Annotated in this window: 55 protein-coding genes, 1 tRNA gene and 2 pseudogenes (2 of these 58 running past the window's edge); 26 read left to right on the forward strand and 32 right to left on the reverse strand. The window is 51.3% G+C overall.

From position 1 onward, the window contains the following. Together torA and torC are read right to left on the reverse strand one after the other, a co-directional pair. On the reverse strand, positions 1-596 hold the start of the coding sequence (gene torA, locus A7Z06_RS14740) for a trimethylamine-N-oxide reductase TorA (RefSeq protein ID WP_001063157.1). Its footprint begins 1,951 nt before the window's first position; the window shows 596 of its 2,547 coding nt (coding positions 1-596); the start codon lies at positions 594-596; the stop codon falls past the left edge of the window. Beyond that, complete coding sequence (torC, locus tag A7Z06_RS14745; protein WP_001230242.1) at positions 596-1,768, reverse strand: pentaheme c-type cytochrome TorC; 1,173 nt, start codon at positions 1,766-1,768, stop codon at positions 596-598. The genes torA and torC overlap by 1 nt, the downstream gene beginning before the upstream one ends. Before the next feature lie 129 nt (positions 1,769-1,897). Between torC and torR the strand changes: the two genes are divergently transcribed. Next, positions 1,898-2,590: a two-component system response regulator TorR gene (gene torR, locus A7Z06_RS14750; RefSeq protein WP_001120112.1), complete on the forward strand. Its 693-nt coding sequence runs from the start codon at positions 1,898-1,900 to the stop codon at positions 2,588-2,590. Here torR and torT read toward each other — a convergent pair. Continuing rightward, on the reverse strand, positions 2,563-3,591 hold the full coding sequence (gene torT, locus A7Z06_RS14755) for a TMAO reductase system periplasmic protein TorT (protein ID WP_001264950.1): 1,029 nt from the start codon (positions 3,589-3,591) through the stop codon (positions 2,563-2,565). The genes torR and torT overlap by 28 nt on opposite strands. An 82-nt stretch (positions 3,592-3,673) precedes the next feature. Here torT and torS point away from each other — a divergent pair, with 82 nt between their 5' ends. Both torS and A7Z06_RS14765 read left to right on the forward strand, forming a co-directional pair. Further along, positions 3,674-6,418 (forward strand): TMAO reductase system sensor histidine kinase/response regulator TorS, encoded by a 2,745-nt coding sequence (gene torS / locus A7Z06_RS14760; RefSeq protein ID WP_105279478.1) that lies wholly within the window; start codon positions 3,674-3,676, stop codon positions 6,416-6,418. A gap of 71 nt (positions 6,419-6,489) precedes the next feature. After that, positions 6,490-7,563, forward strand: coding sequence for a 4Fe-4S binding protein (locus tag A7Z06_RS14765; protein ID WP_000136746.1), 1,074 nt, complete (start codon positions 6,490-6,492; stop codon positions 7,561-7,563). A 48-nt stretch (positions 7,564-7,611) separates the two neighbouring features. Here the strand turns inward: A7Z06_RS14765 and A7Z06_RS14770 are convergent, their stop codons facing one another. The 5 genes and pseudogenes from A7Z06_RS14770 to cspG form a co-directional block, all read right to left on the reverse strand. Beyond that, on the reverse strand, positions 7,612-7,785 hold the full coding sequence (locus tag A7Z06_RS14770; protein WP_001019200.1) for a GnsA/GnsB family addiction module toxin: 174 nt from the start codon (positions 7,783-7,785) through the stop codon (positions 7,612-7,614). Next, positions 7,775-7,825 carry a hypothetical protein gene (locus tag A7Z06_RS22460; RefSeq protein ID WP_135486412.1) on the reverse strand — a complete coding sequence of 17 codons (51 nt, stop codon included), beginning with the start codon at positions 7,823-7,825 and terminating at the stop codon, positions 7,775-7,777. The genes A7Z06_RS14770 and A7Z06_RS22460 overlap by 11 nt, the downstream gene beginning before the upstream one ends. Beyond that, positions 7,804-8,002, reverse strand: a pseudogene (locus A7Z06_RS21880) (protein YmcE). Before A7Z06_RS21880 ends, A7Z06_RS22460 begins: the two are co-directional and overlap by 22 nt. Then, on the reverse strand, positions 7,977-8,165 hold the full coding sequence (ymcF, locus tag A7Z06_RS14775) for a cold shock small protein YmcF (protein WP_071524879.1): 189 nt from the start codon (positions 8,163-8,165) through the stop codon (positions 7,977-7,979). Before ymcF ends, A7Z06_RS21880 begins: the two are co-directional and overlap by 26 nt. 10 nt (positions 8,166-8,175) lie before the next feature. After that, on the reverse strand, positions 8,176-8,388 hold the full coding sequence (cspG, locus tag A7Z06_RS14780) for a cold shock protein CspG (protein ID WP_000066493.1): 213 nt from the start codon (positions 8,386-8,388) through the stop codon (positions 8,176-8,178). Positions 8,389-8,673: 285 nt separating this feature from the next. Between cspG and cspH the strand changes: the two genes are divergently transcribed. Continuing rightward, complete coding sequence (gene cspH / locus A7Z06_RS14785; protein ID WP_000087767.1) at positions 8,674-8,886, forward strand: cold shock-like protein CspH; 213 nt, start codon at positions 8,674-8,676, stop codon at positions 8,884-8,886. Here the strand turns inward: cspH and A7Z06_RS14790 are convergent. The 10 genes from A7Z06_RS14790 to hyaA form a co-directional block, all read right to left on the reverse strand. Continuing rightward, positions 8,874-10,184, reverse strand: coding sequence for an AppA family phytase/histidine-type acid phosphatase (locus A7Z06_RS14790; RefSeq protein ID WP_094185018.1), 1,311 nt, complete (start codon positions 10,182-10,184; stop codon positions 8,874-8,876). The two genes, cspH and A7Z06_RS14790, sit on opposite strands and share 13 nt — an antisense overlap. Before the next feature lie 87 nt (positions 10,185-10,271). Continuing rightward, positions 10,272-10,364 carry a cytochrome bd-II oxidase subunit CbdX gene (gene cbdX, locus A7Z06_RS14795; protein WP_000270307.1) on the reverse strand — a complete coding sequence of 31 codons (93 nt, stop codon included), beginning with the start codon at positions 10,362-10,364 and terminating at the stop codon, positions 10,272-10,274. A gap of 13 nt (positions 10,365-10,377) precedes the next feature. After that, positions 10,378-11,514 carry a cytochrome d ubiquinol oxidase subunit II gene (gene appB / locus A7Z06_RS14800; protein ID WP_032225462.1) on the reverse strand — a complete coding sequence of 379 codons (1,137 nt, stop codon included), beginning with the start codon at positions 11,512-11,514 and terminating at the stop codon, positions 10,378-10,380. Positions 11,515-11,525: 11 nt separating this feature from the next. Then, a complete protein-coding gene (gene appC / locus A7Z06_RS14805; protein WP_000263590.1) occupies positions 11,526-13,070 on the reverse strand; it encodes a cytochrome bd-II oxidase subunit 1 in 1,545 nt (514 codons plus the stop codon). A gap of 134 nt (positions 13,071-13,204) precedes the next feature. Continuing rightward, positions 13,205-14,062, reverse strand: a complete 858-nt coding sequence (locus A7Z06_RS14810) for a hydrogenase expression/formation protein (RefSeq protein ID WP_105279479.1) — start codon at positions 14,060-14,062, stop codon at positions 13,205-13,207. Continuing rightward, positions 14,059-14,457 (reverse strand): hydrogenase-1 operon protein HyaE, encoded by a 399-nt coding sequence (hyaE, locus tag A7Z06_RS14815; RefSeq protein WP_000606443.1) that lies wholly within the window; start codon positions 14,455-14,457, stop codon positions 14,059-14,061. Before hyaE ends, A7Z06_RS14810 begins: the two co-directional genes overlap by 4 nt. Beyond that, entirely contained in the window at positions 14,454-15,041 is a 588-nt protein-coding gene (hyaD, locus tag A7Z06_RS14820; protein ID WP_000003650.1) for a hydrogenase 1 maturation protease, read from the reverse strand. The genes hyaE and hyaD overlap by 4 nt, the downstream gene beginning before the upstream one ends. Further along, positions 15,038-15,748 (reverse strand): Ni/Fe-hydrogenase b-type cytochrome subunit, encoded by a 711-nt coding sequence (gene hyaC / locus A7Z06_RS14825; RefSeq protein WP_001156754.1) that lies wholly within the window; start codon positions 15,746-15,748, stop codon positions 15,038-15,040. Before hyaC ends, hyaD begins: the two co-directional genes overlap by 4 nt. 18 nt (positions 15,749-15,766) lie before the next feature. Then, positions 15,767-17,560 (reverse strand): Ni/Fe-hydrogenase large subunit, encoded by a 1,794-nt coding sequence (gene hyaB, locus A7Z06_RS14830; protein ID WP_000107374.1) that lies wholly within the window; start codon positions 17,558-17,560, stop codon positions 15,767-15,769. Then, on the reverse strand, positions 17,557-18,675 hold the full coding sequence (gene hyaA, locus A7Z06_RS14835) for a hydrogenase 1 small subunit (RefSeq protein ID WP_010344442.1): 1,119 nt from the start codon (positions 18,673-18,675) through the stop codon (positions 17,557-17,559). Before hyaA ends, hyaB begins: the two co-directional genes overlap by 4 nt. Before the next feature lie 405 nt (positions 18,676-19,080). Here hyaA and A7Z06_RS14845 point away from each other — a divergent pair. The 3 genes from A7Z06_RS14845 to tusE all read left to right on the forward strand — a co-directional run bounded on the left by A7Z06_RS14845 (position 19,081) and on the right by tusE (position 20,455). After that, positions 19,081-19,168: transfer RNA gene (locus tag A7Z06_RS14845), tRNA-Ser, on the forward strand. Between the two features lie 207 nt (positions 19,169-19,375). After that, positions 19,376-20,035: an FtsH protease modulator YccA gene (gene yccA, locus A7Z06_RS14850; protein WP_097755233.1), complete on the forward strand. Its 660-nt coding sequence runs from the start codon at positions 19,376-19,378 to the stop codon at positions 20,033-20,035. 90 nt (positions 20,036-20,125) lie between these two features. Then, entirely contained in the window at positions 20,126-20,455 is a 330-nt protein-coding gene (gene tusE / locus A7Z06_RS14855; protein WP_000904442.1) for a sulfurtransferase TusE, read from the forward strand. Here tusE and yccX read toward each other — a convergent pair. Next, the gene (yccX, locus tag A7Z06_RS14860) at positions 20,452-20,730 is read right to left on the reverse strand and encodes an acylphosphatase (protein ID WP_105279480.1); all 279 of its coding nucleotides are present in this window, start codon (positions 20,728-20,730) and stop codon (positions 20,452-20,454) included. The genes tusE and yccX overlap by 4 nt on opposite strands. A 93-nt stretch (positions 20,731-20,823) precedes the next feature. Between yccX and rlmI the strand changes: the two genes are divergently transcribed. Together rlmI and hspQ are read left to right on the forward strand one after the other, a co-directional pair. Then, complete coding sequence (gene rlmI, locus A7Z06_RS14865; protein ID WP_000116321.1) at positions 20,824-22,014, forward strand: 23S rRNA (cytosine(1962)-C(5))-methyltransferase RlmI; 1,191 nt, start codon at positions 20,824-20,826, stop codon at positions 22,012-22,014. Between the two features lie 57 nt (positions 22,015-22,071). Then, a complete protein-coding gene (hspQ, locus tag A7Z06_RS14870) occupies positions 22,072-22,389 on the forward strand; it encodes a heat shock protein HspQ (protein ID WP_001295356.1) in 318 nt (105 codons plus the stop codon). Between the two features lie 44 nt (positions 22,390-22,433). Here hspQ and A7Z06_RS14875 read toward each other — a convergent pair whose 3' ends face one another. Further along, positions 22,434-22,847: a CoA-binding protein gene (locus A7Z06_RS14875; RefSeq protein WP_010344453.1), complete on the reverse strand. Its 414-nt coding sequence runs from the start codon at positions 22,845-22,847 to the stop codon at positions 22,434-22,436. A 172-nt stretch (positions 22,848-23,019) separates the two neighbouring features. Between A7Z06_RS14875 and A7Z06_RS14880 the strand changes: the two genes are divergently transcribed. Both A7Z06_RS14880 and mgsA read left to right on the forward strand, forming a co-directional pair. Further along, positions 23,020-23,682 carry a DUF2057 family protein gene (locus A7Z06_RS14880; RefSeq protein WP_000847775.1) on the forward strand — a complete coding sequence of 221 codons (663 nt, stop codon included), beginning with the start codon at positions 23,020-23,022 and terminating at the stop codon, positions 23,680-23,682. Between the two features lie 95 nt (positions 23,683-23,777). Continuing rightward, the gene (gene mgsA, locus A7Z06_RS14885; protein ID WP_000424180.1) at positions 23,778-24,236 is read left to right on the forward strand and encodes a methylglyoxal synthase; all 459 of its coding nucleotides are present in this window, start codon (positions 23,778-23,780) and stop codon (positions 24,234-24,236) included. A gap of 31 nt (positions 24,237-24,267) precedes the next feature. Here mgsA and helD read toward each other — a convergent pair whose 3' ends face one another. Next, complete coding sequence (helD, locus tag A7Z06_RS14890; RefSeq protein WP_105279481.1) at positions 24,268-26,322, reverse strand: DNA helicase IV; 2,055 nt, start codon at positions 26,320-26,322, stop codon at positions 24,268-24,270. Between the two features lie 122 nt (positions 26,323-26,444). Between helD and A7Z06_RS14895 the strand changes: the two genes are divergently transcribed. After that, positions 26,445-26,891: a YccF domain-containing protein gene (locus A7Z06_RS14895; RefSeq protein ID WP_001261238.1), complete on the forward strand. Its 447-nt coding sequence runs from the start codon at positions 26,445-26,447 to the stop codon at positions 26,889-26,891. 9 nt (positions 26,892-26,900) lie between these two features. Then, complete coding sequence (gene yccS / locus A7Z06_RS14900; RefSeq protein WP_000875070.1) at positions 26,901-29,063, forward strand: YccS family putative transporter; 2,163 nt, start codon at positions 26,901-26,903, stop codon at positions 29,061-29,063. Here yccS and sxy read toward each other — a convergent pair. Then, positions 29,026-29,655, reverse strand: a complete 630-nt coding sequence (gene sxy, locus A7Z06_RS14905; RefSeq protein ID WP_000839139.1) for a CRP-S regulon transcriptional coactivator Sxy — start codon at positions 29,653-29,655, stop codon at positions 29,026-29,028. The two genes, yccS and sxy, sit on opposite strands and share 38 nt — an antisense overlap. A gap of 217 nt (positions 29,656-29,872) precedes the next feature. Between sxy and sulA the strand changes: the two genes are divergently transcribed. Both sulA and ompA read left to right on the forward strand, forming a co-directional pair. After that, the gene (gene sulA / locus A7Z06_RS14910) at positions 29,873-30,382 is read left to right on the forward strand and encodes an SOS-induced cell division inhibitor SulA (protein WP_000288697.1); all 510 of its coding nucleotides are present in this window, start codon (positions 29,873-29,875) and stop codon (positions 30,380-30,382) included. A gap of 355 nt (positions 30,383-30,737) precedes the next feature. Next, positions 30,738-31,790: a porin OmpA gene (ompA, locus tag A7Z06_RS14920; protein WP_024165063.1), complete on the forward strand. Its 1,053-nt coding sequence runs from the start codon at positions 30,738-30,740 to the stop codon at positions 31,788-31,790. A 75-nt stretch (positions 31,791-31,865) separates the two neighbouring features. Here the strand turns inward: ompA and matP are convergent, their stop codons facing one another. Continuing rightward, positions 31,866-32,318 (reverse strand): macrodomain Ter protein MatP, encoded by a 453-nt coding sequence (matP, locus tag A7Z06_RS14925; RefSeq protein WP_000877169.1) that lies wholly within the window; start codon positions 32,316-32,318, stop codon positions 31,866-31,868. 185 nt (positions 32,319-32,503) lie between these two features. Between matP and A7Z06_RS14930 the strand changes: the two genes are divergently transcribed. Continuing rightward, positions 32,504-34,264: an AAA family ATPase gene (locus A7Z06_RS14930; RefSeq protein WP_000156474.1), complete on the forward strand. Its 1,761-nt coding sequence runs from the start codon at positions 32,504-32,506 to the stop codon at positions 34,262-34,264. Positions 34,265-34,332: 68 nt separating this feature from the next. Then, a complete protein-coding gene (fabA, locus tag A7Z06_RS14935; protein WP_000227927.1) occupies positions 34,333-34,851 on the forward strand; it encodes a bifunctional 3-hydroxydecanoyl-ACP dehydratase/trans-2-decenoyl-ACP isomerase in 519 nt (172 codons plus the stop codon). A 68-nt stretch (positions 34,852-34,919) separates the two neighbouring features. Here fabA and rmf read toward each other — a convergent pair whose 3' ends face one another. The 6 genes from rmf to rlmKL all read right to left on the reverse strand — a co-directional run bounded on the left by rmf (position 34,920) and on the right by rlmKL (position 43,017). Beyond that, positions 34,920-35,087, reverse strand: coding sequence for a ribosome modulation factor (gene rmf / locus A7Z06_RS14940; protein ID WP_000828648.1), 168 nt, complete (start codon positions 35,085-35,087; stop codon positions 34,920-34,922). Between the two features lie 255 nt (positions 35,088-35,342). Next, a complete protein-coding gene (gene pqiC, locus A7Z06_RS14945; RefSeq protein ID WP_000759126.1) occupies positions 35,343-35,906 on the reverse strand; it encodes a membrane integrity-associated transporter subunit PqiC in 564 nt (187 codons plus the stop codon). Then, entirely contained in the window at positions 35,903-37,543 is a 1,641-nt protein-coding gene (pqiB, locus tag A7Z06_RS14950) for an intermembrane transport protein PqiB (protein WP_000445527.1), read from the reverse strand. Before pqiB ends, pqiC begins: the two co-directional genes overlap by 4 nt. Before the next feature lie 4 nt (positions 37,544-37,547). Continuing rightward, the gene (pqiA, locus tag A7Z06_RS14955; protein ID WP_000333155.1) at positions 37,548-38,801 is read right to left on the reverse strand and encodes a membrane integrity-associated transporter subunit PqiA; all 1,254 of its coding nucleotides are present in this window, start codon (positions 38,799-38,801) and stop codon (positions 37,548-37,550) included. A gap of 188 nt (positions 38,802-38,989) precedes the next feature. Continuing rightward, positions 38,990-40,897: an ABC transporter ATP-binding protein gene (locus tag A7Z06_RS14960; RefSeq protein ID WP_000053066.1), complete on the reverse strand. Its 1,908-nt coding sequence runs from the start codon at positions 40,895-40,897 to the stop codon at positions 38,990-38,992. Positions 40,898-40,908: 11 nt separating this feature from the next. Then, positions 40,909-43,017, reverse strand: coding sequence for a bifunctional 23S rRNA (guanine(2069)-N(7))-methyltransferase RlmK/23S rRNA (guanine(2445)-N(2))-methyltransferase RlmL (rlmKL, locus tag A7Z06_RS14965; protein WP_001086530.1), 2,109 nt, complete (start codon positions 43,015-43,017; stop codon positions 40,909-40,911). 97 nt (positions 43,018-43,114) lie between these two features. Between rlmKL and ycbX the strand changes: the two genes are divergently transcribed. After that, positions 43,115-44,224, forward strand: coding sequence for a 6-N-hydroxylaminopurine resistance protein YcbX (ycbX, locus tag A7Z06_RS14970; RefSeq protein WP_000224255.1), 1,110 nt, complete (start codon positions 43,115-43,117; stop codon positions 44,222-44,224). Here ycbX and zapC read toward each other — a convergent pair. Both zapC and pyrD read right to left on the reverse strand, forming a co-directional pair. Continuing rightward, on the reverse strand, positions 44,221-44,763 hold the full coding sequence (zapC, locus tag A7Z06_RS14975; protein WP_001220665.1) for a cell division protein ZapC: 543 nt from the start codon (positions 44,761-44,763) through the stop codon (positions 44,221-44,223). The two genes, ycbX and zapC, sit on opposite strands and share 4 nt — an antisense overlap. 173 nt (positions 44,764-44,936) lie before the next feature. Then, on the reverse strand, positions 44,937-45,947 hold the full coding sequence (pyrD, locus tag A7Z06_RS14980; RefSeq protein ID WP_010344456.1) for a quinone-dependent dihydroorotate dehydrogenase: 1,011 nt from the start codon (positions 45,945-45,947) through the stop codon (positions 44,937-44,939). A 236-nt stretch (positions 45,948-46,183) separates the two neighbouring features. Here pyrD and ssuE point away from each other — a divergent pair, with 236 nt between their 5' ends. From ssuE to ssuB, 5 genes and pseudogenes are all read left to right on the forward strand, one after another. Next, entirely contained in the window at positions 46,184-46,759 is a 576-nt protein-coding gene (ssuE, locus tag A7Z06_RS14990) for an NADPH-dependent FMN reductase (protein ID WP_001263924.1), read from the forward strand. Continuing rightward, positions 46,752-47,711, forward strand: coding sequence for an aliphatic sulfonate ABC transporter substrate-binding protein SsuA (gene ssuA / locus A7Z06_RS14995; RefSeq protein ID WP_001244251.1), 960 nt, complete (start codon positions 46,752-46,754; stop codon positions 47,709-47,711). Before ssuE ends, ssuA begins: the two co-directional genes overlap by 8 nt. After that, positions 47,708-48,853, forward strand: a complete 1,146-nt coding sequence (gene ssuD, locus A7Z06_RS15000) for an FMNH2-dependent alkanesulfonate monooxygenase (RefSeq protein WP_000056005.1) — start codon at positions 47,708-47,710, stop codon at positions 48,851-48,853. Before ssuA ends, ssuD begins: the two co-directional genes overlap by 4 nt. A gap of 11 nt (positions 48,854-48,864) precedes the next feature. Beyond that, on the forward strand, positions 48,865-49,656 hold the full coding sequence (gene ssuC, locus A7Z06_RS15005; RefSeq protein ID WP_000235208.1) for an aliphatic sulfonate ABC transporter permease SsuC: 792 nt from the start codon (positions 48,865-48,867) through the stop codon (positions 49,654-49,656). After that, positions 49,653-50,409 (forward strand): annotated as a pseudogene (gene ssuB / locus A7Z06_RS15010) (aliphatic sulfonates ABC transporter ATP-binding protein). The gene ssuC and the pseudogene ssuB overlap by 4 nt, the downstream one beginning before the upstream one ends. 193 nt (positions 50,410-50,602) lie before the next feature. Here the strand turns inward: ssuB and pepN are convergent. Further along, a complete protein-coding gene (pepN, locus tag A7Z06_RS15015; protein WP_000193880.1) occupies positions 50,603-53,215 on the reverse strand; it encodes an aminopeptidase N in 2,613 nt (870 codons plus the stop codon). 265 nt (positions 53,216-53,480) lie between these two features. On the opposite strand from pepN, the gene pncB reads away from it, so the two are divergent. The 3 genes from pncB to ompF form a co-directional block, all read left to right on the forward strand. Next, positions 53,481-54,683: a nicotinate phosphoribosyltransferase gene (gene pncB / locus A7Z06_RS15020; RefSeq protein WP_010344462.1), complete on the forward strand. Its 1,203-nt coding sequence runs from the start codon at positions 53,481-53,483 to the stop codon at positions 54,681-54,683. Positions 54,684-54,851: 168 nt separating this feature from the next. After that, positions 54,852-56,252, forward strand: a complete 1,401-nt coding sequence (gene asnS, locus A7Z06_RS15025; RefSeq protein ID WP_000117892.1) for an asparagine--tRNA ligase — start codon at positions 54,852-54,854, stop codon at positions 56,250-56,252. A gap of 602 nt (positions 56,253-56,854) precedes the next feature. After that, positions 56,855-57,671: the 5' portion of a porin OmpF gene (ompF, locus tag A7Z06_RS15030; RefSeq protein WP_000977930.1), read on the forward strand. It continues 254 nt past the right edge of the window; only the first 817 of its 1,071 coding nucleotides appear in the window; it begins with the start codon at positions 56,855-56,857; the stop codon falls past the right edge of the window.

Below are 57,671 nucleotides of genomic sequence, written 5' to 3' on the forward strand. Positions count from 1 at the left end.
AGGATCACCTGCGCAGCACCGGTAGAGTAATCTCCGCCCGTACCAACGCTATTACCATGCAAGGCAATAGCTTTCGCCAGCATCCCCGAAGCGTTATGGAACATCCCCGTCGATTGCCAACCACTGGCGGTCAGCAAGGCACTCGGCCCGTGAGTTTTCTGCACGCGTTCCAGTTCTTCATAGAACATGTCGAGGGCTTCATCCCAGCTCACGCGCACAAAACGGTTATCACCGCGCTGGGATGTGTCGCTCAGATGGCGCTTACGCAGCCAGTCCACGCGTACCATCGGATAACGAATACGCGCCGCGTTGTGTACGTGATCCGGCAATCCGGCGATCATTTTCGACGGATATTTATCCAGTTCGAACGGTTTTGCCGCCACAAAGCGACCATCCTTCACCGTCGCGCGGATAGCCCCCCAGTGCGATCCGGTCAGAATGCCCTCTTTCGAGGTGACGGCCTCAGTAGCCGCTTGCGCCGCAGTCGCACGGCGCGGCGTTAACAATGACGGCCCCAGCATCCCGGCGACGGTTAAGCCGCCGAGCTGTGCCAGAAAACGCCGACGTGATGCCTGAAAGAGATCGTTATTGTTCATTATTTTTCTTCCTTCTTATCGCCGTGAGCCTTACCTGCGGTGTCAGACGCATTCATTTGCAGATATTTCAACAAGGTGCGTTCTTCACGTTTATCGAGACTGGTAAAGCCAATCATGCCGTTGAGCGTGCCGATCCAACCGTTAGCGTCAAAGTGGGCGATTTCCGGTGCGCCGTGGCACTGGTTACAAGTGCCGTTGTACAACGAATCCGCATAAGCCCAGATCGGTTTGATATCGTTTACCATGTCGCCTTTCTTCATCCACGCAGTGGCCTGTAACTTGCTCCACTCGGTATTGGTGTCGGCAACGGTGGTTTTCTCCAGCGTTTTCACCTGCTGCTGCACATCACCACGAATCGAGGCAACAAAGATGCGTTTGCCTGGGAACTGGGTGAGTACACGCTGACGTCCGGCGCTTTCTGTCCAGCCGGTAATCTCAATTTGCAGCCAGTCGCCGTCACGTTTAAGGACTTTCACTTCCGAAGCAGGCAGCAGTGAACCAGACGCTTCTTTATCGCCTTTCGCCGCATAAATCGGCTTAATATCAATAGAGTACAGCGTGTCACCACTGTCATTAGCACTGGCGCGCAACTCGTCGAACTGCTTACGGAAGCCGCTACTCATATCCGGTAACTGGTGGGCAATACCTTTATGACAGTCGATGCAAGATTGATTATCTTTCGCTGCCACCTTCATCTGACGTGCCGCTTCCGGATGCTGCTTCGCATGATCCATCGCATCGTAGTTATGGCAGGAGCGGCAGGTTGCCGAGTTGTTTTCTTTCATTCGCGCCCATTCACGCTCGGCAAGTTCCGCGCGTTTGGCTTCGAATTTTTCAGGTGTATCAATGGAGTGGGCAATAAAGGTCTGGTAGATATCGTTGCTCGCTTCCAGTTTGCGCTTCACCATGCCTGGAATATCCGGCGGGATATGACAGTCATGGCATTCAGCTCGCACGCCGGAGGCGTTCTGGAAATGCACCGACTGTTTATATTCTTCATACACCGGTTGCATACTGTGGCAACTGACACAAAATTCGGTTGTGCTGGTGACTTTGATCCCAACGTGTGGCAATACAATCAGCGCAATGCCAATCACAATCCCAATAGCGACCAGCGCCAGTACCGACCAACGAGCACTGGGTCGGCGTAGCGCGTTCCAGAGTTTCCGCATAATAGCCCCTGTAAAATTATGGTTTAGTGAAGCGATCTTAATGAGTAAATATGAACAGCGGCACTGGTCAGGATGAACGGCTTACGGCAGAATATGAACAGATATGAACAGAATGAGTAAAACCCTCTGATGCCACATCACATTGTTATTGTTGAAGATGAGCCAGTTACCCAGGCACGATTACAATCCTACTTCACTCAGGAGGGGTATACCGTTTCCGTTACGGCGAGCGGTGCCGGGCTGCGGGAAATTATGCAGAATCAGCCGGTGGATTTAATTCTGCTGGATATCAACTTGCCCGATGAAAATGGCCTGATGTTAACCCGCGCCCTGCGGGAACGTTCGACGGTGGGGATTATTCTGGTTACCGGACGCAGCGATCGAATTGACCGTATTGTTGGGCTGGAAATGGGCGCAGACGATTACGTCACCAAACCGCTGGAACTGCGCGAACTGGTAGTACGGGTAAAAAATCTGCTCTGGCGAATCGACCTCGCGCGACAAGCTCAACCGCACACTCAGGACAACTGCTATCGCTTTGCGGGTTATTGCCTGAATGTGTCGCGCCATACGCTGGAGCGGGATGGCGAGCCGATTAAACTGACCCGCGCAGAGTATGAAATGTTGGTGGCATTTGTGACGAATCCGGGCGAAATTCTCAGCCGTGAACGTCTGCTGCGTATGCTTTCTGCGCGTCGGGTGGAAAACCCTGACCTGCGCACCGTCGATGTGTTAATTCGTCGTTTACGCCATAAACTCAGCGCGGATTTACTGGTGACGCAACATGGCGAAGGTTATTTCTTAGCCGCTGATGTGTGCTGATAAAAATAGACCGGACGAAATCCCCCTGGCGACAGCGAGCGGCGGATATGTTCACGGTCGGCATTTTTCGGCGTCAGAACTAAAATCGGTGTGCTGACATTATCAGACACCGATTGCCCCTGTAATTGCCTGATGGCCTGCTCAACTGCCAGTTCCCCCTGCCAGACCATTTGATCGCTGGCAGCCATAATCACTCTTCCCCGCTTCAGCCCGCGATACACCTGATGTGAAAGATAAAACGACACCACGGTAAGCGGCGTTTTCAGGTTACGCCCTTCACCCATTGCCGCCTCTGCCGCAATGGCCGTTCCGGCAACGACGTCGATTTCTGGATGGCGCTCCAGCATTTCCTGCAACAGGTTACGCTGGATTTCAATATCGTTGTCGCCGAGCGCAATATCGACAATACGCACCGGGCTTCCGGCAATGGCTGCGCGAAAACCCTCTACCATCTCCTTACTGCCCCCGGCGTTATCGGGGCCGGGCATCAACAGCACGTTCAGTGGTTTACCGTGGCTCCATTGCACCAGATATCGCCCTGGTTGATAGCCCATCTGAAACCAGGGCACACCAACGCGGCTTTTTATCTGTGAGTCGTCAATGGCATTCACCAGTTCAATCACCGGCAGACTTGCTACCTGCTTTTGCAGATCGGGAAATGACGTCGTGCTACTACCGAGCAAAATGGCCTCTGCGCCCCACTCTTTACACTGGTCGATTTGTGCTTGCTGGGTAGCCAACTGGCTGTAGCCGCCTGCCTCCAGCACTTTTAAATCCACACCGTAGCGGCGGGCAGCCTCCTGCATACCATAGTTCAACGATAACCAGTATGAATCTTTCAGGCTGGGATAAAGCGCGCACAGTTTCCATACGCGTTTGGCTTTAAGCGGCGTAGAGGGTTGCACCGTGAAATGCTGCGCATCATGCCAGCGCAACAGGTTATCAGCCGAAAATGCCGACAACATGAAAAGGGAAAGAAGTAAAAATAGCAGTACGCGCATGATAGCCTCATCAATAATAAGGCTTTATGCTAGATGCATTCCGCTTTGCGACTCAACATTTTTCACCTTAAGTACACCGACCGTGAATTTAACCCTGACCCGAAGGCTCTGGATGGGCTTTGCCCTGATGGCGCTGTTAACCCTGACCAGTACCCTGGTGGGATGGTACAACCTGCGCTTTATCAGCCAGGTGGAAAAAGACAACACTCAGGCATTGATTCCTACCATGAATATGGCGCGCCAGTTGAGCGAAGCCAGTGCCTGGGAACTTTTCGCCGCGCAGAACCTGACCAGTGCCGATAACGAAAAGATGTGGCAGGCGCAGGGGCGAATGCTCACCGCACAAAGCCTGAAGATTAATGCGTTGCTGCAAGCATTACGGGAACAAGGTTTTGATACCACCGCTATTGAACAACAGGAGCAGGAGATCTCCCGTTCGTTACGTCAGCAAGGGGAGCTGGTGGGGCAGCGTTTGCAACTGCGCCAGCAACAACAGCAACTCAGTCAGCAGATAGTCGCCGCCGCCGATAAAATCGCACGCCTGGCGCAAGGTCAGGCGAATAATGCGGCGACCTCCGCCGGAGCTACCCAGGCTGGGATTTACGATTTGATCGAACAACATCAGCGTCAGGCCGCCGAAAGCGCACTCGATCGGCTGATTGATATCGATCTTGAGTATGTTAACCAGATGAATGAACTGCGCCTTAGCGCCCTGCGGGTGCAGCAAATGGTGATGAATCTGGGGTTGGAACTGATCCAGAAAAATTCGCCAACGCTGGAAAAGCAGCTCAATAATGCGGTGAAAATTCTGCAACGTCGGCAAATACGTATTGAAGATCCGGGTGTTCGTGCTCAGGTTGCGACAACGTTAACTACCGTTAGCCAATATAGCGATTTGCTGGCGCTGTATCAGCAGGACAGTGAAATCAGCAATCACCTGCAAACTCTCGCCCAAAATAACATCGCCCAGTTCGCGCAGTTTAGTAGTGAAGTCAGTCAGCTGGTCGACACCATTGAGCTGCGCAATCAGCACGGACTGGCGCATCTCGAAAAAGCCAGTGCACGCGGGCAATACAGCCTGGTATTGCTGGGAATAGTTTCACTTTGCGCACTGATTCTGATCCTCTGGCGCGTGGTTTATCGCTCAGTCACGCGTCCACTTGCCGAACAAACGCAGGCGCTGCAACGACTGCTGGACGGTGATATCGACTCCCCTTTTCCGGAAACCGCTGGCGTGCGGGAGCTGGATACCATCGGGCGGCTGATGGATGCGTTTCGCAGCAGCGTTCATGCGCTGAATCGCCAGCGCGAACAGCTGGCGGCACAAGTAAAAGCGCGCACGGCTGAATTACAGGAACTGGTGGTAGAACATCGACAGGCTCGTGCGGAAGCCGAAAAAGCCAGCCAGGCAAAATCTGCGTTTCTGGCGGCAATGAGCCATGAGATCCGCACACCGCTGTACGGTATTCTCGGCACCGCGCAACTGCTGGCAGATAACCCCGCACTTAACGCCCAGTGTGATGATTTGCGGGCAATTACCGACTCCGGCGAATCGCTGCTGACCATCCTTAACGATATCCTCGATTATTCGGCTATCGAAGCGGGGGGCAAAAATGTTTCGGTCAGCGATGAACCCTTTGAACCACGCCCGCTGCTGGAAAGTACCCTGCAATTAATGAGCGGGCGGGTGAAAGGTCGCCCGATTCGCCTGGCAACGGCAATTGCCAACGATGTACCGAGCGCGTTAATGGGCGATCCGCGACGTATTCGCCAGGTTATTACCAACTTGTTGAGCAACGCCGTGCGTTTCACTGACGAGGGGCAGATCGTCCTGCGCAGTCGCACTGATGGCGAGCAATGGTTGGTCGAAGTGGAAGACAGCGGCTGCGGTATTGATCCCGCGAAACTGGCAGAAATATTCCAGCCATTTGTTCAGGTAAGCGGCAAACGCGGCGGTACCGGGCTGGGGCTGACTATCAGTAGCAGTCTGGCTCAGGCGATGGGCGGCGAACTGAGCGCCACCAGCACGCCGGGGGCTGGAAGCTGTTTTTGTTTACGCTTGCCGTTACGTGTTGCCACTGCCCCCGTGCCAAAAACAGTCAATCAGGCGGTACGTCTGGACGGTTTACGTTTGCTGTTAATTGAAGATAACCCGCTAACCCAGCGAATTACCGTTGAGATGCTAAACACCAGTGGTGCGCAGGTCGTGGCTGTTGGCAATGCCGCGCAGGCGATAGAAACGCTGCAAAATAGTGAACCATTTGCTGCCGCACTGGTGGATTTTGATCTGCCGGATATCGACGGCATTACCCTTGCCCGACAACTGGTACAGCAATATCCGTCGCTGGTTTTGATTGGCTTTAGCGCCCATGTCATCGACGAAACGCTGCGCCAGCGAACCAGTTCGCTCTTTCGCGGGATTATCCCTAAACCAGTGCCGCGTGAAGTGCTCGGTCAGTTACTGGCGCACTATCTCCAACTGCAAACCAATAAAGATCAATCGCTGGATGTATCGCAACTCCATGAAGATGCTCAGTTAATGGGGACGGAGAGTATTCGCGAATGGCTGACATTATTTAAACAACATGCCCTGCCACTTCTCGATGAAATAGACGCAGCCCGCGCCAGGCAGGACGGCGAAAAAATTAAACGTGCCGCGCACCAGCTAAAAAGCAGCTGCGCGAGTCTGGGAATGCGTAGCGCCAGCCAGCTATGCGCGCAACTGGAGCAGCAGCCATTATCTGCGCCCCTCCCACACGAAGAAATTACACGCAGTGTTGCCGCTCTGGAAGCGTGGTTGAATAAGAAAGACCTGAACGCGATTTGAATCAATATCAGCCAGTTAAGAATATTTATAATAGTGGCATTTAGTATGCAACTTAACGGGCTGGCAAAATCATGACAGAGAAAAAAAGAACCCGCTGGCAGCGGCGGCCAGGCACGACGGGCGGCAAATTACCGTGGAATGACTGGCGTAATGCCACGACCTGGCGTAAAGCGACGCAATTATTACTGTTAGCAATCAATATTTATATTGCCGTCACCTTCTGGTACTGGGTGCGCTATTACGAAACGGCAGGTAGTACGACATTTGTCGCCAGACCAGGAGGCATCGAAGGCTGGCTACCGATTGCCGGCCTGATGAATCTGAAATATAGCTTTGAAACAGGCCAGCTACCTTCCGTCCATGCCGCCGCGATGCTGTTGCTGGTCGCTTTTATCATCATCAGTCTGTTGCTGAAAAAGGCCTTTTGTTCATGGTTATGCCCGATTGGTACGCTTTCTGAATTAATCGGCGATCTCGGGAAAAAACTGTTTGGTCGGCAATTTGCCCTTCCCCGCTGGCTGGATATTCCTCTGCGCGCAGTGAAGTATTTGCTGTTGAGTTTTTTTCTCTATATCGCGTTATTGATGCCCGCTCAGGCAATTCACTATTTTATGCTATCGCCCTACAGCGTGGTGATGGACGTTAAAATGCTCGATTTCTTTCGTCATATGGGAACCGCGACATTAATCAGCGTGACCGTTTTGCTGATTGCCAGCCTATTTATTCGCCATGCCTGGTGTCGTTATCTTTGCCCATATGGCGCGCTGATGGGCGTGGTTTCGTTATTTTCGCCGTTTAAGATTCGTCGCAATGCCGAAAGTTGTATCGATTGTGGCAAATGCGCAAAAAATTGCCCATCACGGATCCCGGTCGATAAATTAATTCAGGTACGAACAGTGGAATGTACCGGCTGTATGACTTGCGTAGAGTCATGTCCGGTCACTTCAACATTAACTTTTTCGCTGCAAAAACCTGCGGCAAATAAAAAGGCCTTTGCGTTGTCTGGCTGGTTAATGACGCTATTGGTTCTGGGGATTATGTTTGCGGTGATTGGATATGCGATGTATGCGGGTGTATGGCAAAGCCCGGTGCCAGAAGAATTGTATCGACGCTTAATTCCACAAGCGCCAATGATTGGTCACTAAATTAGCAACAAGCGGAACATCACCTCGCACGGGGTGATGTTCACAAAATCACATTATTTTGATTTTGACGTCATAACCTTCAAGCCCGGTCATTTTCTCCCGCGCAGTAAAGCGAATTTCAGAGACTTCTTTCCCTGTGTTCTTACTCAATTCGGCGATTTTTTGCGCAATAAAGTCGGAGATTTCCGTTTCGGCTTGTTTTTTTAGCTCTTCAATATTCACTGTTAACCTCTTCTGGTCTTAAAAGACAGCAACACGCCAGCAAGGTGTTGGTTCCGATCCCCTGGTCAGGTTAGAAATGTTATAAGCCATCTGCATGAAAGATTCAATAATCAGTAGGTTATCGCTCAATATGCGTACAGGGATAAGTGCAAACAGAAGATATAAAAAAGGCTCCGCGAGGGAGCCTGATATTATTTTGTGAAATCCAGCGGCGCATGATCAGTGCGTATTTGCAAGGCAACGTTATCAAAGGTGATCATCGTCGATTTACAAAAAATACACTTAGCGCCCAAAGGGTTTCGCTCCGTCACATCGAATGCCGATGTGCGGTACTGTGAACCATGACAACATGGACAGCGGAAATGGAGATGTTGAGTAATAACGGCAACCTTAGAGCGTAACAACGTTCGCTGCCGAGGGACCACGTTGCCCCTGCTCAATAGAAAATTCGACTTTCTGATTTTCATTCAGCGTGCGGAATTCATTGCTCTGGATGGCGGTGAAATGAACGAAAACGTCCTTGCTGCCATCATCAGGAGTGATAAAGCCAAAACCTTTATCTGCGTTAAACCATTTTACTAAACCAGTCATTTTATTAGACATATTTTACTTCCTTCATTTTGAGCCTTTCGGCAAACAGGGCTTTATTACAGAAACTACTTAGTGTTCAGGAGAGAGACTCAAAAGAAGGGGATAATGCCTGATAATGAGAACTGCTTTAGTAAACTACTTTGTATGCTGTCTGTCTTTCAAACCGACGCAGCTATTAACGCATGATAAATATGATTAAGCAAATTTTATTTTAGCCGTCCGGCGGTCTTAAATATCGCTGGCTTTATTTTATTAACACCGTATAGTGCGGCGCAGTATTTTTAGTAAGGAATTTGTTTGTCCCGTAAAATGACAGGAATTGTCAAAACCTTTGATCGCAAAAGCGGCAAAGGATTCATCATCCCCTCCGACGGTCGTAAAGAAGTCCAGGTTCATGTTTCCGCATTCAGTCCCCGCGACGCAGAAGTGCTCATCCCAGGATTACGCGTAGAATTTTGCCGCGTAAATGGCCTGCGAGGACCAACAGCGGCAAATGTTTATTTATCCTGATGTAAACTACATGCCGGAATACGCGCTTCATTCACTATTTGCGTAAAATCCGCCAGTGAACACATGCCCTGAGCGTTTCTCTCCTCACATTCTGCCAGTGTCAGTTTTACCTCTCCAGGCGGCGTTTTTAGCGATAGCGGCGTTTTATCACGCATCTGTTGCAAGGTCTGGAATACCAGCGAAACCTGAATCCATTGACTGTTATCACTTAGCCGCCGCCAGCGTTCAAATACCAGTTCACCACCCGGCGGGGTGTTATCCGGTTGACCCGGCAGCGTCCAGTTAAGCTTCAGTGCCCCCCCCAGATTCGCCAGGTTGGTATCATGCCCGGCAATAAACAACAGTGAAGTCGGCAGCGTAATTCCATAGTTCGATTTTTGCGGGTTGTTTGGCGTCAACGCCGTCAGAACTAAATCCAACAGCGGTGTGGCACGACGACGAGCCACATCCGGGGTACGTTGCAGCAAATAAAACTGCGCATTATGCAGGCTTAACAAGGTGTTCCACTGATGTGAATCAGTAATTCGTCCCCAGCCAGGCTCCGGCATTCCCTGTGCTTGTTGCAGGAGAAATATCTCCGTCAGCATGGATGCGAGGCTTACCGCACCCGTTAATGAGACGTTATCAGCACTCACCTTGAGTTCAGAGGGCAATGCCTGCGTGAACGAACAGCTTTCGTCTTGTTTATCTCGTTTGAGGCACAGACTTGATTGCGGAAAATTGAGTACCCGCTCCAGTTCGTGAAATGCCGTTTGCCGATGATCGGTAAAATCAACGAGAGAGCCGCCTGCCCTGCTGAGAATCGCCTCAGTCACGTTCACTTTATCCAGTTGGCAAACACCGGTTTTCAGGGGATTAAATAACGGATCGGGACGGGAAGTGTCTGACTGAGTATGTACGGTTATTGCACAGTCGGGAGCCAGCCCGGCAGCAAAGGCTTCGCCTGTTTTACGAGTGCGCTCGTCAACATCGGCAATAATCGCGACCTGCCCAGCTTTCGGGCAACCATTTTTTGCCAGCAAACCGTCAGCCACCAGGCGTTGGCGTTGGTAATGTCCGAGATAAGAGATCAGCTCACCGCCTCGTGGTGTCAGCCAACCCAGTTTCACCGGCCAGCCAGGCCAGGTGTCTGGAGTAACGTCCTGCATGATTTGCGTAGATTTGGTGGGTGCTCGCACACCATGACGGCTGACAATCACCACACTTTCCAGCTTCAGTTCCGGCGCCCCCTGAGCAAATGCAGGTAGCGGAGTTAACGGAAGCAAAAGAGAAAAAAAGGGGATCAAAATCGCTTTCATCGCCAGGTTTCCGTTTTTCATGTTTCGCATTATTGCCTGATGCGACGTTGATGCGTCTCATCAGGCCTACGTTTGTTGTGCGTCAAATCAACCTTTCAGACGCGGTTCCAGCCATACCAACACCACGGTGGAGAGTGAACACATCAACAAAATTCCGACGAACCACAATAAATACCACATTGATCATCCCTCCTTAGTACAGCTCACTATCGTGACGGCGAAGCGTTTCAGTTGTCATGCGCCCCCACATTTTGTAGTAGCTCCATACAGTGTAGAGCAACACAATAGGCAAAAATATCAGCACAATTACTAACATAATGCTCAACGTCAACTGACTGGAGGTGCTGTCCCACAGCGTCAGGCTGGAGATCGGACTGATGCTCGAAGGCATGACAAACGGAAACAGCGTGATGCCCGCCGTGAAGATAACGCCAAATTGCATCAATGAGGCCAGCAGAAATCCCCAACCGGGGCGACCCCGATAAATAGCCATCACCGTCAGTAATGGGCAGAAAAAACCCAGCAGCGGGAAGATCCACAAAATCGGCGATTCAACAAAATTATTCATCCAGGCACCGGGCAGTACTGTAACCAGTTTCATTAACGGATTGGACGGGCCGTTAACATCCTGGGCGAGCAATACAAAGCCATCAATACCCACCCACAGCCAGTACCCCGCCAGCAAAAAGCACAGCATGACCAACAGCGCAGCGCGTTTGGTCGCCAGTTGCGAACGCAGGTGAATAGCTCCGACCGTTTTTAGTTGCAACCAGACGCCACCTTGTAAAATCACCATGCCCAGACTGAGCAAACCACACAGTAATGGGAACGGTGTCAGCAATTGCCAGAAAGAACCGAGGTACTCCACGCGTAATTGCGGCGTGAAGACAAACGGCACGCCAAGTAACAAATTGCCGAACGCGATACCGAAGACCACCGGCGGCACCAGGCTACCGATGACCAGACCGGCATCCCACATTTTACGCCAGCGCGCATCAGCGATTTTTCCACGATAATCAAAAGCCAGCGGGCGAAAGAACAGCGAGCACAGCACCAGAATCATCGCCACATAAAAGCCGGAAAACGCCGCTGCATAGACTCTGGGCCAGGCGGCAAATAATGCACCGCCCGCAAGAATCAACCAGACCTGGTTGCCTTCCCAGTGTGCGCCAACGCTGTTAATCAATACCCGACGTTCATCATCATTACGCGCCACCAGCGGCAACAGACAGCCAATCCCCATGTCAAATCCATCGGAGATCATAAAGACCACCAGGATGACGCCAATCAGCAGCCACCAGATGAAGCGCAATGTTTCATAATCAAACATGATTCTCTCCTTTACCCCTGTTGCTGCGTCGGTTGTTCACTCTGCATCGCGCTCGGCCCCAGACGGGCATATTTCTGCATCAGGTAGACTTCGGCGATTAAGAACAGGGTATAAAGCCCTACGATCATGATCAGTGAGAAAGCCAGTTGTCCCGTGGTTAACGCGGAGTGCGCGGAGTATGTCGGTAAGATGTCCTGAATCGCCCACGGCTGACGACCAAACTCGGTCATAAACCACCCGGCTTCAATGGCAATCCACGGCAGCGGCAAACTCCAGAGCGCCATTTTCAGCACCCAACGATGCTGGTCAATTTTGCCACGCAGCGTCTGAACGAGCGCAATCAGCATTACCAGTAACAGCAGCGAACCGCAGCCCACCATGATGCGGAAACTCCAGAACACCGGCGCAACCTGTGGAATAGCGCCACGCATTGCTGCCTGATACTGCGCCGGTGTGACATGATTCATATCCGGCGCATAGCGGGAGAGCAACATGCCGTAACCAAGGTCGCTTTCCAACTCCCGGAATGCCTGCAACACATGCGGCTCCCGGTTACCTTGCGAGATCTCCTGCATCAGCAGCCAGGCCATACGTCCGCGTTGCAATCGTGGGTAGGTTTCAGCCATCAAATTTTTCAGCCCCGGAACGGGCTTATCTAATGAGTGAGTGGCGAGGATCCCTAACAGTGCGGGAATTTTGATGGCAAAGGCATTACGTTCTTGATCCTGTTCCGGCCAGGCAACGAGATGGAACGGCGCAGGTGCGGGTTCGGTTTGCCACTCCCCTTCCATTGCGGCCAGTTTTACCGGCTGAACGCGTGCGACTTCATAAGCAGAACTGTCTCCAAGTTGCAGCGCGCCGATTATCGCCAGTGTGCCAAAGACCGAACCGATGGCGAACGAACGTAGCGCAACATCACGCTCCCGTCCGCGCAGTAAATACCAGGCGCTGATCGCCATAATAAACATGGCCCCGGTCACATAGCCCGCCATCACCGTATGGACAAATTTCACCTGGCTGACAGGGTTAAAAACCAGATCGCTGAAACTGGTCATCTCCATACGCAGGGTGTCGATATCGAAATGCGCGCCGGTCGGGAACTGCATCCACCCGTTGGCATTCAAAATCCACAATGCGGAGATATTGGAACCGAATGCCACCAGCCAGGTCACCAGCAGATGCTGGTATTTATTCAGCCGTTGCCAGCCGAAGAAGAACAGACCGACAAAGGTGGATTCGAGGAAAAAGGCCATTAATGCTTCCATCGCCAGCGGTGCGCCAAAAATGTCGCCCACATAGTTGGAATAGAATGACCAGTTAGTACCAAACTGAAACTCCATCGTCAGGCCGGTGGCCACACCGAGAGCGAAGTTGATACCGAAGAGCTTACCCCAGAAACGCGTCATATCGCGGTAGACTGTTTTGCCGGTGACCACGTAAATGGTTTCCATGATAGCCAGCAAAAAAATCAGCCCCAGGGTAAGGGGCACGAATAAAAAGTGGTACAGCGCGGTCAGTGCAAACTGCCAGCGCGATAAATCAATAACATCCCACATGCGAACTCCTGTAGGCGAAGAGAGGGAAATAACCCTTTAATAGTAGATCTCCCTTTTTATCCTTACAGTTTGTAGGTGGTCGTATTCGCTGATTGCGATATTCATAAGACTGAAAGCGACATTTGCCGCCGTTTTCACTGTTGCTCGTTTTCCACCAGCCACTGACACACCTCGCCCAACCGCTGCGCAGAATCAGCCAAATCTTCCGGCGCTGCCAGCACAACTTCCGGTATAGGGCAGATTTCATAACTCTCAAGCAGCGGGCCTTTTAGGGTGTCCGTGCAACGTAAATGCCAGACATGGCGTAACCCGGTGGCGTTGATATAGCTCTCGCCATAGCCAATGGTGCGAATCTGAATATTCCCCGCCCCGCAAAGGCGCGAGAGAAAAAGCCGGTCAGCCTCGCTGATGGGCAATTGCGTCAGGTTAATACTGTGCGGCTGCGTGTCAGGGTTACGCACATGCGCCAGCAATTCATGAGCCAGCGGCAGTCCGTTCATCAGGCCATCGATGGGTGGCGGTAACAGCGAATCTGTCGGCAAGACGTTTTGCGTTGCCGCCTGCCACAAAGGCAGCGGCGCGCAGCCAGTCTCCAGACGGTCTTCCAGTAACTGCTCTCCGCGACGTCTGCGCACTCGCCATAATCCGCAAAAAATTGCCTCCTGAATTTCACTTTCACTGCCATCAACGTGTTGGATGCGAACTGACACTTCCCCTTCCCCGAGAAGCGTATTGATAAAGTGGCGATCGTAAGCGTTGAGATTGAACAGATCGACTGCCAGTACCTCGCCCAAAGGGGGGATACGTTGGCTTAGCTGTTGTTGCAGTTCGTTTAACAGCACAATCACCTGCGGGCTATGTGCACACTGTTCCAGTGCCGCCATGCTCGGTTCATCATTCACCTGGCAGGTGATCGGCAGCGGATTCATACTGAAACTGTCGTCATCAGGTTGCGTTCCTGGCCCCAGTAAATGGAAAAAAGTGTCACTCATGAGGCACGCTCCTGTTGCGGTTCGACAAGCCCACGCATCAGGTTTATCAACTCCGTCCATGGGTGAATACCATTCAGCACGCCGCGATAGCTACCGCCGGTAAACACCAGTGTGGCGGGAAAGCGAAAAACACCAAAGCGATCGCCGATAGCCTCGCTCTGCGCAAGATCGGCTACCGCCACCTGCCACGCATAGTCTGGAAATTCGCGCAATAATTCGCCAATTATTATCGGATTATCACCGACCTCCGGCGTGCGTTTCGGATCGCTGCTTAACAGCACTACGCCGTCTGGTGCCTGCGATAACCAGTCATCAAGGCTGGATTCTGTGACAGGTGTCCAGCCGCGCGCCAGCATACGCTGCCACAACGCATTAAAAGGAGAGTCATTGATCATCCCTGCTCCTCCAGGCTCATCCGGTACTGGCGTAAGCGAACGCCTTCATAATTTTCCATCGACAGACAGTCATAGTTGAGACAGCGTGATTCCTCTGCCAGATGCGGCACGATTCCCCACTCTGCCAGTTGCGCCAGCGCCAACTGTTCTGCTGCTGGCAGTTGTTCACGTGCCAGTTCGCTCAGGCTGCCACCGTAGTCGTCGAGCATTGCCGGTTGCAGCCCGACCAGGGCGATTTGTTCAGGCAAATGTCCACGAATATCCGCCAGCGCCAGCACTTCGGAGAAACTGTTCTGGTGCAGACTCATTTTCTTTGCGCTAAGGTATGCCGGAATGCGCTCTCCGGCATATGTTCGTAGCGTTCCTGGCTCCAGCCCATAATCAATGGCATCGAGGATCAACAAGTGACTGGCGCTTTCAACGTAGCCCAACAAATTCAGCCCCTGAGTGCCGCCATCGACAATCTCCACGTTTTCGGGCCAGTGATAATGTGCATATAGCCGTTCCGCCACCCGCACGCCGAAACCTTCATCGGCCCATAGCAGGTTGCCCAGCCCCATCACCACCACGCGCTGCTCGCTCATGAACGCTCCTTGCTGCTTTTGACTTTAAAAAACTTGTGGCTGCGGTAACCGTTCACCATCGTGGAGATCACCGTGTCATCAGACATGATGTCTTCACGCAGCGCCATATAGACATGACCGATCACAAACGCACCAATTAGCCACATCCCCAGCCGATGCCAGCTGTGAATGTCCAGCGAGTTGCCGCCCGTCCAGTAGAAAAACTCCACTACATAACGGAACGGCGCGAAAATGGCATACTGGCTGTGTTCGCTGAACAGCGCAAAACCGGTGACGATCATAAAGACCGACATCAGGAAATAGCCGAACATCGCCGCCTGGGCGATGGGGTTATGACCGATGTCGGCACTCGGGCGTTTTGCCAGAAACAGATACCAGCGGATTTCATACCACACGCCCAGCCACCAGCTTTTACGCCATACCGGCACAATGAAAAGCTCGCGTGAATAGCGATTACCCACGAACGCCCAGTAAATCCGCATCAGCAATATCACGGTAAAAATCATTCCGGCGCTGAAGTGAATTAACCTGATGTAGCCCATATAGAACAGATACGTCGCCTCGCCGCTGACCGAAGGCAGCGGCTTACCGATAAAGTAACCGGTGACCATCAACACCGCCATGCATAACACCGTCAGCCAGTGCCAGATACGGACTGGCGCTTCAAAGACATAGTGGCTGACAACGTTGTCGCTTTTCTCTTGCATGATGATTCTCCTTCGCTGTTAACGCACCTGCACGGAGATAAGCTCGCTACCGTCGTCGCCCAGCACGTGTGTTGAACAGGCGAGGCACGGGTCAAAGCTGTGCAGAGTACGCAGGATCTCCAGCGGTTGCTCGGGGATCGCCATTTTGGTGTTCATCAGCGCCGCTTCATATGCGCCAATCTGCCCTTTGGGATCGCGCGGGCTGGCGTTCCAGGTGGTCGGCACCACGCACTGGTAGAGATCAATCTTGCCATCGCGAATGGCGGCCCAGTGACCTAACGCCCCGCGCGGCGCTTCGGTAAAGCCGACGCCACGGCACTCTTTCGGCCAGGTCGCAGGCTCCCATTTTTCAGTGGAGGCAGTGGCGAGATTGCCGTTTTTCAGGTTGGTCATCAGCTTGTCGAAGAAGTACTGCAACTTACCTGCGGCCCACTGCGCTTCGTGCGCGCGGCACAGAATGCGGCCTAACGTTGACTGGATGCCAGAAAGCGGCAGGTTCAGCGCCGACATCATGCGATCGACCGACTCAACGGTCGCAGCATCGCCTTTGTGGTAGGCGATTAACGTGCGCGCCAGCGGCCCCACTTCCATCGCATGACCGCGCCAGCGTGGCGCTTTGATCCACGAGTAACGTTCCTGTTCATTCAGCTGCTGAATGTTGGTGTCGCTACCTTTAACATCGCCCGGGTTGTACCACGGGTCGGTAATACCATCAAAAGGATGACGCCCAACCTGATCGTTGGGATACCGATACCAGGCGTGATCGACAAACTCCTGCACCTGCTGCGGATCAACCAAATCCACTGGCAGCACATTGTTGAAGTCGCCATTGATTACCGCACCACCAGGCATCAGCAGACTTTTCTCGCCAAAGTCGTTGGCAATATCCGGGAATGCGCCGTAGCTAAGGACGCATTTATCAGAAAGACCAGTGCCGATTTCACTCCACGGTTTGTTGAACTGACCGATGGCTAAGGCGTCGGGGATCATCACGTTGTTAATGAAGTCCGCCGTGCGGGTAATGATCGACTGAACCAGGTTCAGGCGTTCCATATTAACCGCCCCGACCGCGCCGCTTTCGTCAATGTTAATGGCGCACGGCATCCCGCCGACAATCCAGTTCGGATGCGGGTTTTTACCACCAAAAACGGCGTGAATTTTGACGATCTCCCGCTGGAAATCGAGGGCTTCGAGATAGTGGGCAAAGCCCATCAGGTTGGCTTCCGGCGGCAGTTTGTACTGCGGGTGCCCCCAGTAGCCATTGCGGAAGATCCCCAACTGCCCGCCTTCAACAAATTTCTTCAGGCGGTTTTGTACGTCGAAGAAATAGCCAGGGGATGATTTCGGCCACGAGGAGAGGCTTTGCGCCAGTTCTGACGTTTTCCGTGGGTCGGCTTTCAGCGCATCTAACACATCTATCCAGTCCATCCCGGCGAGCTGATAGAAGTGCACCAGATGGTCGTGGCACCAGAGCGTCGCCAGCATAATATTACGGATGATATTGGCGTTGTCCGGCACTTTAATGCCGATGGCATCCTCAATTGCATAGACCGAAGCCAGAGCGTGTACACCAGTGCAGACGCCGCAGATACGCTCAACGAACGCCCACGCATCACGCGGATCGCGGCCTTGCAGGATGATCTCCAGCCCGCGAAACATAGTGCCGCAGGAAACAGCATTGGTGATCACATTCTGATCGTTAATATTCACTTCGCAGCGCATATGACCTTCGATGCGCGTAATCGGGTCGACCACCAGGCGGCGTCCGGCATTGTTGATGGTGTATCCCTGAGTTTCGTACTGAGTGCTCATGCCTGTTTATCCTCGTTGCCCGGCTGTTGTTCGGCTTCTGCAAGTTGCTGGTTATGACGTCTGCGCTGGTCAACGGCGCTGGCGACTGCATGTACGCCAACAGCCGCAGCCACGACACCAAGCGCGGTTAAGCCCACGGTATCGGCGGTAGAGTGCGTTCCCATCTGCGGAATATCGACCACGCGGCTATAGAACGAACCGCGATCCCAGAAACCATTTTCAGAACAGCCCAGGCAGCCATGACCAGACTGGATTGGGAAAGAAACGCCATCATTCCAGCGTGTGGAGGAACAGGCGTTATAGGTGGTAGGCCCTTTGCAGCCCATTTTGTACAGGCAGTAACCTTTACGCGCGGCGTCATCATCCCAACTCTGGACGAACTCTCCGGCATCAAAGTGAGCGCGGCGATAGCATTTATCGTGGATTCGCTGGCCGTAGAACATCAGCGGACGCCCCATTCTGTCGACATCCGGCAGACGATCGAATGTCACCATGTAAGTAATGATGGCGCTCATCACATCCGGGATCGGCGGGCAGCCGGGCACTTTAATGATCGGTTTGTCGGTGATGACTTTGTCGATGGGGGTGGCCTGCGTCGGATTGGGTCGGGCGGCTTGCACACAGCCCCAGGACGCACAGGTGCCCCAGGCAATAATTGCACTGGCTCCGGCAGCTGCACGTTTGAGTTTCTCAATAAACGGTCGACCGCTACTGATACAGAACATCCCCTGCTCGCCCAGCGGCGGGTTACCTTCTACTGCGAGGATATATTTGCCGTTGTATTGCGTGATGATGTCTTCAAAGACTTCCTCTGCCTGAGTGCCTGCAGCAGCCATCAGAGTATCGTCGTAGTCGAGAGAAATAAGGGAAAGAATGACATCCTTCGCCAGCGGATGAGCAGAACGGATAAAAGATTCGGTACAGCAGGTGCATTCAAGACCGTGGATCCACACCACTGGAATGCGCGGTTTATTCTCCAGCGCCCAGGCAATCTTTGGTGCCATCCCCGCGCCTAATCCCAGCGACGTGGCAGCCAGACTGCAATATTTAAGAAAACTTCGCCGGGTAACCCCCTGACGTCGCATAGCCTGGTAAAAGGTTTCCTCGTTATTCATATAGCACGTCTCTTCTCCTTGCGACACCGACTGGAGTGCCGGGCGCTTTTGGTCGGCAAGCGACGTCCCTGGAGCAAGGCAAACCATCGCTTCACGAGAGAGACAGAAAACGAAAGCTCATCCTTCTGCACTGGCGCACGTCGCCAGAAAGTATTGTTAATAAAGCGTAGTGAAACTTTTGCACAAAACAACACAGAGTGTGTGGATTTATCTTTTAGCGATAAAAATGAACCTTATTTTCCTTAAGGTTTGCCGCAGGAAGGTTATGAAGCGATTTTTATGGCGATGGAATGCGCAAATTGCTGTTATTTCACGCAATCAACACGATTTTGTCTGTTTTTCAGGCAAACAAACACATTGGGGGTTTACACGACGCATCGGGATGTTTATAGTTCGCGTCATTCCGGAAGTGTGGCCGAGCGGTTGAAGGCACCGGTCTTGAAAACCGGCGACCCGAAAGGGTTCCAGAGTTCGAATCTCTGCGCTTCCGCCAAATAAGATAAGGGGTTAGCTAAATGCTAACCCCTTTTTCTTTTACCTGTCAAAATCGCCATGCTGTTATGTCATCCCCAATGGCTTACTCTGTCTTTGCTAAACCTGTTCCAGATCAAATGCGTAAAGATGGGTAAAACCTCTGGGTAGCTTTCGGCAATATCATTATGCTGCTTTATTAATTACACCTGTCATAGAGAGTGACTCCATGGATCGTATAGTTAGTTCTTCACATGACCGTACATCGCTACTTAGCACCCATAAGGTGCTGCGTAATACCTATTTCTTGCTGAGCCTGACGCTGGCCTTTTCTGCGATTACCGCGACGGCCAGTACGGTTCTGATGCTACCATCTCCGGGTCTGATTCTGATGCTGGTAGGTATGTATGGTTTGATGTTCCTGACCTATAAAACGGCGAATAAGCCGACCGGGATTATCTCCGCGTTCGCCTTTACCGGTTTTCTGGGTTATATCCTCGGCCCGATTCTGAACACCTATCTGTCTGCCGGAATGGGCGACGTAATCGCTATGGCACTGGGCGGCACGGCGTTAGTGTTCTTCTGCTGCTCTGCCTATGTGCTGACCACCCGCAAAGATATGTCGTTCCTCGGCGGTATGCTGATGGCGGGTATTGTGGTGGTACTGATTGGAATGGTAGCGAATATCTTCCTGCAACTGCCTGCCCTGCATCTGGCAATCAGTGCGGTATTCATTCTGATCTCCTCTGGCGCAATTCTGTTTGAAACCAGCAACATCATTCATGGCGGTGAAACGAACTACATTCGTGCCACGGTTAGCCTGTATGTGTCGCTGTACAACATCTTCGTCAGCCTGCTGAGCATTCTGGGCTTCGCCAGCCGCGATTAATCTCACCCGCTAACACTTTCATAGCCTCGCTTTATGCGGGGCTTTGTTTTTTGTTACACTGCCGCCAGTCTGATTAAGGTAGTAATAATTATGCTGATCTTCGAAGGTAAAGAGATAGAGACCGATACCGAAGGCTATCTCAAAGAAAGCAGCCAGTGGAGTGAGCCGCTGGCAGTGGTGATTGCAGAGAACGAAGGGATTTCGCTGTCGCCAGAACACTGGGAAGTGGTACGTTTTGTGCGTGACTTCTACCTGGAATTTAATACTTCTCCGGCAATTCGTATGCTGGTAAAAGCGATGGCGAATAAATTTGGCGAAGAAAAAGGTAACAGCCGATATTTATACCGACTGTTTCCGAAAGGTCCGGCTAAGCAAGCCACCAAAATTGCTGGCCTGCCAAAACCGGTAAAATGTATTTAACGGATACAAAAATCGGTTAATTCCCCCGAGGGATGATGCGGCTCGCTGAGCACCCGTTCCACACGCGCAGAAAGCGGGCCGCCACTCTTTAACCACTGCATTAATTTTTCCACCTGCCCTTCTTCACCGCAGGCAACCACTTCCACGCTGCCATCGTCAAGATTTTTGGCGTACCCGGTTAATCCCAGTTTTTTCGCTTCGTACTGCGTGGTATAGCGAAAGCCTACCCCCTGAACTCGCCCGAAAACCCAGGCAATTATGCATACTTTCGACATCACCGCTCTCCTTATTCTTATAGCTGCGTTGCAAATCCATGGAAAACTCCGGACAATGGCGCCCATTTCTTTGCATCGACAGAATAGTAAATTATGAGTGTACGTTTAGTGTTAGCCAAAGGGCGCGAAAAATCATTACTTCGTCGCCATCCGTGGGTCTTTTCCGGGGCCGTTGCCCGCATGGAAGGTAAAGCCAGCCTCGGTGAAACCATCGATATTGTTGATCATCAGGGAAAATGGTTAGCACGCGGCGCTTATTCGCCGGCTTCGCAAATCCGCGCTCGCGTCTGGACTTTCGATCCTTCGGAATCCATCGACATTGCCTTTTTCACCCGACGCTTACAACAGGCGCAAAAGTGGCGCGACTGGCTGGCGCAAAAAGATGGCCTCGATAGCTATCGTTTAATTGCCGGTGAGTCTGATGGCCTGCCGGGTATAACTATCGATCGTTTCGGTAATTTTCTGGTGCTGCAACTGCTGAGTGCTGGCGCAGAATATCAGCGGGCGGCATTGATCAGCGCCCTGCAAACGCTATACCCGGAATGTGCGATTTACGATCGCAGCGACGTCGCGGTACGTAAAAAAGAAGGGATGGAGCTGACCCAGGGCCCCGTCACCGGCGAGTTGCCGCCTGCCCTGCTGCCGATTGAAGAACACGGTATGAAGCTGCTGGTGGACATTCAGCACGGGCACAAAACGGGCTACTACCTGGATCAGCGTGACAGCCGCCTGGCAACCCGCCGCTACGTTGAAAATAAACGCGTACTGAACTGTTTCTCCTATACCGGTGGTTTCGCGGTATCGGCATTAATGGGCGGTTGCAGCAACGTTGTTAGCGTTGATACCTCCCAGGAAGCACTGGACATTGCACGGCAGAACGTTGAGCTGAACAAACTGGATCTGAGCAAGGCAGAGTTCGTGCGTGATGACGTCTTTAAATTGCTGCGAACTTATCGCGATCGCGGGGAGAAATTTGACGTTATCGTGATGGATCCGCCGAAGTTTGTTGAGAACAAAAGCCAGTTGATGGGCGCCTGCCGGGGCTATAAAGACATCAACATGCTGGCGATTCAGTTGCTGAATGAGGGCGGTGTTCTCCTGACGTTCTCCTGTTCAGGCCTGATGACCAGCGATTTATTTCAGAAAATCATCGCGGATGCCGCAATTGATGCCGGTCGTGATATACAATTTATAGAGCAGTTCCGTCAGGCAGCCGATCATCCGGTGATCGCTACCTACCCGGAAGGGCTATATCTGAAAGGGTTTGCCTGTCGCGTCATGTAACTTGAAATGTGGAATTTTACCCTTATATCAAAGGTGAAGATTTCCCGGGAGGTGACTATGATTGCCAGCAAATTCGGTATCGGCCAGCAGGTCCGCCATTCCCTGTTAGGTTATCTCGGAGTGGTCGTGGATATCGACCCGGTTTATTCGCTCTCTGAACCGTCGCCTGATGAGCTGGCGGTGAACGATGAGCTTCGCGCCGCTCCGTGGTATCACGTGGTGATGGAGGATGACAACGGCCTACCGGTTCATACCTACCTGGCTGAAGCCCAGCTAAGTAGCGAATTGCAGGATGAACATCCTGAACAGCCATCCATGGATGAGCTGGCGCAGACCATCCGCAAACAACTCCAGGCGCCGCGTCTGCGTAACTAACCCCCATACAAATACCCGGAAGGCAAAAACCTTCCGGGTATTTTTTATTTAGCCAGCCCCAGGCGAGGGAGCTCAATTGCCGGGCAGCGATCCATGACTACCTGTAACCCGGCATCACGTGCCAGTACAGCCGCTTGCTCATTAATCACCCCTAGCTGCATCCATAAGGTTTTCGCACCAATGGCGATAGCTTCCTGCGCCACGCCCCACGCGGCTTCCGAATTACGGAAAACATCGACCATATCGACTTTTTCCGGAACCTCTGCCAGCGTGCCGTAGCCCTGCTGACCCAGCAGCGTTTTACCGGCGACTTTAGGTGAGACCGGAATAACGTGATAGCCCTGATCAAGCAAGTATTTCATCACGCGATAACTTGGACGGTCGGGTTTATCACTTGCCCCTACCAGCGCAATGGTATGAGTGGACGTTAAAATGGCTGCAATATCGGTCTCTTTCATCATTTCCTCCAGACTATTTATCAAAGTGTACGACAATCCCAACATACCAACCATGCAGCTAATACGAATGAATGAGAGCAAAAGCGGAAAACATGTCTATATGTTAGTAAGTATGATTAAAGAAAAATTTTGATACATTATTATTCAGGCGGTCATTAGACAGGAGCTATCTATGAAAACCGGCATTTTGACCACCTTGATTGCATTATGTTTGCCGGTATCCGTTTTTGCCACCACGCTACGGCTGTCCAGCGATATTGATCTTCTGGTACTCGACGGCAAAAAGGTTTCAAGCTCTCTGTTACGCGGAGCGGATAGCATTGAACTGGATAATGGACCGCATCAGTTAGTGTTTCGCGTCGAGAAGACTATCCATCTTTCCAGTAGTGAAGAACGGCTTTATATCTCCCCGCCGCTGGTCGTCAGTTTTAATACACAGCTCATTAGCCAGGTGAACTTTCGCCTGCCACGCCTGGAGAATGAACGGGAGGCCAATCATTTCGACACAACGCCGCGCCTTGAATTGTTAGATGGCGATGCGACGCCGATTCCGGTAAAGCTGGATATTCTGGCTATTACTTCAACCGCAAAAACGATTGATTATGAAGTCGAGGTCGAGCGTTATAACAAATCCGCGAAACGCGCTTCTCTACCGCAATTTGCCACCATGATGGCAGATGACAGTACACTGCTCTCTGGTGTTTCCGAACTGGATGCCATCCCACCACAGTCCCAGGTGCTCACTGAACAACGGCTGAAGTATTGGTTTAAACTGGCAGATCCGCAAACGCGCAATAACTTCCTGCAATGGGCGGAAAAACAACCATCTTCCTGAGATTTTTGTGCCTGTGCGCAGGCTTTTTCGGTCTTTATCTTGCAGCGATAAGTGCTTACAGTAATCTGTAGGAAAGTTAACTATGGATGTAAATTATGGAACTGACGACTCGCACTTTACCAGCGCGGAAACATATTGCGCTGGTGGCACACGATCACTGTAAACAAATGCTCATGAGCTGGGTGGAACGGCATCAACCATTACTGGAACAGCACGAGCTTTATGCGACGGGCACCACGGGTAACTTAATTTCCCGCGCTACCGGTATGAATGTTAACGCCATGTTGAGCGGCCCAATGGGCGGTGACCAGCAGGTGGGCGCACTGATTTCGGAAGGAAAAATTGATGTGCTGATTTTCTTCTGGGATCCATTAAACGCCGTACCGCACGATCCTGACGTGAAAGCGTTACTGCGACTGGCGACGGTGTGGAACATTCCGGTCGCTACCAACGTGGCAACGGCAGATTTCATCATCCAGTCGCCGCATTTCAACGACGCGGTCGATATTCTGATCCCCGATTATCAGCGTTATCTCGCAGAACGCCTGAAGTAATATTGCACAGGTGGCAAACGCCACCTGTTTCTTACGGTTTTCTCGCCACCGGCACATCCAGATTTTTCAGTATTTCCACAAAGGGAGAGGGATTCTCTTTGTTAAACAGTGCCCATACCCGATGGCGTGCGCGGGTCAGCGCCACGTACATTAACCGCCGTTCTTCAGCGTCCGGGAAATCCTCAACCGGTGGCAGTAGCGCCTCTTCCATAATCGACTCCCGCGCCGCAGCCGGAAAACCATCACTCCCCTCCTGCAAGCCAACGATGATGACGTAATCCGCCTGTTGCCCTTTGCTGGCATGAATAGTCATAAAGTCGATTTGCAACTTCGGCCAGCGTGTTGCCGCTTTTTCCAGGCTGGCAGGCCTCATGTGGTGATAACGCGCCAGAACCAGAATGCGCTCTTCCGGTTTGGCATAACCAGAGAGCTTATCCAGCAAAGCGTCAAGCTGGCTCTCATCCAATAACGTGACGGCTTTTTTGTCTCCATTGGTTAAGCTATTTAGCGGCTTTTTCAACTGACTTGGGTTCTGCTGAATAAACCGGTTTGCCACCTCACCGATACGACTGTTAAAACGGTAAGTCGTGTCTAAATCACAGCGATCGCCTTCACCAAAGTTTTCATGGAAAGCCGTGGTGAGCGACATTTGCGCGCCACTGAAGCGGTAAATCGCCTGCCAGTCATCGCCAACGGCAAACAACGTCGTCTGGCTGTTTTGCTTGCGTAATGCCGCTAACAACGCTGCGCGCTGCGGCGAGATATCCTGAAATTCATCAACCAGAATATGCTTCCAGGGGCTGATAAAGCGACCTTTCTCCAGAATCACAATCGCCTGGTGAATAAGGCCCGAAAAATCGACGGCGTTTTCTGCCTTCAGCGCACCTTTCCAGGCTTTTAATAACGGGGCCATCAACTTGATACGTTTACTGAACAGATCGCGAATCTCTTCGGGCGCGCTGGCAATCATTTCTGCCTGTGCACCGCCGTGCATCCGCATCAGACTTACCCAGCGATCGAGGCGTGAGGCAAGACGACGCTGTAATTTTTCATCATCCCAGAAGTTACCTTCTGGCACTGACCACTGCATTTCTTCCGTCAGCCATTGCCGCCAGCCCTTCGCCTGCGCTTTCTTCTCGCTGCATTGCTTGCGCCACTCAGCAATAAAGAGTTCATGTCGGGCAGCGGTGTCATTTTCCAGTTTGCTGACTGTGGGTACTTTTTTGCTACATTGCTGAATAATATGTAGCGCCAGTGAATGAAACGTGCGTGCGGTAATGTCTTCGGTATGTAACCGGTCGCGAATACGCTCGTCCATCTCTTCAGCGGCTTTGCGACCAAACGCCAGCAATAAAATTTGCTCAGGGGACGCTTCACCACGCGCCAGCAACCAGCCTGCACGCGCTACCAGCACCGATGTTTTACCGCTTCCTGCGCCTGCCAGCACTAACAGAGAATGTTCGCCATTAACGACTGCCCGAGCCTGCGCCGGATTAAGCGGTGAAGATTCAACCTGACGGAAAAAATCCGCATACTCATTAAGCATGGTTTCGGTATACGCCTGATTATGCTGCAACCGAGCGCCTTCAATATCTTTCAACCAGGCCTGACATTTGCGCCACGCCTCACGGCAGTTATCGAATTCTTCCAGTCGATTAACCGGCAACGGCAACGCCGACAAAGCCTGGCGGATTTGTTGCTGCACGCCAGAAGTTTGCTCCCGCGTCAGCCATTTATTATCGTTGGTGCGTGCGGCGATAAGATCCAATTGCTGCTGTAATACGCCAGCCGCAATTTCGCTCATCTCCTCGCTCCAGCGCCGCCAGTGAGCATCAAGATGGCGGTGAAAACGCTGCGTCTCACCCCATTCGGTGCCGTGCAGACGCACTACTTTTTCATCAGGCAGTACAAATTCCAGCTCACCCCATACCAGACCGCGCTTGCAGTGAATTGCCAGTAATTGATTGAAAGGAATGAGATATTCGTGACGATCGCCGGAGACTTTTATCCCGGCATTGAGGATCACCGCCCGATCATAAGGGTGCTGTGCCAGACGTTTGCCAAGAGTTGTCGCTTTCAGTTCCATGACTCTGTAGATCCACACGATGTTATTTCTTATCAGTGTAACCGTCAGAGAAAACGTGCTCCAGCCCAAAAAAACGTTACAATTGCCGCCCATTACTGAAAACCACAGTAAAGCGAGGTTTTATGCGTACCGTTTTGAACATTCTGAACTTTGTGCTTGGCGGATTTGCCACCACTCTGGGCTGGCTGTTGGCAACCCTGGTCAGTATTGTGCTGATTTTTACCTTACCGCTGACACGATCCTGCTGGGAGATCACCAAACTGTCTCTGGTGCCTTACGGCAATGAGGCCATTCATGTCGATGAACTGAATCCGGCAGGTAAAAATGTACTGCTGAATACTGGCGGTACGGTACTGAATATTTTCTGGCTGATTTTCTTTGGCTGGTGGTTATGCCTGATGCACATTGCGACAGGTATCGCACAATGCATTTCCATCATCGGCATTCCGGTTGGCATTGCGAATTTTAAAATTGCCGCTATTGCACTGTGGCCGGTCGGTCGCCGCGTAGTTTCTGTGGAAACAGCTCGTGCTGCGCGTGAAGCCAATGCGCGACGTCGTTTTGAATAATCTAACATTATGGCTTTTATGCTAAGTCCTTTGCTCAAACGCTATACCTGGAACAGCGCCTGGCTGTATTACGTGCGTATTTTTATTGCGCTTTGTGGAACCACAGCGTTTCCGTGGTGGCTGGGTGATGTAAAACTGACGATTCCGCTGACACTGGGAATGGTGGCAGCGGCGCTAACCGATCTCGACGACCGACTGGCTGGGCGTCTGCGTAACCTCATCATTACGCTGTTCTGCTTTTTTATTGCCTCGGCCTCGGTAGAACTCCTTTTCCCCTGGCCCTGGTTATTTGCCATTGGCTTAACGCTCTCCACCAGCGGTTTCATTTTGCTTGGCGGTTTGGGTCAACGCTATGCAACAATCGCCTTTGGTGCGTTGCTGATCGCCATTTACACCATGCTGGGGACGTCTCTCTATGAGCACTGGTATCAGCAGCCGATGTATCTGCTTGCTGGTGCCGTCTGGTACAACGTTCTGACGCTTATTGGTCATCTACTGTTCCCTGTCCGCCCATTGCAGGACAATCTGGCGCGTTGCTATGAACAACTGGCGCGTTATCTGGAACTGAAATCACGCATGTTCGATCCTGATATAGAGGATGAAAGCCAGGCACCGCTGTACGATTTGGCTCTCGCCAACGGGCAACTGATGGCGACACTGAATCAGACGAAACTCTCGTTGCTGACTCGTTTACGCGGCGATCGTGGTCAGCGGGGGACACGTCGCACATTGCATTACTACTTTGTAGCGCAGGATATCCACGAGCGTGCCAGCTCTTCCCATATTCAGTATCAAACGTTGCGGGAACATTTTCGCCACAGCGACGTGCTGTTCCGTTTCCAGCGACTGATGTCAATGCAGGGACAGGCCTGCCAGCAACTGTCACGCTGTATTTTGCTGCGTCAGCCTTATCAACACGATCCGCATTTTGAACGCGCTTTTACGCATATTGATGCTGCGCTTGAGCGGATGCGCGATAACGGCGCGCCCGCCGATTTACTCAAAACACTGGGATTTTTGCTGAACAATTTACGTGCCATTGATGCCCAACTGGCAACAATTGAATCAGAACAGGCTCAGGCACTGCCCCATAATAATGACGAAAATGAACTCGCAGATGACAGCCCGCACGGGTTGAGCGATATCTGGCTGCGTCTTAGCCGTCACTTCACGCCGGAATCCGCCCTCTTCCGTCATGCGGTAAGAATGTCACTGGTCTTGTGCTTCGGCTACGCCATCATTCAGATAACCGGGATGCATCACGGGTATTGGATCTTGCTGACAAGTTTGTTTGTCTGCCAGCCAAACTATAACGCCACGCGCCACCGCCTGAAATTAAGGATTATTGGTACGCTGGTGGGTATTGCGATTGGCATTCCTGTGCTGTGGTTTGTGCCGTCACTGGAAGGGCAACTGGTGCTGCTGGTCATTACCGGTGTTCTCTTTTTTGCCTTCCGTAACGTGCAATACGCTCATGCAACGATGTTCATTACGCTTCTGGTGCTACTGTGCTTTAACTTGCTGGGTGAAGGTTTTGAAGTGGCATTGCCTCGCGTAATCGATACGCTAATCGGATGTGCCATTGCATGGGCAGCGGTAAGTTACATCTGGCCAGACTGGCGGTTTCGTAATCTGCCCCGAATGCTTGAGCGCGCAACCGATGCCAACTGCCGTTATCTCGATGCTATTCTCGAACAATACCACCAGGGGCGCGATAACCGTCTGGCATATCGTATTGCTCGTCGCGATGCACACAATCGTGATGCAGAGCTGGCGTCGGTGGTGTCGAATATGTCCAGCGAACCGAATGTCACACCGCAAATTCGCGAGGACGCGTTCCGGTTACTCTGCCTTAACCATACGTTTACCAGTTACATTTCTGCCCTCGGAGCACACCGTGAGCAGTTAACTAACCCTGAAATTCTGGCGTTTCTTGATGACGCAGTTTGCTATGTGGATGACGCGCTACATCATCAACCTGCCGATGAAGAACGCGTCAATCAGGCATTAGCTGACCTGAAACAACAGATGCAGCAACTTGAACCACGGGCAGACAGCAAAGAACCTCTGGTTGTACAGCAAGTCGGATTATTGATTGCATTACTACCAGAAATTGGTCGTCTGCAGCGCAGAATTACTCAAGTTCCGCAGGAAACTCCTGTTTCGGCGTAAGAGAATCTGCCCATTCTGCAAGCTCCTGGCGGCGTGCCACCGGGAGCGCAGCTTCATGAATACCGAGAATTGCGCCTTCAAGCATAAATAAGATTTTTTCTGTCACCAGACTGTTTTGTTGCCGCAGTCGCAGCCAACACATTTTCGCCCCAAGAATACGTAACGCCCGTACATCCTTAATCCCCACTTCCCCGAGAATAGCCTCAAGATGGTAAGACATATTGGGTAAATCTTTCAGCCGTTGCCGGATATTGCGCGTACTTTTCTCTTGAAGCGCGGCGTCCAGAGAAAATTTCGACAGGCGCACCAGCTTTTGTTGATTTCGCCATAGGCTTTCATCGACCCGGTAGTAATTGAGGGTAACAAACCGCCCACACTTTTTATATGTCAGCCATACTGGCGGATGTTTTACACAGTATTGTGCACTTTGTTCACAAGCCCGAAGATACAACTCGCCATCAGAAACCATTGCAAATACCGTGTCATCAACGGTCAGACTGTAACTACCAAACAATGATCGGTATTCAATGGTGCCCAGCGTAGCCAGGTATTCTTGTGACTTATAGATCCGCTTATAAGAGAGGCTTTTCATAAAATTCCTTTTAAAATCATAATATAAAAGAATGATTCACATTAACGGATCCGTTAAATACGAAAATAGGCAACTTATTATCAAGGGGCAAGATTAATTTAAGTTTTCAGGTCACTAACGACAAAATTTGCGAGGCTCTTTCCGAAATTAGGGTTGATCTTTGTTGCCACTGGATGTACTGTATATTCATACAGTAACTCACAGGGCTGGATTGATTATGTACACTTCAGGCTATGCACATCGTTCTTCGTTGTTCTCATCCGCAGCAAGCAAAATTGCGCGTGTCTCCACGGAAAACACTACAGCTGGGCTAATTAGTGAAGTTGTCTATCGCGAAGATCAGCCCATGATGACGCAACTGCTGCTTTTGCCATTGTTGCAGCAACTCGGTCAGCAATCACGTTGGCAACTATGGTTAACACCAAAACAAAAACTGAGTCGTGAATGGGTTCAGGCTGCTGGGCTACCTTTAACGAAAGTGATGCAGATAAACCAGCTTTCCCCTTGCCACACGGTGGAATCAATGGTTCGCGCTTTACGCACGGGAAATTACAGCGTGGTGATCGGTTGGTTAGCAGATGATCTGACAGAAGAAGAACATGCAGAGCTTGTGGATGCCGCTAATGAAGGTAACGCAATGGGGTTTATTATGCGTCCAGTAAGCACAACCTCTCACGCCACGAGACAACTTTCCGGGGTAAAGATTCACTCTAATTTGTATCATTAAGTAAATTTAGGATTAATCCTGGAACTTTTTTTATCGCCCGTCTGATGATTTCACTCATGGCTAACTTTCCCTGCGGAGGCTTGTCTGAAGCGGTTTCCGCGATTTTATGCTGTAAAGTGTCGTTAACAAAAAAGGTTAAACGCGCCTTATACAAATCTTTTTTTTCATATGCCTGACGGAGTTCACACTTGTAAGTTTTCAACTACGTTGTAGACTTTACATCGCCAGGGGTGCTCGGCATAAGCCGAAGATATCGGTAGAGTTAATATTGAGCAGATCCCCGGTGAAGGATTTAACCGTGTTATCTCGTTGGAGATATTCATGGCGTATTTTGGATGATAACGAGGCGCAAAAAATGAAAAAGACAGCTATCGCGATTGCAGTGGCACTGGCTGGTTTCGCTACCGTAGCGCAGGCCGCTCCGAAAGATAACACCTGGTACACTGGTGCTAAACTGGGCTGGTCCCAGTACCATGACACTGGTTTCATTCCTAACAATGGTCCGACCCACGAAAACCAACTGGGTGCAGGTGCTTTTGGTGGTTACCAGGTTAACCCGTATGTTGGCTTTGAAATGGGTTACGACTGGTTAGGTCGTATGCCGTACAAAGGCGACAACATCAATGGCGCATACAAAGCTCAGGGCGTTCAGCTGACCGCTAAACTGGGTTACCCAATCACTGACGATCTGGACATCTACACTCGTCTGGGTGGTATGGTATGGCGTGCAGACACCAAGGCTAACGTACCTGGTGGCGCATCCTATAAAGACCACGACACCGGCGTTTCTCCGGTATTCGCAGGTGGTGTTGAGTACGCGATCACTCCTGAAATCGCTACCCGTCTGGAATACCAGTGGACCAACAACATCGGTGACGCACACACCATCGGTACTCGTCCGGACAACGGTCTGCTGAGCCTGGGTGTTTCCTACCGTTTCGGTCAGGGCGAAGCAGCTCCGGTAGTTGCTCCGGCTCCGGCTCCAGCTCCGGAAGTACAGACCAAGCACTTCACTCTGAAGTCTGACGTTCTGTTCAACTTCAACAAAGCAACCCTGAAACCGGAAGGTCAGGCTGCTCTGGATCAGCTGTACAGCCAGCTGAGCAACCTGGATCCGAAAGACGGTTCCGTAGTTGTTCTGGGTTACACTGACCGCATCGGTTCTGATGCTTACAACCAGGGTCTGTCCGAGCGTCGTGCTCAGTCCGTCGTTGATTACCTGATCTCTAAAGGTATCCCGTCTGACAAGATCTCCGCACGTGGTATGGGCGAATCCAACCCGGTTACCGGCAACACCTGTGACAACGTGAAACAACGCGCTGCACTGATTGACTGCCTGGCTCCGGATCGTCGCGTAGAGATCGAAGTTAAAGGCATCAAAGACGTTGTAACTCAGCCGCAGGCTTAAGTTCTCGTCTGGTAAAAAAACCCCGCTTCATGCGGGGTTTTTTTCGTCTTCAGTAAAATAAATAACCCTGGCAAGTTATTCCTTTCCGAGTAAAGCCTGCAAATCCTGCTTCAAAGAAGACATTTTATTTGCATATTTCTCTTTGTTTTCCGCATCTTCTATCAGCTGGACAATCGTTTCGGAAAGTGTTTTACCGCGCCGCTGTGCAAGACCAGCCAGCCGTTGCCAGACAATAAATTCCAGATCGATTGATTTCTTACGCGTGTACTGATGTTCCGCATTAAAATGGCGTTTCCGTCTGGCTCGAATAGTCTGCTTCATGCGATTGACCAGCTCTGGATTCATATGCTTGTCAATCCAGCCATTTACCAGCACGGGTTCATTTTCCAGCGATAGCAACACGTCAACGGCTTCCTGGGCGGCACTGGCTTCTACGTAACGGGTAATTAGCTCCCCTTCACGGTGTTTCTTCACCAGATACTTCCATTTCCAACCGCTTTCCAGATTTTCAAGTTGTTGATATTTCATAGCGATCTCAATGTTACCGTGTAACTCTTTACAGAATATCAGTTTTTTAACTGTGTGATGAAAAGAATCTCCATCCTGTGAGCTTTAACGCCCATGCAAGGAGTATTGTCGGTGCTTTCTACGTGTGCTGCAGTGCCGGTTACGGTATAATCGCGGCTTTGACAACAGACTAAAAAACATCAACTTTGACCATTACGAAACTTGCATGGCGTGACCTGGTTCCTGATACCGATAGCTATCAGGAAATATTTGCTCAGCCACATTTGATTGACGAAAACGATCCTTTATTCAGTGATACTCAACCGCGACTGCAATTTGCGCTGGAGCAGCTGCTGCATACGCGAGCATCCTCCTCTTTTATGCTGGCAAAGGCCCCGGAAGAGTCTGAGTATCTGAATCTTATTGCCGATGCCGCACGTGCGCTACAAAGCGATGCAGGCCAACTGGTGGGTGGTCACTATGAGGTTTCCGACCACACCATTCGCTTAAGTAACGCAGTGAGCGTAGATGATAATTTTGCGACTTTAACGCAGGTTGTCGCTGCCGACTGGGTAGAAGCGGAACAACTCTTTGGCTGCCTGCGCCAGTTTAATGGCGACATTACCTTGCAGCCAGGCCTGGTGCATCAGGCAAATGGCGGTATTCTCATCATCTCTTTGCGTACTCTGCTGGCGCAACCTCTGCTGTGGATGCGGTTGAAAAACATCGTTAACCGCGAGCGTTTTGACTGGATAGCGTTTGATGAGTCGCGCCCTCTCCCCGTCTCTGTGCCTTCGATGCCGTTGAAGCTGAAAGTCATTCTGGTAGGCGAACGCGAATCATTGGCTGATTTCCAGGAGATGGAGCCAGAGCTTTCTGAGCAGGCTATTTATAGCGAATTTGAAGATACTCTGCAGATTGTCGATGCGGAGTCAGTAAACCAGTGGTGTCGCTGGGTGACATTTACCGCAAGACATAACCACTTACCTGCACCGGGAGCGGATGCCTGGCCGGTACTTATCCGCGAAGCAGCACGCTACACCGGTGAACAAGAAACACTGCCGCTTAGCCCGCAGTGGATCCTCCGCCAGTGTAAAGAGGTCGCATCCTTGTGCGAAGGCAATAGCTTTACCGGCGAGCAGCTAAACTTAATGCTACAACAACGGGAATGGCGCGAAGGCTTCCTTGCTGAACGGATGCAGGATGAGATCCTTCAGGAGCAGATCCTGATTGAAACCGAAGGCGAACGCATCGGGCAAATTAACGCCCTTTCGGTCATCGAATTTCCGGGCCATCCGCGCGCTTTTGGCGAACCTTCTCGCATTAGCTGCGTTGTGCATATTGGTGATGGCGAATTTACCGATATCGAACGCAAGGCCGAGCTTGGCGGCAACATACACGCTAAAGGGATGATGATCATGCAGGCGTTCCTGATGTCGGAGCTTCAGCTTGAGCAACAGATCCCTTTCTCAGCATCGCTGACGTTTGAGCAGTCATATAGCGAAGTGGACGGCGATAGCGCCTCGATGGCGGAACTCTGCGCCCTGATAAGTGCCCTTGCCGATGTGCCGGTGAATCAGAGTATCGCTATCACAGGTTCAGTCGATCAGTTCGGTCGCGCCCAGCCGGTCGGTGGTTTGAATGAGAAAATCGAAGGCTTCTTTGCTATTTGTCAGCAACGTGAGTTAACGGGGAAACAAGGTGTCATTATCCCCACCGCTAACGTTCGCCATTTAAGTCTTCACAGTGAACTGGTGAAAGCGGTAGAGGAAGGCAAATTCACCATCTGGGCAGTAGACGATGTGACTGACGCACTGCCTTTATTATTAAATCTTGTGTGGGATGGTGAAGGCCAGACAACGCTGATGCAAACTATCCAGGAACGTATTGCGCAAGCATCGCAACAGGAAGGACGTCACCGTTTTCCATGGCCATTACGTTGGCTGAACTGGTTTATTCCGAACTGATCGGACTTGTTCAGCGTACACGTGTTAGCTATCCTGCGTGCTTCACTAAAATAAGGCTTACAGAGAACATGGTAGATAAACGCGAATCCTATACAAAAGAAGACCTTCTTGCCTCTGGTCGCGGAGAACTGTTTGGCGCTAAAGGCCCGCAATTGCCAGCACCAAACATGCTGATGATGGATCGAGTGGTCAAAATGACCGAGACCGGTGGTAACTTCGACAAAGGCTATGTCGAAGCAGAACTGGATATCAATCCAGACCTATGGTTCTTCGGCTGCCACTTCATCGGCGATCCGGTAATGCCGGGATGTCTGGGTCTGGATGCGATGTGGCAGCTGGTAGGGTTCTACCTTGGCTGGCTGGGCGGCGAAGGTAAAGGCCGCGCACTGGGTGTAGGCGAAGTGAAGTTCACTGGTCAGGTTCTACCTACCGCGAAAAAAGTAACCTACCGTATTCACTTTAAACGCATTGTTAACCGTCGCTTGATCATGGGTCTGGCAGACGGCGAAGTATTGGTAGATGGTCGTCTGATCTACACCGCCAGCGACCTGAAAGTCGGTCTGTTCCAGGATACTTCTGCATTCTGATTTAAATCAGGCTACATATTAAAGGCGAAACCTCCGCATTGCGGAGGTTTCTTTTTAAAGAGACAGAATCAGGCCATTACTACCCTGTCCGCCATGGCTTCTCGCCAGCCTCCCAGCCATTGTGACCTTTGATTCAGCGTCTGATAGGGACACATTTCTTTTGAGCGTCCGGCGATGCCGGCCTGATAACCACGTTGATGTGCCCGTTCCAGGCGATCTCGTTTTTGTCTCTTCATGCCTCGTTTCCCTCATACTGGTTTCTGGTGGAAAAGAAAACAGTGATTACTAAATGTGCAATCACAGTTAAGCAATACCGCGAATCATAACTGCCGTCAATGCGCAAAATTCACGCCACTGTCATATTTGTGAGCCACACGGGCATGTTGGTTGTACAAAAAATGTGAAGCGGAACAAGTTTTTCTCGGTGAATTAAACAAAAAAACCGCCTCAGGCTACATGCCGGAGACGGTTATATTTACAAATATTTATAATTAAGGTAGACGCTTTATCTCTCGCGCAATAGCAGCGGCTTCCTGACTCCAGACACTGGCCAGCACTTTGACCATTTCATCGTAGCCATCCTGATTTTGCACCCCTTCCAGACGGAACGGTCGTTTGATCAATTGTCCCTGGTGATTCAACAACCACTCGCCGCTGACAATGACCTTGCCATCATAGCGACCGTTAAACTCCGTTACGGTTACGTTGAGCGTGTCCTGTGCGCTTCCCAGAGGCTGGGAGGCAACCACCCAACCGGGGAGTTGCGTACTCAGATTCGCCACCAGGGTGTTGCGCAACTGTTGATCCAGCGGGCTGGCCCACAGGTTGTTGTTGGCAATCACATACTTCACATCACTGGTCTGATAAACCACCCCATTCCCCGCCAGATAGTCTGGAACAACGACTTGCTCTACCCATAACAGGCGATTGCCCTGGCTGGCGGTACTTTGCGTACCGCTCTGCACAACAGGTAACTGGTAATAGTTTTTATTGATCTCGCCGGAGCTGCATCCGGCCAGCCACAGTGCCGCAATCGTCACTAGCCACTTTTTCATTGTTTCGCCCTCTTCGGCTCTGGATCTTTTTTGTCCTTCGCTTCAAATACCAGCGCGTTACTCTTCTCGTTAAGCGTTTTCAGCACCGGTTGCAGTTCACGCAACACCTGATCAAGCCGCTGCATATCCGCTACCATCTTGTTGTAGGCTGCGGAGCCTGGCTGGAAGCCCTGCATACTGCGATTCAGCTCACGCAACGTTGACTGCATATCCGTTGGCAACTGCTGCATCGACTGGCTGGCGAGGATCTTGTTCATACTATCCAGCGTCGTTTGCAGGTTTTTCATCGTGCGCTGGCTTTCAGACAGCGTACTGGTCGCCTGCTCAATCATCGGATTCAACGGCAGCTTGTTGATCTTATCTAATGCTTCCATCAGACGTTGCTGGATTTGCGCCAGACCGCCGCTAACGGTCGGGATAATCTGATAACCATTAAATTCACGAATACCGGTTATTGCAGGCGTATTTGGATAGAAATCGAGATCAACATAGAGCGCACCAGTGACCAGATTTCCGGTCTTCAGCGATCCGCGCAAGCCACGTTTCAACAACTCTCCAAGGTGCTTAACGACATCCGCATTTTCGCCAAGCTGCATTTTCAGCCGTTCCGGTTCGATGCGTATGAGTACCGGAATACGGTAATCATCATTAAATGTCTGACGCATATTCGGCGCAAAGAAAGGAACTTTACTTACTGTACCCAGGCGAATACCCCGGAATTCTACCGGAGCGCCAGGCTGCAGGCCACGTACCGAATCTTTAAAGAACATCAGATAGTCAATGTGATCGGTGTATAGCGAATCCTGAATGCTCTTCTGGTCGTCATACAAAACGAATGCGGTTTTCGGCGCAACAGGCTGCCCTAAATCCAGACCTTCAGGCACGTCAAAGCTAACGCCGCCGCTGAGTAGCGTTGTCAACGATCCCATCTCTACGCGCATTCCCGCTGACGTCAGATCAACCGCAATGCCACTATCTTTCCAGAAGCGAACATTGCCGGTCACCAACCGGTCATAAGGTGCATTGATAAACAGTTGATAGCTGATATTGCGTTTTTGCGTATCGAAGGTGCTGGTTTCAACCGAACCTACCCGATAGCCACGGAACAGCACCGGATCTCCCGGCGAGAGTTGTCCGGCTTTTTTGCTATCAAGAATCACACGAATACCTTTCGCATCAGGCGGTGCCAGCGGTGGCGAATCGAGCAAATCATAACTTGCCTGTTTGCTGCCTTTCGCCCCCGGTTGCAGTTCGATATACACACCGGAAAGCAGTGTGCCCAGGCCGCTAATACCTTCTCGACCTATCTGCGGTTTTACCACCCAGAAGACGGTATCTTTATGCAGCAGCTTCTCCATACCGGCGTTCAGGCGCGCTTTGATTTCAACGTGCGTCAAATCATCGGCTAGCGTTGCGCTCTCGACCACGCCGACGTCAACACTACGGCTTTTAATGGTAGTCTTGCCGCCCTCAATCCCTTCCGCATTCGCGGTGATCAGGGTAACTTCCGGTCCCTGATGGCTGTAATGATAAAAAAGAACCCACGCCCCTATAAGCGCCGTGACGATAGGAAATATCCACACGGGAGACCAGTTCTTCACTTTCTGGATTTTGGCTTCCCCATTATTAGATTCCATACTGTCAGGACTCCTCATGCACTGATTCAGGTTGACGATCCCACGACAAGCGTGGATCAAACGTCATTGCAGAAAACATTGTCATTATGACGACTAAAGCAAACATTAACGCACCCATTGCAGGATAAATACTCATTAAACCTCCCATACGCACCAGCGCCGAGAGCACCGCAATCACGAAAACGTCAATCATCGACCAGCGGCCTACAAACTCAACAACTTCATAAATCAAATGCATTCTTTCGCTGTCACGCTTGCCGTGCCCTTTGGCATCCCAGCACAACCATGCGATGGCGATCATCTTTAACGTTGGCACCATGATACTGGCTAAAAAGATAACTGCAGCAACAGGATAAGAGCCTTCACTCCACAACAGGATGACCCCGGCGAGAATCGTTGACGGCATCTTAGAGCCTAATAAATCAGTCACCATGATGGGTAAAAGATTAGCCGGGAGATACAGCATGATGGACGTAACAAGCAGCGCCAGCGTCCATTGCAGGCTATTTCTGCGCCGAACGTATCCTTTCGTACCGCAACGCGGACACACCGTTTCATCGGCGGGAAGGATCGCCGTACAGCAAGAGCAAGAGCGCAATCCTTGTCGGATACCCGTAATGCCCGGTTTTAACGGCTTAAGTAGCTCTGGCATCGGCGCGATATCATCCCACAACCAGCGACGATCAACGCACTGGAAGGCGCGCAGTTGCAGCACACAAAATAAACACCAGGGGAGAAAACTGCTGCCCACACCAATACTGCCGTAGGCCATCAGTTTGACGAAACTGACCAGCACACCCGCGAGGAAAATCTCTGCCATTCCCCAGGTTTTGAGTTGAAAGAGCACCCGTGCCAGTTGCTCTTTCAGACGTACCGGTAATTCGGCGCGATTCACCAGAAGCAGTATGGTAATCAGGCAAAATGCAGGAACCAGTTGCACAAACAACAAGAAAAAAGTGCCGAGGCTGGCGTAGTCCTCAGAAAACAGCACGCCCGGAATTTCCAGTAATGTAATTTCACTGGTAACTCCTGCGACGTTCATATTCACAAAAGGGAATAAGTTGGACAGCAACAGCATGAACAGTGCGGCCAACGCATAGGCGGTAGGACGCTGCCGGGGCGCGTCCCACGCAACGGTTAACGTTGTGCCACACCGAGGACATGCCGCTTTCTGACCATGCTCAAGGTGGGGTAATGCCACCAGCATGTCACACTGCGAGCACAAGATATGCTTCGCGGCATGATGATGTTCGCACATTGGTACTCCTTAATGATGCGCTATTCTACAGATTGCTGACAAAGTGTCCTTTTTTCATGCCGGATGCAGCATTGGTGCCTTTACCGGTCTGAGAGAATACAAATGATTTCCCCCATGCCTGATAAGCGTAGCGCATCAGGCAATTTTACCTTTGTCATCAGCCTCTATATCAATCAACTGTTTTGCGATCAGCCACCATTTTTTAACGCTTCAAGATACTCCCAGCGTTCAAAAGCCTGCTCCAGCTCCTGCTCCGCAGCAGCCAGATCAGCGAGCACTTTTTGCGTATGTTCATGAGACTGGCTGAAGAAGGAGGCATCCGCCACCTGCGCCTGTAAGGCTTCCAGCTTCGCTTCCAGATCTTCAAGCAATTGCGGAAGCTGTTCCAGTTCGCGCTGCAATTTATAGCTTAGTTTGCTAGTGTTGCGTTTTACAGTTTCTGCTTTTGGCGCTGCCGCTTCTTCGGTTTTTTTCACCACCGGCTGTTTAAGCGCCACATACTGTTCTTGCTGACCACGGGCATCATGATAACCGCCAACATAACGACCAATTTTGCCGCCGCCTTCAAAGATCCAGCATTCTGTCACAGTGTTATCGACAAACTGACGATCGTGGCTTACTAACAACACCGTCCCCTGGTAGCTGTCGATTAGCTCTTCAAGCAGTTCGAGCGTTTCGACGTCAAGGTCGTTGGTCGGTTCGTCGAGGATCAGTAAATTGCTTGGCTTAAGGAACAAACGTGCTAACAGCAGACGGTTACGTTCCCCGCCAGAAAGCGCACGTACCGGCGTCATCGCCCGTTTCGGATGGAACAGGAAGTCCTGCAAATAACCCAGCACGTGGCGTGGTTTACCGTTAACCATCACCTCTTGCTTACCTTCGGCAAGGTTATCCATCACCGTTTTATCGGGATCCAGTTCCGCGCGGTGCTGATCGAAATAAGCCACTTCAAGTTTGGTGCCAACGTGAATACGTCCGCTGTCTGGCTGAAGTTGCCCCAGCATCAGTTTTAACAGCGTGGTTTTACCGCAGCCATTCGGGCCAATCAGCGCAATTTTGTCGCCACGTTGTACCTGAGCGGAAAAGTCTTTCACCAGTTGTTTGCCCTCAACCTGATAGCAAACATCTTCCATTTCAAAGACTATTTTACCGGAGCGGCTGGCTTCTTCGACCTGCATCTTCGCCGTACCCATTACCTCCCGGCGTTGGCTACGTTCACGACGCATCGCTTTCAATGCACGCACGCGACCTTCGTTACGGGTACGACGCGCTTTGATCCCCTGACGGATCCATACCTCTTCCTGCGCCAGTTTGCGGTCGAACTCGGCGTTTTGCAGCTCTTCCACGCGCAGGGCTTCTTCTTTTTCCAGCAGGTACTGGTCGTAATTCCCTGGATAGGTCACCAGCTTGCCGCGATCGAGATCAACAATGCGCGTCGCCATATTGCGAATAAACGAACGGTCGTGGGAGATGAAAATAATCGTCCCATTGAAGGTTTTAAGGAACCCTTCCAGCCAGTCGATGGTTTCGATATCCAGGTGGTTAGTCGGTTCGTCGAGCAGTAACACGCGCGGATTGCTCACCAGCGCGCGTCCCAACGCCGCTTTACGCAACCAACCGCCGGAAAGTGACGACAGCGCAGCATTGGGGTCTAATCCCAGCTGTGCCAATACTTCGTTGATGCGGTTTTCCAGTTGCCACAGATTATGGTGATCAAGCTGCTCCTGGACTTTCGCCAGTTCATTGAGATTTTTCTCGCTCGGGTCATTCATCACCAGGCGCGAAATATCGTGATAGCGTTTCAGGTATTCCGCCTGTTCTTCGATGCCTTCGGCAACGAAATCATAAACGCTGCCCTCAACGTTACGCGGCGGATCTTGTTGCAAACGCGCAACGATCAAATCTTGCTCATAGATTATCCGACCGTCATCCAGCCCCTGTTCACGGTTGAGGATTTTCATTAACGTCGATTTGCCTGCGCCGTTACGGCCCACCAGACAAACACGTTCGTTATCTTCGATATGCAGTTCTGCGTTATCGAGAAGCGGCGCGTCGCTGAACGACAGCCATGCGCCATGCATACTGATTAATGACATTACTATTCCTTTCAGGCTGCGGTAATCAGCCAGCAGTTGTGGATCTGGCGGTTACGGGCGAAATCCTGGGAGAGCGTTTTTTGCGTAATTTCTTGTGCTTTCAGTCCCAGTTTTGCCAGTCCGTCAAGATCCATACGGAAGCCACGCTTGTTGTTCGAGAACATGATAGTCCCGCCAGCACGCAGCAGACGCTTCAGATCTTTCATCAGCACCAGATGATCGCGCTGAACATCAAACGCATCTTCCATTCGTTTTGAGTTAGAGAAGGTTGGCGGATCGATAAAAATCAGATCGAACTGTTCATTAGCTTCACGCAACCACGCCAGACAATCGGCCTGAATCAGGCGATGCGCACGGCCGGTTAAGCCATTCAGACGCAGGTTGCGTTCTGCCCACTCCAGATAAGTACGCGACATATCCACCGTGGTGGTGCTGCGCGCGCCGCCTAATCCCGCATGCACGGTGGCGCTGCCGGTATAAGAGAACAGGTTGAGGAAATCTTTGCCTTTACTCATCTGACCGAGCATACGACGGGCGATACGGTGATCGAGGAACAAACCCGTATCAAGGTAATCCGTCAGGTTCACCCACAGGTGCGCGTTATATTCGGTGACTTCAAGAAACTCGCCCTTCTCGCCCAGTTTCTGATACTGATTTTTGCCCTTCTGGCGTTCACGGGTTTTCAGCACCAGTTTGTTTGGCGCAATCCCCAGTACCGAAATGGTCGCAGCGATAATATCGAACAAACGTTGACGCGCTTTGTGCGCATCGATGGTCTTCGGCGGCGCGTACTCCTGCACGACCACCCAGTCGGCGTAGCGGTCAACAGCGACGTTGTATTCTGGCAAATCGGCGTCATACAGGCGGTAACATTCAATCCCTTCCTGCCGCGCCCATTTTTCGAATTTCTTCAGGTTCTTACGCAGACGGTTGGCGTAATCTTCCGCCACCATCGCCGGTTTGCTGTCCGGGGTACTTTCGGCAACGTGGTAGTTTTTCTGCACGCAGTCCAGCGGGCCATTTTTCGCCTTGTACTGTTTGTCTGCGCGCAATTGCAGACAACTTAACAAATCCGGCGAGGCGCTGAATAAAGAGAGATTCCAGCCACCGAACTGGTTTTTCATGATTCGGCCCAGCAGGCTATGCAGCGCAATCAGCGCCGGTTCGCTGTCCAGACGCTCACCGTATGGCGGGTTGCTCAGTACGGTGCCATACGGTCCTTTTGGTAGCGGATTGGTCAGTTGCGCGACATCTTTCACCTCAAAAGTGATCAGTTCGCCAATCCCCGCCAGGCGGGCGTTAGTACGCGCACGTTGAATCACCCGCGCATCGCTGTCGGAACCGTAGAAATGAGAGCTGTATTCTGCCAGACCTTTACGGGCGCGAGTTTGTGCTTCCGCTTTCACTTCCTGCCAGATGGCTTCGTCGTGCTGCGCCCAGCCGCTAAATCCCCAACGCCCACGGTGCAAGCCCGGCGCGCGGTCGGTCGCCAGCATCGCGGCTTCAATCAGCAACGTACCGGAACCACACATCGGGTCGAGCAGTGGTGTTCCTGGCTGCCAGCCAGATCGCATCACAATGGCTGCCGCCAGTGTTTCTTTGATTGGCGCAATACCGGCACGGTCACGATAACCACGCAGATGCAAACCATCACCACTTAAGTCGAGAGCGATACTGGCGGTTTCTTTATGCAGCCAGACGTTAACGCGAATATCCGGCGCATCGCGATCAACATTTGGTCGCGGCAGATTTTTACGCGTGAAAGCATCAACAATTGCGTCTTTAACTTTCATCGCGCCATACTGGCTGTTGCGGATAGTGTCATTCAGACCGCTAAAGTGGACAGCAAAGGTCGCGCCAGGATTAAACATCTCTGTCCAGTTGATCGCCTGAACGCCGAGATAGAGGTCTAAATCGCTGTAAACCTTGCACTCGCCCAGCGGCAACATAATACGCGAGGCCAGGCGGCTCCACATCAGGCTCTGGTATACAAGCCGCGTGTCGCCCTTGAAATGGACCCCACCCTGAACCACCTGGCATTCAACGGCCCCCAGGTTTTCCAGTTCAGTTTTTAACAGCTCTTCCAGCCCACGGGCCGTACTGGCAAACAGAGAATTCATATCGTCACTTTTACTCTAAGAAAATTGTTGCGCATTATAGCTAATAAGTCCGTCATGTCATAAAGTTGAGGGCTTATTTTCATTTGGGGACCGCACCGTGGCGACATTAACCCGGCTTTTTATTCATCCTGTTAAATCCATGCGTGGCATCGGTCTGACACACGCTCTTGCAGATATCAGCGGGCTGGCCTTCGATCGCATTTTTATGCTGACAGAACCCGACGGTACATTTATTACCGCCCGTCAGTTTCCACAGATGGTGCGCTTTACCCCATCTCCCGTTCATGACGGTCTGCATCTCACTGCGCCCGATGGTAGTAGTGCGTGGGTACGCTTTGCCGATTTCGCCGAACAGGACGCACCAACGGAAGTGTGGGGTAACCATTTTACTGCGCGCATTGCGCCAGATGAGATAAACAAATGGTTAAGCGGATTTTTCTCCCGCGACGTGCAATTGCGCTGGGTGGGGCCACAGATGACGCGGCGCGTAAAACGCCACAACACTGTACCCCTGTCATTCGCTGATGGCTATCCGTATCTGCTCGTCAATGAAGCTTCATTGCGCGATCTCCAACAACGCTGTCCGGCAAGCGTCAAAATGGAACAATTCCGCCCCAATCTGGTTGTTTCTGGCGTAGCCGCGTGGGAAGAAGACACCTGGAAAGTGATTCGTATTGGCGATGTGGTGTTCGATGTGGTGAAACCTTGTAGCCGTTGTATTTTCACCACCGTTAGCCCGGAAAAAGGGCAAAAGCATCCGGCTGGCGAACCATTAAAAACGCTGCAATCTTTCCGTACAGCCCAGGATAATGGCGATGTCGATTTCGGTCAAAACTTAATTGCCCGTAACAGTGGTGTTATCCGTGTTGGCGATGAGGTGGAAATCCTGGCGACAGCACCGGCAAAAGTCTACGGTGCGGCCGCAGCCGACGATACTTTCTCCGCGACACAACAACCAAACGCGAATGTTGACATCAACTGGCAAGGGCGGGCATTTCGCGGTAATAACCAACAGGTACTGCTGGAACAATTAGAAAATCAAGGGATTCGTATTCCCTATTCTTGCCGTGCCGGCATATGCGGAAGTTGTCGTGTTCAGCTTCTCGAAGGCGAAGTCACCCCGCTGAAAAAATCAGCTATGAGCGACGATGGAACAATTCTTTGCTGTAGTTGCGTACCGAAGACTGCATTGAAACTGAAAAGTTAAACGGCTTGTTCAAGGCTGACGCTGTCATAACTCACATGCGGTCTCAGCCTGTCATTCATAATTTTGATGGCGTCACCCAGTTGCATGGCGCGCCCGGCGATGACGACGCAAGGTTGCGCCAGCAGGCACAGTGCGGCATTTTCGCCAGATTCAATAACCAGTAAATTGACCTGCTCATTGGTGTCGCTTAACCAGACACAGGCAGCATCACCCGACGCTGGTGCCCACATTTCGCCATGAGAAACAAAATGCCAGCTTTTCGGCATTTGCGGTTTGAGATAACGAATCGCTACCAGTGCATTAAGCACCAGTTCAGCTTTTTGTTCTTTTGATAAGTTAAGGTCTCGGCATTTTTCTTCAAACGTGAAATAGAGCGCGGCGTCATCAACGCAAAATCCCGCAGGAGAAAAAGCATCCGGCGTCAACATTTTACGCGCAAAACGTGAGCGAAACAGCATACCATTGGCTAAATCAAGCATCATTCGATCATGCTCTTCATCGTAATACCAACGCCAGTTATCGTCTGGTTTAATTCGCATATGCCTCTCCTCTACCCTATAAATTCACTGCAACACATTCCATTGTCGCTTTGCTTAATAACCTCAACAAGAAAAGTACAAAATGTCTAAATAAGTAACAGGAATGAATATAAAACAACCAGGGCTGAAAATAAAGCCCTGATTATCTTATAAAGAGAAAGTGAAAGAAATAATTAGATATGAGTAACGATTTCTTTAATCAGCGGCGGTCCTTTAAAAATAAAACCAGAATAAATTTGCACCAGTGAAGCCCCCGCTGCTATCTTCTCACGGGCAGCAATAACCGAGTCAATACCACCAACACCAATGATCGGTAAACGACCGTTTAATTCCTGCGACAAGCGGCGAATAATTTCTGTGCTTTTTAATTGCAACGGACGACCACTTAAGCCACCGGTTTGATCGCAATTTTTCATTCCCTGAACTAAAGAACGATCGAGGGTGGTATTAGTCGCAATAACGCCATCAATATTATGACGTACCAAACTATCGGCAACCTGGATCAACTCTTCTTCAGAAAGATCCGGCGCGATCTTCACTGCGATCGGCACATATTTATGGTGCATCGCTTGCAAATCATTTTGCTTATTTTTAATTGCCGTTAATAAATCATCCAGTGCTTCGCCATATTGCAGAGTACGTAATCCTGGGGTATTCGGTGATGAAATATTGATGGCAATATATCCTGCATAGGCGTAGATTTTTTCCATACAAATCAGATAGTCATCTTTGCCTTGCTCAACCGGTGTATCTTTATTTTTACCGATATTAATTCCCAGAACGCCGTCATAATGTGCTTTTTTAACGTTCTCAACGAGGTTATCAACGCCGAGGTTATTAAAGCCCATACGGTTGATCAAACCTTCAGCATCCACCAGACGGAAGAGACGTGGCTTGTCATTTCCTGGTTGTGGGCGAGGGGTGACAGTGCCGATCTCGATCGATCCAAATCCCATTGCGCCTAAAGCGTCAATACACTCCCCGTCTTTATCAAGACCGGCAGCCAGACCAAGCGGATTTTTAAAGGTCAGTCCCATGCAGTTAACCGGTTTCGCTGGAACGTTCTGTCGAACAAGTGCTTCAAACGGCGTTCCGGTAATGCGACGTAATTGCTGAAAAGTAAACTCATGAGCGCGCTCAGGATCGAGCTGAAAAAGGGCTTTACGAACGAAGGGGTAGTACATGAACTCTCCTGGATTCCCGGTGTGCAAACCGGGTGCGTATTATGTGCGAGTTCGGATCAAAAGGGAATTGACCTGTGGCAATAAATAGCAAACGTTTTCTTGTTGTGCTTTTTTTATGCTTTTTTTGGCTTTTCTTCATCAGATAAATCATTTCGACTCACAAGCTCTCTCTGTCAGACTGACCGAATTGTTATCAATTTTAACAAAACAAGAACTATTGGTTATAAGGAGAGAGTATGCGTGTCATTACCCTGGCAGGAAGTCCTCGCTTTCCTTCTCGCTCCAGCTCTTTGCTGGAATATGCGCGGGAAAAATTGAATGGCCTGGATGTGGAAGTTTATCACTGGAATCTGCAAAACTTCGCCCCGGAAGATTTGCTTTATGCCCGTTTCGATAGTCCGGCACTCAAGACTTTCACCGATCAGTTGCAACAGGCTGATGGGCTGATTGTCGCCACTCCCGTCTACAAAGCCGCCTATTCCGGCGCACTGAAAACGCTTCTCGACCTGCTACCAGAACGCGCACTACAAGGAAAAGTGGTGTTGCCGCTGGCGACAGGTGGCACGGTGGCTCACCTGCTGGCGGTTGATTACGCACTTAAACCAGTTTTAAGCGCACTAAAAGCCCAGGAGATCCTACACGGCGTATTTGCCGATGACTCGCAGGTGCTTGATTTCCAACATAAGCCGCAATTCACGCCGAATCTGCAATCCCGTCTAGATACCGCGCTCGATACCTTCTGGCAGGCGCTGCACCGCCGCGATGTCCAGGTTCCTGACCTTCTCTCTCTGCGAGGTAACGCTCATGCGTAATATTTTTAAACTGGTGCTGATGGGATTATTCAGCGTCTCTACGCTCACGATTGCTGCGGAGTCTTCTCCTGAAGCGTTACGGATAGGTTATCAAAAAGGCAGCATCAGCATGGTGCTGGCAAAAAGCCACCAGTTACTGGAAACACGCTATCCGCAAACCAAAATCTCGTGGGTGGAGTTTCCCGCTGGTCCGCAAATGTTGGAGGCGTTAAACGTCGGCAGTATCGATCTGGGCAGTACGGGGGACATTCCTCCAATTTTTGCTCAGGCCGCCGGTGCTGATTTGGTCTACGTCGGTGTCGAGCCACCGAAACCAAAAGCCGAAGTGATTCTGGTGCCCGAAAACAGCCCGATCAAAACTGTGGCTGAACTAAAGGGCCACAAAGTCGCGTTTCAGAAAGGTTCAAGTTCGCACAACCTTTTACTGCGCGCACTGCAACAAGCCGGGCTTAATTTCACTGATATCCAGCCGACCTATCTGACGCCCGCCGATGCGCGCGCTGCATTCCAGCAGGGTAACGTCGACGCCTGGGCTATCTGGGATCCCTACTACTCCGCTGCGTTATTGCAGGGCGGCGTGCGGGTGCTGAAAGATGGCACCGATCTCAATCAAACCGGATCGTTTTATCTGGCAGCCCGTCCGTATGCAGAAAAAAACGGCGCATTTATTCAGGGCGTACTGGCAACCTTTAGCGAGGCCGATGCGTTAACCCATAGCCAGCGCGAACAAAGCATCGCCCTGTTGGCAAAAACAATGGGTTTACCGGCGCCGGTCATTGCCTCATATCTTGACCATCGCCCCCCTACCACCATCAAACCCGTGAACGCCGAGGTTGCTGCTTTACAGCAACACACTGCCGACCTGTTTTATGAAAATCGTCTGGTGCCGAAAAAAGTCGATATCCGCCAACGCATCTGGCAGCCCACTCAACTGGAAGGAAAACAATTATGAGTCTGAATATGTTCTGGTTTTTACCCACGCACGGTGACGGTCATTATCTGGGAACGGAAGAAGGGTCTCGCCCGGTTGATCATGGGTATCTGCAACAGATTGCACAAGCGGCGGATCGTCTTGGCTATACCGGCGTGCTGATCCCAACAGGCCGTTCCTGCGAAGATGCGTGGCTGGTGGCGGCATCGATGATCCCGGTGACGCAACGGCTTAAGTTCCTCGTCGCCCTACGCCCAAGTGTGACATCGCCTACCGTAGCCGCTCGCCAGGCTGCCACGCTTGATCGCCTCTCTAATGGACGCGCGTTGTTTAACCTGGTCACAGGCAGCGATCCGCAAGAGCTGGCAGGCGACGGCGTGTTCCTTGATCATAGCGAGCGTTACGAAGCCTCGGCGGAATTTACTCAGGTCTGGCGACGTTTATTGCAGGGAGAAACCGTCGATTTCAACGGTAAACATATTCATGTGCGCGGAGCAAAACTGCTCTTCCCGCCGATTCAACAGCCGTATCCGCCACTTTACTTTGGCGGATCGTCTGACGTCGCTCAGGATCTGGCTGCCGAACAGGTTGATCTCTATCTCACCTGGGGCGAGCCGCCGGAGCGGGTAAAAGAGAAGATAGAACAAGTGCGGGCAAAAGCTGCCGCGCATGGGCGCAAAATTCGTTTCGGTATTCGTCTGCATGTAATTGTCCGCGAAACCAACGACGAAGCCTGGCGGGCCGCCGAACGGTTAATCTCCCATCTTGATGATAAGACGATTGCCAAAGCACAAGAAGCATTTGCCCGGACGGATTCAGTCGGTCAACAACGAATGGCGGCGCTGCATAACGGTAAGCGCGACAATCTGGAGATCAGCCCCAATTTATGGGCGGGAGTTGGCTTAGTACGCGGCGGTGCCGGAACGGCGCTGGTGGGCGATGGGCCGACAGTCGCTGCGCGAATCAACGAATACGCCGCGCTTGGCATCGACAGTTTTGTCCTTTCTGGCTATCCACATCTGGAAGAAGCGTATCGGGTTGGCGAGTTGTTGTTCCCACATCTGGATGTCGCCATCCCACAGATTCCCCAACCGCAGCCGCTGAACCTGCAAGGCGAAGCGGTGGCAAATGAGTTTATCCCACGTAAAGTCGCGCAAAGCTAAGGAACAAGATGATGGCAACGCCAGTGAAAAAGTGGTTATTGCGCGTTGCCCCCTGGTTTTTACCGGTGGGCATCGTGGCGGTGTGGCAACTGGCCTCGTCAGTTGGCTGGTTGTCGACACGTATTTTGCCCTCTCCGCAAGGGGTGGTGACGGCGTTCTGGACGCTCTCAGCCAGCGGCGAATTGTGGCAGCATCTGGCGATCAGCTCCTGGCGGGCGCTGATTGGTTTTTCCATTGGCGGATCGCTGGGCTTGATTCTGGGACTGATTAGCGGACTGTCGCGCTGGGGGGAGCGACTACTGGATACCTCAATTCAGATGTTGCGCAACGTACCGCATCTGGCGCTGATCCCGCTGGTGATTTTGTGGTTTGGCATTGATGAGTCCGCAAAGATTTTCCTGGTGGCGCTTGGCACGCTATTCCCCATTTATATCAACACCTGGCATGGGATCCGTAATATCGATCGCGGACTGGTAGAGATGGCGCGCAGCTATGGCTTATCCGGCGTGCCGCTGTTTATCCATGTGATCCTGCCCGGAGCCCTGCCCTCAATTATGGTCGGCGTGCGTTTTGCGTTGGGTCTGATGTGGCTAACGCTGATTGTTGCCGAAACCATTTCTGCCAATTCAGGCATTGGTTATCTGGCAATGAATGCGCGGGAGTTTCTGCAAACGGACGTGGTGGTGGTCGCCATTATTCTTTACGCCCTGCTCGGCAAACTTGCTGACGTCAGCGCGCAACTATTAGAGCGCCTCTGGTTGCGCTGGAACCCGGCTTATCATCTGAAGGAGGCCACGGTATGAATACTGCTCGTCTGAACCAGGGCACACCGCTGTTGCTCAATGCGGTATACAAACATTACGCGGATAATATCGTCCTGAACCACCTGGATTTGCATATTCCAGCGGGTCAGTTTGTGGCAGTGGTCGGTCGCAGCGGTGGTGGCAAAAGTACCCTGCTGCGCCTGCTGGCGGGGCTGGAAACGCCAACCGCAGGCGATGTGTTAGCGGGTACAACGCCACTTGCCGAAATTCAGGACGATACACGCATGATGTTTCAGGATGCCCGTCTGCTGCCGTGGAAATCGGTAATTGATAACGTTGGGTTAGGTCTGAAAGGCCAGTGGCGCAATGCCGCGCGTCAGTCGCTGGCTGCGGTAGGGCTGGAGAATCGCGCCGGGGAATGGCCTGCGGCGCTGTCTGGCGGGCAGAAACAGCGTGTGGCGCTGGCAAGAGCGTTGGGGTTTATTGTTGCTTGATGAACCGCTCGGGGCACTGGACGCCTTAACGCGACTGGAGATGCAGGATTTGATTGTGTCACTTTGGCAGGAGCACGGTTTTACCGTCTTGCTGGTAACGCATGATGTGAGCGAAGCGGTGGCGATGGCTGACCGGGTGCTGTTAATTGAAGAAGGAAAAATTGGTCTGGATTTGACGGTGGATATACCCCGTCCGCGCCGGTTAGGGTCGGTACGATTAGCGGAGCTGGAAGCGGAAGTGTTGCAGCGGGTGATGCAGCGTGGGCATTCTGAACAACCGATTCGGCGTCATGGTTAATATGCCGGATGCGGCGCATAAAACCAGCAGTTTCAACGGGCTTGTAGGCCTGATAAGACGCGTCAAGCGTCGCATCAGGCCGTTGGGCACGGTTGCCGGATGCGGCGTGAACGCCTTATCCGGCCTACAAAACCAGCAATTTCAACAGGTTGCCTGATAAGACGCGGCAAGCGTCGCATCAGGCATGTTTGTATCAAGCCAGAGCTTTGGTGATCTTCTCGTACAGATCACCAGAAAGATTTTCCAGTCCTTTTAACTGCTCCAGCGCCGCACGCATTTTCGCCTGACGTTTAGCATCGTAACGTTTCAGGCGAATCAACGGCTCAATCAGGCGTGAAGCCACCTGCGGGTTACGGCTGTTCAGGTCGGTGAGCATTTCCACCAGGAACTGATAACCGCTGCCATCTTCGGCATGGAACGCAGCCGGGTTGCTGCCCGCAAACGCCCCAATCAACGAACGAATACGGTTCGGGTTGCTCATGGTGAACGAACGATGCTGCAACAGGCTGCGCACCGTCTCCAGTACATTCGCCGCCGGACTGGTGGCTTGCAGGATAAACCATTTATCCATCACCAGACCATCCTGATGCCATTTGTCGTCGTACTCCTGCATCAGCGCATCACGACATGGTAACTGCGCAGCAACCGCCGCCGAGAGCGCCGCCAACGCATCGGTCATATTGTTGGCCTCGTGGAACTGCTTGCTCACCAGCACGTCAGCCAGATGCGTTTCACCAAAAGCGAGGAAACGCAGGCAGGCATTACGCAGAGTGCGTTTTGCAATATCTTCATGCTCAACGCGGTACTCGCTCTGGTAATTCGCGTTATAAATAGCAAGCAACTCATCCGCCAGTTCAGCCGCCAGAGTACGGGTGAGAGCTTCGCGCACTTCAGCAATGGCAATCGGGTCGATGATATCGAACAGTTCTGCCATTTCATTGACGGAAGGCAGCGTCAGGATTTCTGCCGCCAGCGCCGGATCAATCTTCTCATCGAGCAGTACCGCGCGGAAAGCATCGGCAACATGTGCTGGTAAAGACAATGGTTGACCTTGCTGATGACGGGCGACGTTCAGTTTGATGTAGGTTGCGAGCAGGCTTTGCGCCGCATCCCAGCGAGAGAAATCATTACGCGCATGGCGCATCAGGAAAGTCAGTTGCTGGTCGCTCCACTTATATTCCAGTTTCACCGGCGCAGAAAATTCGCAAAGCAGCGCAGGCACAGGCTGGAAGTAGACGTTATCGAAGACAAAGGTCTGTTCCGCCTGGGTGACATTCAATACCGGATTGACCGGATGGCCACCCTTCTGCAACGGAATCACTTTGCCTTCGTTGTCATACAGTTCGATAGCAAACGGAATATGTAGCGGCTGTTTTTCTGCCTGATCCGGCGTGGCTGGTGTGCGCTGGCTGATGGTCAGGGTGTACTGCTCGGTTTCCGGATTGTAGTCGTCTTTAACAGTCACAATCGGCGTACCGGACTGGCTGTACCAGCGACGGAAATGGGAAAGATCGACATTTGACGCATCTTCCATCGCCTGAACGAAATCGTCGCAGGTCGCAGCACTACCATCGTGACGCTCGAAATAGAGCTGCATCCCTTTCTGGAAGTTTTCTTCACCCAGCAGAGTGTGGATCATACGAATCACTTCCGCGCCCTTCTCGTAAACGGTCAGGGTGTAGAAGTTGTTCATTTCAATGACCATATCCGGACGGATTGGGTGCGCCATCGGACTGGCGTCTTCCGCAAACTGCAATCCGCGCATGGTGCGCACATTATTGATACGGTTTACCGCGCGGGAACCAAGGTCAGAACTGAACTCCTGATCGCGGAAAACAGTCAAGCCTTCCTTCAAACTGAGCTGGAACCAGTCACGGCAGGTAACGCGGTTGCCGGTCCAGTTATGGAAATATTCATGACCGATGACACGCTCAATGTCGAGATAATCTTTATCGGTTGCGGTGTCGGTACGCGCCAGCACATATTTGGAGTTAAAGATGTTGAGACCTTTATTCTCCATTGCGCCCATGTTGAAGAAATCCACTGCAACGATCATATAGATGTCGAGGTCATACTCCAGACCAAAGCGTTCTTCATCCCACTTCATGGAATTTTTCAGCGAGGTCATCGCCCACGGCGCGCGATCAAGATTGCCGCGATCGACATACAACTCCAGCGCCACTTCGCGACCGGAGCGGGTAGTGAAGGTGTCGCGAAGTACATCGAAGTCACCAGCTACCAGCGCAAACAGATAGCTCGGTTTCGGGAACGGATCCTGCCACTGTACCCAGTGACGTCCATTTTCCAGCTCGCCTTGCTCAACACGGTTACCGTTGGAAAGCAGGAACGGGTATTTGGTTTTATCCGCAATAATTTTGGTGGTAAAACGCGCCAGCACATCCGGGCGATCAAGATAGTACGTAATATGGCGGAAACCTTCAGCCTCACACTGAGTGCAGAGCGCATCGCCTGACTGGTAAAGCCCTTCCAGCGCGGTGTTGGACGCCGGGCTAATTTCATTAACAATCTTGAGCGTAAAACGTTCCGGTAAATTACTGATGATCAGTGCGCCCTCTTCTTCTTTCCAGGCTGTCCACGGCTCATCATTAATATGAATAGAGACTAGTTTAAGGGCTTCGCCGTCCAGACGAAGCGGAGCATCTGATGCACCATGACGGACAGCCTGGCTGATCGCGGTAACCACCGTCTTTTGCGCGTTCAGGTCAAAGGTCAAGTCAATATCAGTAATCTGGTAATCCGGCGCACGATAGTCGTGACGGTATTTGGCTTGTGGCTGTTGAGTCATAAATAACCTTTAGCATCTTTTATAGAGTCAGGTGTTCAGTCTATTCCTGTTGCATAAATCTCGCTACGCAGAATCTTCATCTTTTCAGGTACAAACGCTTTTATTGCTACATTTTTATAACATACAGTACGCAATGCCATCGACCATAAAGGTGGCATATGGTGTGATCGGGGTTCAATAAATTGCGAAACAAGGTATACTCCAGCAGTTCCTGAAGATGTTTATTGTACTAAACGCTCCCGTACGAGGACGCTACTGCGCACCTATGACACAATTCGCTTCTCCTGTTCTGCACTCGTTGCTGGATACAGATGCTTATAAGTTGCATATGCAGCAAGCCGTGTTTCATCACTATTATGATGTGCATGTCGCGGCGGAGTTTCGTTGCCGAGGTGACGATCTGCTGGGTATTTATGCCGATGCTATTCGTGAACAGGTTCAGGCGATGCAGCACCTGCGCCTGCAGGATGATGAATATCAATGGCTCTCTGCCCTGCCTTTTTTTAAGGCCGACTATCTCAACTGGCTGCGCGAGTTCCGCTTTAACCCGGAACAGGTCACCGTCACCAACGATAACGGTAAGCTGGATATTCGTTTAACCGGCCCGTGGCGTGAAGTCATCCTCTGGGAAGTTCCTCTGCTGGCGGTCATCAGTGAAATGGTACATCGCTATCGCTCACCGCAGGCCGACGTTGCGCAAGCCCTCGATACCCTGGAAAGCAAATTAGTCGACTTTTCGGCATTAACCGCCGATCTCGAGATGTCGCGCTTCCATCTGATGGATTTCGGCACTCGTCGCCGTTTTTCCCGCGAAGTACAAGAAACCATCGTTAAACGTTTGCAACAGGAACCCTGGTTCGTTGGCACCAGTAACTACGATCTGGCACGTCGGCTTTCCCTCACCCCGATGGGAACACAGGCGCATGAATGGTTCCAGGCGCATCAACAAATCAGCCCGGATCTTGCCAATAGTCAGCGCGCTGCACTTGCTGCGTGGCTGGAAGAATATCCTGACCAACTTGGCATTGCGTTAACCGACTGCATTACTATGGATGCCTTTCTGCGTGATTTCGGCGTGGAATTTGCCAGTCGTTACCAGGGGCTTCGCCATGATTCCGGCGACCCGGTAGAATGGGGCGAAAAAGCCATTGCACATTATGAGAAGCTGGGAATTGATCCGCAGAGCAAAACGCTGGTTTTCTCTGACAATCTGGATTTACGCAAAGCGGTCGAGCTTTATCGCCACTTCTCTTCCCGTGTGCAATTAAGTTTTGGTATCGGTACACGCCTGACCTGCGATATCCCCCAGGTCAAACCACTGAATATTGTGATTAAGCTGGTGGAGTGTAACGGTAAACCGGTGGCGAAACTTTCTGACAGCCCTGGCAAAACTATCTGCCATGACAAAGCGTTTGTCCGTGCGCTGCGTAAAGCGTTCGACCTTCCGCATATTAAAAAAGCCAGTTAATATCATCAGGGAGCCATAACGGCTCCCTTTTTTGCCTTTTATTCCGAAATCTTTTGTCCCATCTGCGAATTCTGCTTGTCTGATTGCAGATGCCAGGTAACATAGGTATCCCCCCATTGACGGGTGGACAAGTGTTTATTTTTTCCGACTATTAACAGAGAGAATATTATGAGCGTTGTGCCTGTAGCCGACGTACTCCAGGGCCGCGTAGCCGTTGACAGCGAAGTCACCGTGCGCGGATGGGTGCGTACCCGCCGAGATTCAAAAGCTGGCATCTCCTTCCTCGCCGTTTATGACGGTTCCTGCTTTGATCCTGTACAGGCTGTCATCAATAATTCTCTGCCCAATTACAATGAAGACGTCCTGCGTCTGACCACCGGTTGCTCGGTCATTGTGACGGGTAAAGTCGTGGCGTCGCCGGGCCAGGGGCAACAATTTGAAATTCAGGCCAGCAACGTTGAAGTTGCCGGCTGGGTTGAAGATCCAGATACTTACCCGATGGCAGCAAAGCGCCACAGCATTGAGTATCTGCGTGAAGTCGCTCACCTGCGTCCACGTACCAACCTGATTGGCGCTGTTGCGCGCGTTCGCCACACGCTGGCACAGGCGCTGCATCGCTTCTTTAACGAGCAGGGATTCTTCTGGGTTTCAACGCCACTGATTACCGCATCTGATACCGAAGGCGCTGGCGAAATGTTCCGCGTTTCAACGCTGGATCTGGAAAACCTGCCGCGTAACGATCAGGGCAAAGTGGATTTCGACAAAGACTTCTTCGGTAAAGAGTCTTTCCTGACCGTATCTGGTCAGTTGAACGGTGAAACCTACGCTTGCGCATTGTCCAAAATTTATACCTTCGGCCCGACTTTCCGTGCAGAAAACTCCAACACCAGCCGGCATCTGGCGGAATTCTGGATGCTGGAGCCGGAAGTTGCGTTTGCTAACCTGAACGATATCGCCGGTCTGGCTGAAGCCATGCTGAAATATGTCTTCAAAGCGGTTCTCGAAGAACGTGCAGACGACATGAAATTCTTCGCTGAACGCGTAGATAAAGATGCTGTCAGCCGTCTGGAACGCTTCATTGAAGCCGACTTTGCGCAGGTTGATTACACCGATGCGGTAACCATCCTCGAAAATTGCGGTAAGAAATTTGAAAACCCGGTTTACTGGGGCGTGGATCTCTCTTCCGAGCATGAGCGTTACCTGGCAGAAGAACACTTTAAAGCGCCGGTCGTGGTGAAAAACTATCCGAAAGATATTAAGGCGTTCTATATGCGTCTTAACGAAGACGGTAAAACCGTCGCGGCAATGGACGTTCTGGCACCGGGCATCGGTGAGATCATTGGTGGTTCACAGCGCGAAGAGCGTCTGGACGTACTGGACGAGCGTATGCTGGAGATGGGCCTGAACAAAGAAGATTACTGGTGGTATCGCGATCTGCGTCGCTACGGTACTGTTCCGCATTCCGGTTTCGGTCTTGGTTTTGAACGTCTGATCGCCTACGTGACTGGTGTGCAAAACGTGCGTGACGTGATTCCGTTCCCGCGTACTCCGCGTAACGCCAGCTTCTAATTTAGTTTTTCCGAGAGCCAGCGCCCGCTGGCTCTTTTCTATTCCCTTCTGTCAAGTTATCTGTTTGTTAAGTCAATCAATCTATTTGCAACCCTGTCACAACAACCTTCCTGTTACGGAATATTTCCACGTAATATTTATGAACAAAAAATAATCCGCATTCTTATTGCGGATTAGTTATTTCTTAGCTGATAGCACAATTTTTATACTTCTTATTAGCTTTCTGGACGTCTGAATCTGTGTTTTAGCGAAGCCACTGAGAGAAATTATCAGAGCGAAAATTTTCGTTTAGCTAAATTTAATATAAGTAAATCATATATATAGATCAAACTCTCTGCAAATATCATTAAAGTCTAATGGAAATATGACGGCGTTCACAAAGTTCCTTAAAATTTACCTTTAGTTACATATTTTTTCTTTTTGTAACTATATCTTTATATTTGTAGCACTTTCACGGTAGCGAAACGTTAGTTTGAATGGAAAGATGCCTGCAGATACATAAAGACACCAAACTTTCATCAATAGCTCCGTAAATATTTATTGACGAAACTTATTGACGGCAGTGGCAGGTGTCATAAAAAAAACCATGAGGGTAATAAATAATGATGAAGCGCAACATTCTGGCAGTGATCGTCCCTGCTCTGTTAGTAGCAGGTACTGCAAACGCTGCAGAAATCTATAACAAAGATGGCAACAAAGTAGATCTGTACGGTAAAGCTGTCGGTCTGCACTATTTTTCCAAGGGTAACGGTGAAAACAGTTACGGTGGCAATGGCGATATGACCTATGCCCGTCTTGGTTTTAAAGGGGAAACTCAAATCAATTCCGACCTGACCGGTTACGGTCAGTGGGAATACAACTTCCAGGGTAACAACTCTGAGGGTTCCGATGCCCAAAATGGCAATAAAACCCGTCTGGCGTTCGCTGGTCTGAAATTTGCTGATGCTGGCTCAATCGATTACGGTCGTAACTATGGTGTTGTTTATGATGCACTGGGTTACACCGATATGCTGCCAGAGTTTGGTGGTGACACTGCATACAGCGATGACTTCTTCGTTGGCCGTGTTGGCGGCGTTGCAACTTACCGTAACTCCAACTTCTTTGGTCTGGTTGACGGCCTGAATTTCGCTGTTCAGTACCTGGGTAAAAACGAACGTGACACCGCACGTCGTTCTAACGGCGACGGTGTTGGCGGCTCCATCAGCTACGAATTCGAAGGCTTTGGTATCGTTGGTGCTTATGGTGCTGCTGACCGCACCAACTTGCAGGAAGCTCAGCCTCTTGGCCAGGGTAAAAAAGCTGAACAGTGGGCTACTGGCCTGAAGTATGATGCAAACAACATCTACCTGGCGGCAAACTACGGTGAAACCCGTAACGCTACGCCGATCACTGGCGGCTTTGCCAACAAAACACAAGACG

The organism is Escherichia sp. MOD1-EC6819 (assembly GCF_002965765.1).
GTDB classification, from domain to species: domain Bacteria; phylum Pseudomonadota; class Gammaproteobacteria; order Enterobacterales; family Enterobacteriaceae; genus Escherichia; species Escherichia ruysiae.

Excerpts from the sequence above, each read along its gene's own strand:
- appC (WP_000263590.1), bottom strand. The coding sequence starts at position 13,070 with ATGTGGGATGTTATTGATTTATCGCGCTGGCAGTTTGCACTGACCGCG.
- pncB (WP_010344462.1), top strand. The coding sequence starts at position 53,481 with ATGACACAATTCGCTTCTCCTGTTCTGCACTCGTTGCTGGATACAGAT.
- torT (WP_001264950.1), bottom strand. The coding sequence starts at position 3,591 with ATGCGCGTACTGCTATTTTTACTTCTTTCCCTTTTCATGTTGTCGGCA.
- yccA (WP_097755233.1), top strand. The coding sequence starts at position 19,376 with ATGGATCGTATAGTTAGTTCTTCACATGACCGTACATCGCTACTTAGC.
- ompA (WP_024165063.1), top strand. The coding sequence starts at position 30,738 with ATGAAAAAGACAGCTATCGCGATTGCAGTGGCACTGGCTGGTTTCGCT.
- hyaD (WP_000003650.1), bottom strand. The coding sequence starts at position 15,041 with ATGAGCGAGCAGCGCGTGGTGGTGATGGGGCTGGGCAACCTGCTATGG.
- torC (WP_001230242.1), bottom strand. The coding sequence starts at position 1,768 with ATGCGGAAACTCTGGAACGCGCTACGCCGACCCAGTGCTCGTTGGTCG.
- yccX (WP_105279480.1), bottom strand. The coding sequence starts at position 20,730 with ATGTCGAAAGTATGCATAATTGCCTGGGTTTTCGGGCGAGTTCAGGGG.
- asnS (WP_000117892.1), top strand. The coding sequence starts at position 54,852 with ATGAGCGTTGTGCCTGTAGCCGACGTACTCCAGGGCCGCGTAGCCGTT.
- ssuD (WP_000056005.1), top strand. The coding sequence starts at position 47,708 with ATGAGTCTGAATATGTTCTGGTTTTTACCCACGCACGGTGACGGTCAT.
- mgsA (WP_000424180.1), top strand. The coding sequence starts at position 23,778 with ATGGAACTGACGACTCGCACTTTACCAGCGCGGAAACATATTGCGCTG.
- A7Z06_RS14880 (WP_000847775.1), top strand. The coding sequence starts at position 23,020 with ATGAAAACCGGCATTTTGACCACCTTGATTGCATTATGTTTGCCGGTA.
- cbdX (WP_000270307.1), bottom strand. The coding sequence starts at position 10,364 with ATGTGGTATTTATTGTGGTTCGTCGGAATTTTGTTGATGTGTTCACTC.
- hyaE (WP_000606443.1), bottom strand. The coding sequence starts at position 14,457 with ATGATCAATGACTCTCCTTTTAATGCGTTGTGGCAGCGTATGCTGGCG.
- pqiA (WP_000333155.1), bottom strand. The coding sequence starts at position 38,801 with ATGTGCGAACATCATCATGCCGCGAAGCATATCTTGTGCTCGCAGTGT.
- rmf (WP_000828648.1), bottom strand. The coding sequence starts at position 35,087 with ATGAAGAGACAAAAACGAGATCGCCTGGAACGGGCACATCAACGTGGT.
- sxy (WP_000839139.1), bottom strand. The coding sequence starts at position 29,655 with ATGAAAAGCCTCTCTTATAAGCGGATCTATAAGTCACAAGAATACCTG.
- matP (WP_000877169.1), bottom strand. The coding sequence starts at position 32,318 with ATGAAATATCAACAACTTGAAAATCTGGAAAGCGGTTGGAAATGGAAG.
- A7Z06_RS14895 (WP_001261238.1), top strand. The coding sequence starts at position 26,445 with ATGCGTACCGTTTTGAACATTCTGAACTTTGTGCTTGGCGGATTTGCC.
- appB (WP_032225462.1), bottom strand. The coding sequence starts at position 11,514 with ATGTTTGATTATGAAACATTGCGCTTCATCTGGTGGCTGCTGATTGGC.
- hspQ (WP_001295356.1), top strand. The coding sequence starts at position 22,072 with ATGATTGCCAGCAAATTCGGTATCGGCCAGCAGGTCCGCCATTCCCTG.
- rlmI (WP_000116321.1), top strand. The coding sequence starts at position 20,824 with ATGAGTGTACGTTTAGTGTTAGCCAAAGGGCGCGAAAAATCATTACTT.
- rlmKL (WP_001086530.1), bottom strand. The coding sequence starts at position 43,017 with ATGAATTCTCTGTTTGCCAGTACGGCCCGTGGGCTGGAAGAGCTGTTA.
- pyrD (WP_010344456.1), bottom strand. The coding sequence starts at position 45,947 with ATGTACTACCCCTTCGTTCGTAAAGCCCTTTTTCAGCTCGATCCTGAG.
- fabA (WP_000227927.1), top strand. The coding sequence starts at position 34,333 with ATGGTAGATAAACGCGAATCCTATACAAAAGAAGACCTTCTTGCCTCT.
- pqiB (WP_000445527.1), bottom strand. The coding sequence starts at position 37,543 with ATGGAATCTAATAATGGGGAAGCCAAAATCCAGAAAGTGAAGAACTGG.
- tusE (WP_000904442.1), top strand. The coding sequence starts at position 20,126 with ATGCTGATCTTCGAAGGTAAAGAGATAGAGACCGATACCGAAGGCTAT.
- A7Z06_RS14875 (WP_010344453.1), bottom strand. The coding sequence starts at position 22,847 with ATGAAAGAGACCGATATTGCAGCCATTTTAACGTCCACTCATACCATT.
- A7Z06_RS14960 (WP_000053066.1), bottom strand. The coding sequence starts at position 40,897 with ATGTCATTAATCAGTATGCATGGCGCATGGCTGTCGTTCAGCGACGCG.
- cspG (WP_000066493.1), bottom strand. The coding sequence starts at position 8,388 with ATGTCTAATAAAATGACTGGTTTAGTAAAATGGTTTAACGCAGATAAA.
- pqiC (WP_000759126.1), bottom strand. The coding sequence starts at position 35,906 with ATGAAAAAGTGGCTAGTGACGATTGCGGCACTGTGGCTGGCCGGATGC.
- A7Z06_RS14810 (WP_105279479.1), bottom strand. The coding sequence starts at position 14,062 with ATGAGTGACACTTTTTTCCATTTACTGGGGCCAGGAACGCAACCTGAT.
- sulA (WP_000288697.1), top strand. The coding sequence starts at position 29,873 with ATGTACACTTCAGGCTATGCACATCGTTCTTCGTTGTTCTCATCCGCA.
- pepN (WP_000193880.1), bottom strand. The coding sequence starts at position 53,215 with ATGACTCAACAGCCACAAGCCAAATACCGTCACGACTATCGTGCGCCG.
- yccS (WP_000875070.1), top strand. The coding sequence starts at position 26,901 with ATGGCTTTTATGCTAAGTCCTTTGCTCAAACGCTATACCTGGAACAGC.
- hyaA (WP_010344442.1), bottom strand. The coding sequence starts at position 18,675 with ATGAATAACGAGGAAACCTTTTACCAGGCTATGCGACGTCAGGGGGTT.
- ssuA (WP_001244251.1), top strand. The coding sequence starts at position 46,752 with ATGCGTAATATTTTTAAACTGGTGCTGATGGGATTATTCAGCGTCTCT.
- A7Z06_RS14765 (WP_000136746.1), top strand. The coding sequence starts at position 6,490 with ATGACAGAGAAAAAAAGAACCCGCTGGCAGCGGCGGCCAGGCACGACG.
- zapC (WP_001220665.1), bottom strand. The coding sequence starts at position 44,763 with ATGCGAATTAAACCAGACGATAACTGGCGTTGGTATTACGATGAAGAG.
- A7Z06_RS14790 (WP_094185018.1), bottom strand. The coding sequence starts at position 10,184 with ATGAAAGCGATTTTGATCCCCTTTTTTTCTCTTTTGCTTCCGTTAACT.
- ssuE (WP_001263924.1), top strand. The coding sequence starts at position 46,184 with ATGCGTGTCATTACCCTGGCAGGAAGTCCTCGCTTTCCTTCTCGCTCC.
- ssuC (WP_000235208.1), top strand. The coding sequence starts at position 48,865 with ATGGCAACGCCAGTGAAAAAGTGGTTATTGCGCGTTGCCCCCTGGTTT.
- helD (WP_105279481.1), bottom strand. The coding sequence starts at position 26,322 with ATGGAACTGAAAGCGACAACTCTTGGCAAACGTCTGGCACAGCACCCT.
- torR (WP_001120112.1), top strand. The coding sequence starts at position 1,898 with ATGCCACATCACATTGTTATTGTTGAAGATGAGCCAGTTACCCAGGCA.
- hyaC (WP_001156754.1), bottom strand. The coding sequence starts at position 15,748 with ATGCAAGAGAAAAGCGACAACGTTGTCAGCCACTATGTCTTTGAAGCG.
- hyaB (WP_000107374.1), bottom strand. The coding sequence starts at position 17,560 with ATGAGCACTCAGTACGAAACTCAGGGATACACCATCAACAATGCCGGA.